Origin of the sequence: Enterobacter cloacae complex sp. I1M (assembly GCF_014982425.1) — a bacterium.
Classification (GTDB): domain Bacteria; phylum Pseudomonadota; class Gammaproteobacteria; order Enterobacterales; family Enterobacteriaceae; genus Enterobacter; species Enterobacter intestinihominis.
This window is the reverse complement of record NZ_JADCLG010000041.1, coordinates 1-57671: the sequence shown is the minus strand read 5'-3', so window position 1 is coordinate 57671 and position 57671 is coordinate 1. Positions and strand designations below refer to the sequence as shown.

Annotated in this window: 50 protein-coding genes (1 of these 50 running past the window's edge); 28 read left to right on the top strand and 22 right to left on the bottom strand. The window is 55.3% G+C overall.

Annotated elements, in window-relative coordinates:
- Nucleotides 1-1151 carry the 3' portion of a glycoside hydrolase family 10 protein gene (locus INF86_RS20365; RefSeq protein WP_193543874.1) on the top strand. The gene continues 139 nt to the left of window position 1, outside the view, so only the last 1151 of its 1290 coding nucleotides appear in the window; its start codon lies off the left edge, out of view; the stop codon is at nt 1149-1151.
- Between the two features lie 39 nt (nt 1152-1190).
- Here the strand turns inward: INF86_RS20365 and dsbG are convergent, their stop codons facing one another.
- The 13 genes from dsbG to INF86_RS20300 all read right to left on the bottom strand — a co-directional run bounded on the left by dsbG (nt 1191) and on the right by INF86_RS20300 (nt 16627).
- Complete coding sequence (gene dsbG / locus INF86_RS20360) at nt 1191-1967, bottom strand: thiol:disulfide interchange protein DsbG (RefSeq protein WP_022648169.1); 777 nt, start codon at nt 1965-1967, stop codon at nt 1191-1193.
- Nucleotides 1968-2008: 41 nt separating this feature from the next.
- Nucleotides 2009-2566, bottom strand: a complete 558-nt coding sequence (locus INF86_RS20355) for an RNA polymerase sigma factor (protein WP_023300150.1) — start codon at nt 2564-2566, stop codon at nt 2009-2011.
- Nucleotides 2567-2571: 5 nt separating this feature from the next.
- On the bottom strand, nt 2572-2985 hold the full coding sequence (locus INF86_RS20350; RefSeq protein WP_045622692.1) for a hypothetical protein: 414 nt from the start codon (nt 2983-2985) through the stop codon (nt 2572-2574).
- Nucleotides 2986-3180: 195 nt separating this feature from the next.
- Nucleotides 3181-4158, bottom strand: a complete 978-nt coding sequence (locus INF86_RS20345) for an HNH endonuclease (protein WP_023330142.1) — start codon at nt 4156-4158, stop codon at nt 3181-3183.
- Complete coding sequence (locus tag INF86_RS20340) at nt 4115-5245, bottom strand: DNA cytosine methyltransferase (protein WP_171935916.1); 1131 nt, start codon at nt 5243-5245, stop codon at nt 4115-4117. The genes INF86_RS20345 and INF86_RS20340 overlap by 44 nt, the downstream gene beginning before the upstream one ends.
- A gap of 399 nt (nt 5246-5644) precedes the next feature.
- The gene (locus tag INF86_RS20335; RefSeq protein ID WP_193543873.1) at nt 5645-7195 is read right to left on the bottom strand and encodes a methyl-accepting chemotaxis protein; all 1551 of its coding nucleotides are present in this window, start codon (nt 7193-7195) and stop codon (nt 5645-5647) included.
- 95 nt (nt 7196-7290) lie between these two features.
- The gene (locus INF86_RS20330) at nt 7291-8307 is read right to left on the bottom strand and encodes a LacI family DNA-binding transcriptional regulator (protein ID WP_017693400.1); all 1017 of its coding nucleotides are present in this window, start codon (nt 8305-8307) and stop codon (nt 7291-7293) included.
- Between the two features lie 28 nt (nt 8308-8335).
- On the bottom strand, nt 8336-9742 hold the full coding sequence (locus tag INF86_RS20325) for a sucrose-6-phosphate hydrolase (RefSeq protein WP_193543872.1): 1407 nt from the start codon (nt 9740-9742) through the stop codon (nt 8336-8338).
- Nucleotides 9742-11112, bottom strand: a complete 1371-nt coding sequence (locus tag INF86_RS20320; RefSeq protein WP_063147302.1) for a sucrose-specific PTS transporter subunit IIBC — start codon at nt 11110-11112, stop codon at nt 9742-9744. Before INF86_RS20320 ends, INF86_RS20325 begins: the two co-directional genes overlap by 1 nt.
- 66 nt (nt 11113-11178) lie before the next feature.
- Nucleotides 11179-12696, bottom strand: coding sequence for a carbohydrate porin (locus tag INF86_RS20315; RefSeq protein WP_193543871.1), 1518 nt, complete (start codon nt 12694-12696; stop codon nt 11179-11181).
- 171 nt (nt 12697-12867) lie between these two features.
- The gene (locus INF86_RS20310) at nt 12868-13764 is read right to left on the bottom strand and encodes an aminoimidazole riboside kinase (protein WP_193543870.1); all 897 of its coding nucleotides are present in this window, start codon (nt 13762-13764) and stop codon (nt 12868-12870) included.
- Between the two features lie 88 nt (nt 13765-13852).
- Nucleotides 13853-15064, bottom strand: coding sequence for a diguanylate phosphodiesterase (locus tag INF86_RS20305; RefSeq protein WP_193543869.1), 1212 nt, complete (start codon nt 15062-15064; stop codon nt 13853-13855).
- 66 nt (nt 15065-15130) lie between these two features.
- Nucleotides 15131-16627: a carboxylesterase gene (locus INF86_RS20300; RefSeq protein ID WP_193543868.1), complete on the bottom strand. Its 1497-nt coding sequence runs from the start codon at nt 16625-16627 to the stop codon at nt 15131-15133.
- 267 nt (nt 16628-16894) lie between these two features.
- Here INF86_RS20300 and INF86_RS20295 point away from each other — a divergent pair, with 267 nt between their 5' ends.
- From INF86_RS20295 to INF86_RS20265, 7 genes are read left to right on the top strand one after another with little or no spacing between them, the layout of a single operon-like run.
- Nucleotides 16895-17749, top strand: coding sequence for a MurR/RpiR family transcriptional regulator (locus INF86_RS20295; protein ID WP_045308144.1), 855 nt, complete (start codon nt 16895-16897; stop codon nt 17747-17749).
- Nucleotides 17750-17761: 12 nt separating this feature from the next.
- Entirely contained in the window at nt 17762-18334 is a 573-nt protein-coding gene (ddpX, locus tag INF86_RS20290) for a D-alanyl-D-alanine dipeptidase (RefSeq protein ID WP_022648182.1), read from the top strand.
- Between the two features lie 15 nt (nt 18335-18349).
- The gene (locus tag INF86_RS20285) at nt 18350-19882 is read left to right on the top strand and encodes an ABC transporter substrate-binding protein (protein ID WP_046621461.1); all 1533 of its coding nucleotides are present in this window, start codon (nt 18350-18352) and stop codon (nt 19880-19882) included.
- Nucleotides 19883-19905: 23 nt separating this feature from the next.
- Nucleotides 19906-20928, top strand: a complete 1023-nt coding sequence (locus INF86_RS20280) for an ABC transporter permease (RefSeq protein WP_069596588.1) — start codon at nt 19906-19908, stop codon at nt 20926-20928.
- Nucleotides 20925-21821 carry a D,D-dipeptide ABC transporter permease gene (gene ddpC, locus INF86_RS20275; RefSeq protein WP_022648185.1) on the top strand — a complete coding sequence of 299 codons (897 nt, stop codon included), beginning with the start codon at nt 20925-20927 and terminating at the stop codon, nt 21819-21821. The genes INF86_RS20280 and ddpC overlap by 4 nt, the downstream gene beginning before the upstream one ends.
- A complete protein-coding gene (locus INF86_RS20270; protein WP_023300162.1) occupies nt 21818-22804 on the top strand; it encodes an ABC transporter ATP-binding protein in 987 nt (328 codons plus the stop codon). Before ddpC ends, INF86_RS20270 begins: the two co-directional genes overlap by 4 nt.
- The gene (locus tag INF86_RS20265) at nt 22797-23723 is read left to right on the top strand and encodes an ABC transporter ATP-binding protein (protein ID WP_063147295.1); all 927 of its coding nucleotides are present in this window, start codon (nt 22797-22799) and stop codon (nt 23721-23723) included. Before INF86_RS20270 ends, INF86_RS20265 begins: the two co-directional genes overlap by 8 nt.
- Before the next feature lie 30 nt (nt 23724-23753).
- On the opposite strand, the gene INF86_RS20260 is transcribed toward INF86_RS20265, so the two are convergent.
- Nucleotides 23754-24182, bottom strand: coding sequence for an OsmC family protein (locus INF86_RS20260; protein ID WP_003857069.1), 429 nt, complete (start codon nt 24180-24182; stop codon nt 23754-23756).
- A 69-nt stretch (nt 24183-24251) separates the two neighbouring features.
- Nucleotides 24252-25139, bottom strand: coding sequence for a LysR family transcriptional regulator (locus tag INF86_RS20255; RefSeq protein ID WP_023306246.1), 888 nt, complete (start codon nt 25137-25139; stop codon nt 24252-24254).
- A 111-nt stretch (nt 25140-25250) separates the two neighbouring features.
- Between INF86_RS20255 and INF86_RS20250 the strand changes: the two genes are divergently transcribed.
- The 9 genes from INF86_RS20250 (at nt 25251) to adhP (ending at nt 33916) form a co-directional block, all read left to right on the top strand.
- Nucleotides 25251-26102 (top strand): Vmh family MBL fold metallo-hydrolase, encoded by an 852-nt coding sequence (locus INF86_RS20250; protein WP_193543892.1) that lies wholly within the window; start codon nt 25251-25253, stop codon nt 26100-26102.
- 51 nt (nt 26103-26153) lie between these two features.
- Nucleotides 26154-26675: a VOC family protein gene (locus INF86_RS20245; protein ID WP_193543867.1), complete on the top strand. Its 522-nt coding sequence runs from the start codon at nt 26154-26156 to the stop codon at nt 26673-26675.
- Nucleotides 26676-26816: 141 nt separating this feature from the next.
- Nucleotides 26817-27032 (top strand): biofilm-dependent modulation protein, encoded by a 216-nt coding sequence (bdm, locus tag INF86_RS20240; RefSeq protein ID WP_193543866.1) that lies wholly within the window; start codon nt 26817-26819, stop codon nt 27030-27032.
- A 95-nt stretch (nt 27033-27127) separates the two neighbouring features.
- Nucleotides 27128-27265 carry a stationary-phase-induced ribosome-associated protein gene (sra, locus tag INF86_RS20235; protein WP_023300167.1) on the top strand — a complete coding sequence of 46 codons (138 nt, stop codon included), beginning with the start codon at nt 27128-27130 and terminating at the stop codon, nt 27263-27265.
- A 176-nt stretch (nt 27266-27441) separates the two neighbouring features.
- Nucleotides 27442-29139: an NAD-dependent malic enzyme gene (locus INF86_RS20230; RefSeq protein WP_022648194.1), complete on the top strand. Its 1698-nt coding sequence runs from the start codon at nt 27442-27444 to the stop codon at nt 29137-29139.
- A 300-nt stretch (nt 29140-29439) separates the two neighbouring features.
- A complete protein-coding gene (locus tag INF86_RS20225) occupies nt 29440-29925 on the top strand; it encodes an Hcp family type VI secretion system effector (protein WP_193543865.1) in 486 nt (161 codons plus the stop codon).
- A complete protein-coding gene (locus tag INF86_RS20220) occupies nt 29922-30356 on the top strand; it encodes a DUF2778 domain-containing protein (protein ID WP_193543864.1) in 435 nt (144 codons plus the stop codon). The genes INF86_RS20225 and INF86_RS20220 overlap by 4 nt, the downstream gene beginning before the upstream one ends.
- 634 nt (nt 30357-30990) lie before the next feature.
- Nucleotides 30991-32700, top strand: a complete 1710-nt coding sequence (locus tag INF86_RS20215; protein ID WP_193543863.1) for an ABC-F family ATP-binding cassette domain-containing protein — start codon at nt 30991-30993, stop codon at nt 32698-32700.
- A gap of 205 nt (nt 32701-32905) precedes the next feature.
- On the top strand, nt 32906-33916 hold the full coding sequence (gene adhP, locus INF86_RS20210; protein WP_022648199.1) for an alcohol dehydrogenase AdhP: 1011 nt from the start codon (nt 32906-32908) through the stop codon (nt 33914-33916).
- A gap of 39 nt (nt 33917-33955) precedes the next feature.
- On the opposite strand, the gene INF86_RS20205 is transcribed toward adhP, so the two are convergent.
- Nucleotides 33956-34465 (bottom strand): Rrf2 family transcriptional regulator, encoded by a 510-nt coding sequence (locus INF86_RS20205; protein ID WP_022648200.1) that lies wholly within the window; start codon nt 34463-34465, stop codon nt 33956-33958.
- 130 nt (nt 34466-34595) lie between these two features.
- Between INF86_RS20205 and INF86_RS20200 the strand changes: the two genes are divergently transcribed.
- Nucleotides 34596-35798: an NAD(P)/FAD-dependent oxidoreductase gene (locus INF86_RS20200; protein WP_193543862.1), complete on the top strand. Its 1203-nt coding sequence runs from the start codon at nt 34596-34598 to the stop codon at nt 35796-35798.
- Nucleotides 35799-35837: 39 nt separating this feature from the next.
- Here the strand turns inward: INF86_RS20200 and araJ are convergent, their stop codons facing one another.
- On the bottom strand, nt 35838-37013 hold the full coding sequence (gene araJ, locus INF86_RS20195; RefSeq protein WP_023306256.1) for an MFS transporter AraJ: 1176 nt from the start codon (nt 37011-37013) through the stop codon (nt 35838-35840).
- A gap of 161 nt (nt 37014-37174) precedes the next feature.
- On the opposite strand from araJ, the gene ppk2 reads away from it, so the two are divergent.
- A complete protein-coding gene (gene ppk2 / locus INF86_RS20190; protein WP_022648203.1) occupies nt 37175-37993 on the top strand; it encodes a polyphosphate kinase 2 in 819 nt (272 codons plus the stop codon).
- Between the two features lie 59 nt (nt 37994-38052).
- Here ppk2 and fdnI read toward each other — a convergent pair whose 3' ends face one another.
- The 3 genes from fdnI to fdnG are packed head-to-tail and all read right to left on the bottom strand — an operon-like array spanning nt 38053 to nt 42645.
- Entirely contained in the window at nt 38053-38709 is a 657-nt protein-coding gene (fdnI, locus tag INF86_RS20185) for a formate dehydrogenase-N subunit gamma (protein WP_023300174.1), read from the bottom strand.
- Nucleotides 38702-39586 carry a formate dehydrogenase subunit beta gene (gene fdxH, locus INF86_RS20180; protein ID WP_003857048.1) on the bottom strand — a complete coding sequence of 295 codons (885 nt, stop codon included), beginning with the start codon at nt 39584-39586 and terminating at the stop codon, nt 38702-38704. The genes fdnI and fdxH overlap by 8 nt, the downstream gene beginning before the upstream one ends.
- Nucleotides 39587-39597: 11 nt before the next feature.
- The gene (fdnG, locus tag INF86_RS20175; RefSeq protein WP_154850452.1) at nt 39598-42645 is read right to left on the bottom strand and encodes a formate dehydrogenase-N subunit alpha; all 3048 of its coding nucleotides are present in this window, start codon (nt 42643-42645) and stop codon (nt 39598-39600) included.
- 220 nt (nt 42646-42865) lie between these two features.
- Here fdnG and yddG point away from each other — a divergent pair, with 220 nt between their 5' ends.
- The gene (gene yddG / locus INF86_RS20170; RefSeq protein ID WP_032624206.1) at nt 42866-43744 is read left to right on the top strand and encodes an aromatic amino acid DMT transporter YddG; all 879 of its coding nucleotides are present in this window, start codon (nt 42866-42868) and stop codon (nt 43742-43744) included.
- 625 nt (nt 43745-44369) lie between these two features.
- Entirely contained in the window at nt 44370-45443 is a 1074-nt protein-coding gene (ompC, locus tag INF86_RS20165; protein ID WP_045308155.1) for a porin OmpC, read from the top strand.
- A gap of 44 nt (nt 45444-45487) precedes the next feature.
- Here the strand turns inward: ompC and INF86_RS20160 are convergent, their stop codons facing one another.
- The gene (locus INF86_RS20160) at nt 45488-46978 is read right to left on the bottom strand and encodes an MFS transporter (RefSeq protein WP_023306260.1); all 1491 of its coding nucleotides are present in this window, start codon (nt 46976-46978) and stop codon (nt 45488-45490) included.
- 116 nt (nt 46979-47094) lie between these two features.
- Between INF86_RS20160 and INF86_RS20155 the strand changes: the two genes are divergently transcribed.
- The 6 genes from INF86_RS20155 to narI all read left to right on the top strand — a co-directional run bounded on the left by INF86_RS20155 (nt 47095) and on the right by narI (nt 55987).
- Nucleotides 47095-47670, top strand: coding sequence for a TetR family transcriptional regulator (locus tag INF86_RS20155; RefSeq protein ID WP_015570471.1), 576 nt, complete (start codon nt 47095-47097; stop codon nt 47668-47670).
- Nucleotides 47671-47880: 210 nt separating this feature from the next.
- Nucleotides 47881-49266 (top strand): NarK family nitrate/nitrite MFS transporter, encoded by a 1386-nt coding sequence (locus tag INF86_RS20150; RefSeq protein ID WP_058646716.1) that lies wholly within the window; start codon nt 47881-47883, stop codon nt 49264-49266.
- Nucleotides 49267-49333: 67 nt separating this feature from the next.
- Nucleotides 49334-53074 (top strand): nitrate reductase subunit alpha, encoded by a 3741-nt coding sequence (locus INF86_RS20145; protein WP_023306262.1) that lies wholly within the window; start codon nt 49334-49336, stop codon nt 53072-53074.
- Nucleotides 53071-54615: a nitrate reductase subunit beta gene (narH, locus tag INF86_RS20140; protein ID WP_022648212.1), complete on the top strand. Its 1545-nt coding sequence runs from the start codon at nt 53071-53073 to the stop codon at nt 54613-54615. The genes INF86_RS20145 and narH overlap by 4 nt, the downstream gene beginning before the upstream one ends.
- On the top strand, nt 54615-55310 hold the full coding sequence (gene narW / locus INF86_RS20135; protein WP_022648213.1) for a nitrate reductase molybdenum cofactor assembly chaperone: 696 nt from the start codon (nt 54615-54617) through the stop codon (nt 55308-55310). Before narH ends, narW begins: the two co-directional genes overlap by 1 nt.
- Entirely contained in the window at nt 55307-55987 is a 681-nt protein-coding gene (narI, locus tag INF86_RS20130) for a respiratory nitrate reductase subunit gamma (protein ID WP_022648214.1), read from the top strand. Before narW ends, narI begins: the two co-directional genes overlap by 4 nt.
- Nucleotides 55988-56063: 76 nt before the next feature.
- Here the strand turns inward: narI and nhoA are convergent, their stop codons facing one another.
- The gene (nhoA, locus tag INF86_RS20125) at nt 56064-56909 is read right to left on the bottom strand and encodes an N-hydroxyarylamine O-acetyltransferase (protein WP_046621439.1); all 846 of its coding nucleotides are present in this window, start codon (nt 56907-56909) and stop codon (nt 56064-56066) included.
- Nucleotides 56910-57014: 105 nt separating this feature from the next.
- On the opposite strand from nhoA, the gene INF86_RS20120 reads away from it, so the two are divergent.
- The gene (locus tag INF86_RS20120; protein WP_023300182.1) at nt 57015-57587 is read left to right on the top strand and encodes a flavin reductase family protein; all 573 of its coding nucleotides are present in this window, start codon (nt 57015-57017) and stop codon (nt 57585-57587) included.
- Nucleotides 57588-57671: the final 84 nt, after the last annotated feature.

The following is a 57671-nucleotide window of genomic DNA, read 5'->3' as shown; positions in this document are numbered from 1 at the left end:
GCGGGATCTGGCTGGCGACCGTCTCCCGTCTCGACTGGCCCCCCGTGTCATCGGTGAATGGCCGCAGCGCGGACCAGCGTATCGCCCAGCAACAGAAGGCGCTGACGGACAAGCTCGATAAGCTGAAAAAGCTTGGGATCAACACCGTCTTCTTTCAGGTAAAACCGGACAGTACGGCGCTGTGGGCCTCTGAAATACTGCCGTGGTCAGATACCCTGACCGGGACTATCGGGGAAGACCCCGGTTACGATCCGCTCCAGTTTATGCTGGATGAAGCGCACAAGCGCGGGATGAAGGTTCACGCCTGGTTCAACCCTTACCGCGTCTCCACCAACACGAAGCCGTCGATTATCGCCGCGCTTAACCGTACCTCGTCGCTTCATCCCTCCAGCGTCTACGTCCAGCATCCGGAGTGGATCCGCACCTCCGGGGATCGTTTTGTTCTCGACCCGGGCATTCCCGAGGTGCGGGACTGGATAACCCAGGTGGTGATGGAAGTGGTGAATCGCTACCCTGTCGACGGCGTTCAGTTCGATGACTATTTTTACACCGAGACGCCGGGCTCAACCCTGAACGATGCCTGGACCTTCAGGCGCTACGGCGAGGGATTTGCGTCGAAAGCTGACTGGCGTCGGCACAATACGCAGCAGCTGATTGTGCAGGTATCAAGGGCGATCAAGCAGGCAAAGCCTGAGGTTGAATTTGGCGTCAGCCCGGCGGGAGTCTGGCGCAACCGCTCCTTCGACCCGGCAGGATCGGACACGCGCGGTGCCGCAGCCTACGATGAATCCTACGCCGATACGCGAAAATGGGTACAGCAGGGTTTACTGGATTACATTGCGCCGCAGATCTACTGGCCCTTCGCCCGCGACGCGGCACGATACGATGTGCTGACAAAATGGTGGGCTGACGTGGTGAAACCGACCCATACCCGCCTGTATATCGGGATCGCGTTCTACAAAGTGGGCGCGCCTTCCAGAAACGAACCGGACTGGACGGTGAACGGCGGCGTACCGGAGCTGAAAAAACAGCTCGACCTCAACGATTCACTGCCAGACGTAAAAGGCACCATCCTGTTCCGTGAAGACTATCTTAACCAGCCGCAGACGCAGGAAGCCGTAAATTACCTCCGGGGGCGCTGGGGTAGTTGACTGAAAAAAGGCAGAAACGTCCTGTTTCTGCCTTTTTTTTTACGGCTTCGGCCCGAACATCGCCTCAAGCTGTTTTGCGTCTGGCATGCCCACGACCTGCTGCAGTTCGTTTTGCTCATTCAGGTAATAAATAGCCGGTGTGGCATTTGCGCCGAGACTGTCCATAAGCGTCTGGTGATTTTGCAGGATCTCAACGGTTTCCCGTGAAGCCGCCCCTTCAGGTTTAGGCAGCTTTTTACCGCCGGACAGCTCGTACTCTTTCCAGGCCGACACCGGATCTTTGGCATTCAGGATCGCAGAGGCGTTACGCCCGCTGTTCGGGTTAAGAAACGCAACCAGCAGCGTGTTGAGCTGGACCTTGCCGGCCTTCACCCACGGCTGCGCTTCAGCCCAGAACTGCTTGCAGTACGGGCAGAACGGGTCGGCAAAAACAAAGACTTTGCGCGGGGCGCTCTCCGCGCCCTCTTTCAGCGGATGCGCCGCATTGAGCTTTTTCCACATCTCGCGGCCCATCGGGGCGTAGATCTCTTTCTGGAAAAAGGCCTCGCTGAGGTTGGTTCCCTTCTCATCATACAGATAGCCAGACACCACGTGCTTTCCGTCAGGGGTCAGAAAGAGCGTCACGCCCATGTCCTGATACTGCCCCAGCCACGCTGGCGCGCCGCCGGGGGCATCAATTTTCTTAATGATTTTGATATCCTGCTGCTCACTGAAGTGCTTTACCACATCCGGAAGCGACTCCTCTGCCCTGACCAGCCCTGAAAACAGCAGAGCAGAGAGTAACAGCATCTTTTTCTTTGCTAACAGTTGAAGCATAACGACCCCTCTAGGATATTGTTTTTCAGAGTGGTCGAACTTTATTGCCCTGTCAACGCTTCATAAATATCCTTGAGGCGACTACGCAAAAATCGCACAGCTTTGTGTTTGCGGGATAATAACGCCTGCACGCTGTCGCCCGTTTCCTCCGCCAGCGCCTTCATGGTGTATCCCTCAAATTCCGTTTTTTCAAACACCTCGCGCTGTGGTGGCGGCAGTTCCGACAGGGCTTGCCCCAACTCTTCCCACAGCAGCATGTTGAGATACTCCTCCTCCGGCGTTTGCGGTACGCCGAATAACGTTTCTGCAATCTCCTGCTCCGGAAAGTCCTCATCATCTGCCGTCAGGTACCCCGGCAGTGAAACCTCATGCTTTTTTCGCGCCCGGTCGATCATCTCATTTCGCGCGGCGCGAAACAGCCAGGCGGCGACGTTCTCGACCGGTTGTTCCACTTTCATCAACTGCCAGGTCACTTCCTGAAGAATATCATCGACATCATCACGAACCGCAGTCCGTCCGCGAATGAAGGCTTTTAGCCGTGCGCGGCAGGCATTGAGTGCCGAGATCAGTAATGATTCCCCCGCGTCACCGGCTTTCATATCGCTCACTCGGCTTCCGGCGCTTTCGCAGCGTTATCATCTCGCTTCTCATCCCGGTCATCGTGCCACCGGCAATGACCATGACGCCCAAATCCCGCCCGACGCTGCTGAATGAAGGCTTCACGTTGTTCGGGGGTCATATTCATCCATTGTGCGTGCATACGACGGTGTGCACCGAACATACCTGGACGAAAACCCAGCCCACCGAAAAGAATGCGGCTCAGCAGCAGGATCCCCAGCGCCTGCCAGAAGCCAATGGCTTTAACCCCCAGGATGGCCGGGAGCAACGCGTTCCACAGGGACATGACCAGCAGGCCAAGCACCACGAACAGGACTGCGCCTATCACGATGCCCTTGTACATACGATGGCGGCCCAAACCACGCCCGTGACCTTTTCCGTGCATATCAAAATTTCTCATGTGTACCTCGTTTATGTTGAATGATTATGGTCTCTGATGAGGTAGACGGATGAGGAACAGAAATATTGCCGGGGAAAGATAAAATTTATGTGATAGCGGCTTTGTACGGATAACAGTAATGGCTGAAGGAGATCGTGCAGCGGCTGCATCGTTTTAACAGGAAGAAAAAGGCCGCGAAAGCGGCCATTTTAACGATTATTGAAGTAATTTAATTAATTCTTCTATCGGAATCTTTTTCCTGTGGACTTCGTCGTGACAGACATTACATAGAGTTATCAGGTTAGTAAGTGTGTTCTCACCACCATGGGCATGGTGTTCTATATGATGCAACTCAAGGAACGTCCTGGGGTCATTAGCCGTTTTTTTGCTATGCGACCAATGGCAGTTCCTACATGAATGGTTATCTCTCTCTAGAACACTTGCACGAACGGGATCAGGAATTTTACGATCATGAACTTCCGCCTGCCGGTCCTCTTCGAGTAGATAAGCTCCAACCTCTAACTCTGGACGACCAGAGTTTTTAGTAGCAATAGGCCAACCATCTTCTGTTCTTAATTCACGGGTTCTGCGAGCCCATTCTTTACTATCATTTGCAAGGTAACGCAGCTCTTCACCGGTAACAGGACGGCCTACATTTTTTCGAAGATAGGAAAGAATTTTATCTTTCGTTGAGATTTTGCTGCGGCGAAGAACGTTTGCTTCATTCCAACGAAGCGCAGCCTCTCTATCCTGATCCGTTGCCATCAAAGCATAAACGTCGGTTTTGAGGCACTTTGTAGATGTGATCTGGAGTTCTTCTATGGTGATTTCCTCCTGTTCGATCATCTCTTTAACTGTCGTTCCACTTAAAACTGACCAGCCAAACTGAACTCGCAACTCACGGATTCTGCGAGCATATTCACTTATACCTGCGACAACCATTAATTCATCACCGTGAATGATGGTTTTAGGGTATTTCAGCAAATATGCCAAGATGCGATCTCGTGCAGAATTGCAATTTTCCTCATTCAATAGAGAACTGCCTAAATCGCGTAACAAGTGGTTTGCTGGAACGAGTGTAAGCACCTGTTCTCTTAGGGAGTTCTCTAGCAACTTATGCTCAAAATTAGCAATTAGTGCTAAAAGTTGTTTACGCAGCGTTTCCGGTTCGCTCTTCTTCGATCTTCTCGCCATCTTTGATTCTGCATTCCATTAGATTGATAACATATGATGCAATTTTTTGAGCAAAAACAGGTGGAACAGCATTACCAATCTGGCGAGCAATTTCTGTTTTCGTGCCCTCAAATACAAAACTATCCGGAAAACTCATTAAACGCGCAGCTTCACGGTGCGTGATTGGACGGTGTTCTTCTGGGTGGAGATAGCGTCCTTTTTCCGGCTTAAAAAATTCTGTTCGAATAGTTACAGAAGGACGATCCCACCACAGACGGCCAAATAGGTCTGTACCGCCAGATGTTTTCTTTATCCAGCATGCGGGGGTAATATCAGGCCTGTTTTTTTGTAAGTCAAATCTGTTACCTCCTACCGGAACGGCACGGTAGCGCTCTTGCGATAGCGCGGTCGGATTTCTACCAAAATGAAGATCTAATGGAGGTTTCACATCCCGAATTTCTGTGCCTACTGGCTTAGGAAGATCACTGATGAAATCTTTTACCGTTAACCAGGCAGGGAGAACACCCGGTTTTTCCGGATTTTGATGAGACGGTGAAGGTGGGAACGTAGGAATTGTGTCGAGATTAAATCGTTGTTTCTTGATCCCAATGGCAATAGCACGCTTACGGGTCTGGGGAACGCCATAATCAGCAGTATTAAGCACGCAAGGATTCAGCAAAACAAACCCTATGCTCTCTGCTCGAGCCCAGATATCAGCGAACTCATCGCTCGATAGTAACCCTGGTACGTTTTCCATGACAAATACTGAAGCTGATGACCTTTCAATGATATCCATATAAGGCTCCCATAGTGCACGACGATGGTCGCCTTCGCGGTTTTTATTTAACAAGCTGAACCCCTGGCATGGAGGCCCACCGATGACGATGTCGGCCATTGGGATCGGGTTGTCAGCGATCCACTCGTCTATGTTCGCAACAATCCCATGATTACCAAAGTTTGCGTTATAAGTCTTTATCGCAGCTTTGTCATTATCAATTGCTAGAATGCTTTCGAAATGAGTGCCATTTGCATCTTTCATGAAGCCGCAGGACAGCCCACCAGCACCACAAAACAAATCGATGACCTTTAATTTATTGATTATACTCATTAAAACACATTCCCAATTTTGCCATGGTTTACTTTCTTCGAGTGTATCATAAGATATGGCTGTTTTTATGTACAGTATACGTTTACATCCTCACATTCACCCTTTCGCCCGCACTTTATGATTGACGTAGGCAACATCATCAAAATGCAGAAGATCTTAGATCATACGAAAATTGCACAAGCGATGGTCTTTGCACACTTCGCTCCTCAATACATGCAGGATGCGATTTCTCTTAACCCGTTGAAGGGTGCTAATGCTGGTAAGAGTGTCCACAGTGCGCCCACACAAGTCGCTTAATATGGCTTTTGACTGCCAGTAATAATACGTGAAGCCTTGTCTGGCGCGGGTTTCCAGTTACGCCAGACATTAAAAAGGCTCCCTAGGGAGCCTCTATGAACATCACGCCGTAGCAGGTAAACGAAAACTCGAAATACTCTGCGACAGCTGCTGCGCCTGCTCCTCCAGCGAGGCCGCGGCTGCGGCGGATTGCTGCACCAGCGCCGCGTTCTGCTGGGTCACACCGTCCATCTCCGTTACGGCCTGCCCAACCTGACCAATTCCACGGTTCTGCTCTTCTGAGGCAACCGAAATCTGTTCCATCAGCGTATGCACTTTATTCACAGAGCTGATAATAGAATCAATCACCTCTCCCGAACGATTCACCAGTTCCGCACCGTTTTTAACGCTGGAAACAGACTGGGCGATAAGGCTTTCGATATCCTTCGCCGCCACCGCGCTTTTCTGGGCCAGGGTGCGCACTTCACTTGCCACCACGGCAAATCCTCGCCCCTGCGTACCGGCACGCGCCGCTTCAACGGCCGCGTTCAGCGCCAGAATATTAGTCTGGAAAGCAATACTGTTGATGACGCTGGTGATGTCCTCAATACGCTTCGAATTGGACGCGATAGTATTCATCGTTTCGATGACTTCACGGGTTACCGCTTCACCGGTATGGGCATTTTTCACGGCATCCTGCACCAGCTTACCGGCCTGGAAAACGTTATCGGTATTATTCGCCACCGTCGCACTCAGCTCTTCCATGCTGGCGGCCGTCTGGGTCAGGGCAGAAGCCTGTTGCTCGGTACGGGAGGCCAGGTCGATATTGCCGGAGGCAATTTCCTGCGCCGCATGCGTTACGGTGTGGCTGGCATCGCGCACCTGAGAAATGGTGGAGAGCAGCGCCTGGCGCATCTGCTCCATCGAGGACATCAGGTGATCGATTTCATTCCCGGAATCACGCTTGATCGGTACCGGTACGTCCAGCTTCCCGGCCGCAATCTGTCGACAGTGCTCGCGCGCCAGGTTCACTGGCGCAAAGACCACGCGTTTCATCAGCAGGCTGACGACGAAGATCACCACCACGAACAGCACCGCAATGCAGGCGATAATAATCAGACCCGACACAAAATTATGGCTCGCATCCTCGTTCAGCGTTTTGGCGTACTTCTGGTGAACGGAGAGAACCTGATCGAGCACAATTTCATATTGGCGATCGAGTTGAGACACCACGGGAATAAGAGCGTTGAACCGCGACACATCGTGAGCGGCGGCAGCGGCAATCAGTGGTGCCAGTCCCTGGTTACGGTAGTTTTGCCACGCCTCCTGGTAGGCAGTGACCAGCGGGGCTTCGTCCTGCAAACGCGGCGAGGCCATAAACGCCGAAAATGCACTATCGGCTTTGGTCAGCGCCTCTTTAACCGAGGCCAGTTTCGCAGACGAGTCGGTGGCGTCCCCCGCTTCCAACATTTTTACATACTCCATAACCCTGACGCGCAGGGTTCGGCTATGGTTAATGGGATCAATAATGGACAGGACCACCTGAATTTCTTTGTTCACATTATCCAACGAAGTATTACTTTTAATGATGAGCCCAACGCTGGTGATGGTGCTGGCCACAAAGAAAAAAAGCAGGGAAAACAGGATAATCAGGGATGATTTTTTCAACGACATAACACACCTCAGGGATATAATTTCCCTTTGGTTATCGGCTGAATCCGATCTTTAATTAATTAAAGTTATTGATATATCCTTCAGACGTTACCCTGTCACTCCACGGCCTTGTACCGCCGTTGCAGTGTGGCATCCAGTTTACGCTGGATCGGCTCCGGCGTTTCCCCTTCAATCAGTTTGCCAATCAGATCAAAGCAGTGCCAGGCGAGCTGGCGGTTATCCTGACGAACGGTATCGACAGGAATGGTCAGAGAATCATAGAGATAGTGATCGTCAAAGCTGGCCAGACGCATATCGCTTTGCAGCAGATTATGTTGCCCCATATAGCGCAACACCCCTTCCAGCAGACCGCAGGCGGCGGTAAAAAGGGCTTTTGGCGGGCGGCCCAGGCGCGCGCAAAGTTCGGCAAACATTTCGTAGCCGGAGCTCGGATGGTAATTACCATGAATAATCCACTCCGGACGTAACTCGACGCCAGCGTCACGCAGCCCCTGCTTAAACCCTTCCAGACGGTCACGCGTCGGGGAAAGCCGCGGCTGGCCGCCGAGGAAGTAGAACTCATCCGGATGCTGGCGCGCAATGTCGGCCACCAGCGTGGCGGTCGGGGTAATTGAATCGGTGAGGACCAGCGGCAGAGAACTGTCGTTCATATGACGGTCAAAGAGCACAACGGGCAACTGCTCGCTCAGCTTTTGATAATCCGCGTCGTTGAGCATGCTGGAGGCGACAATCAGCCCGTCCACCTGGCGGGCCACCATGTTATTGACCACCACCGTCTCCTGGCCCGGATTTTCATCGCTACAGGAGATCAGCAGCTGAACACCCGCCTCGCGGCAGAGGGTCTCTAGCTCATGAGAAAAAACGGCAAACCCGTAGTTGGTGATTTCCGGCACCACCAGACCAATGGTGTGGCTGCGGTTGTCCCGCAGCGAACGGGCGTGAATACTGGGCTGATAATGATGTTCTTTGGCAATCGCCAGCACACGCTCGCGTGTCTCCTCCGCCACCCGAAGCTCTTTGCTGCGGCCGTTCAGAACCAGACTGGCGGTGGCTTTTGATACCCCCGCCAGCTCCGCGATATCTTTAATGGTGACGCGTTTTGTTTTTCTCACAACGACTTAGATCCGGCTGCCAAAACCCCTATTCTATCATGCAGCTGCGCAGCGACCAGTAGCGTAATGTGATGTCGGACGCACCTTCGAAGCGAACCTGGGCCGGATGGTCAGGAAAATAGCGGCTGCTCATGACGCCTTCACCGTGATTGATGAAAATTTCGACGCTGGAACGGTCACACAGCACGCGTAAATGATGAACAGAGCCCTGCCAGTAGCGGGTCAACGTCTCTCCGGTTTCCAGGCTGGCGCGTTCCAGATGGATCCCCGCATCATCCATAATCAGCCGCAACGCGCCGGCAAAATCCACATTAACGCGCGAGGCGCTCAGTTCGAACTCAAGACGCGTTCCCTCCAGCACCGGGGCATCGCTGGCGCGTCCCTGCCAGTGATGTTCATCCTCGCGCAGCGTTTCCAGCTCACGGATCGGCGTTTGCCAGAGCTTACCGTCGCGGTAGCGCAGCTCGCGCGGACAGGTCATCTGGTGGATCCAGCCGTGCACCCGTGTAGGCTGGAGCATCTCTTCGCCGTCCGGCACGCCCATCCAGCCGATGAGGATGCGGCGGCCGTCTTCTGCCACCGTGGTTTGCGGCGCGTAAAATTCGAAACCGGCATCAAGCTCATGCAATTCGTCGTGAGCAAATGCAGGCGTTTGATAATCAAATGCCCCACTCATCCAGACGGACGGATAGGTGTTGAGATAACGATGCGGTTCGCGCGCCAGCCCCTGTGGGCAGCAGATCAAGACGTGTGTGCCATCAAGCGCAAACAGATCCGGGCACTCCCACATATAGCCCGCGTCCGTGAGCCCATTGACGCCGTGACCGGCGATTTCGCCGCAGGACGCCCAGGTGTGCAAATCGGCTGACGTAAACAGCAGCACCTTGCCGCGCTTATGCTGATCCTGCGCCCCGAGCACCATGTACCACTGCCCGTCATGGCGCCACAGTTTCGGGTCGCGGACGTGCCCGGTATACCCGTCCGGCAGGGGCAACACCGGTCCCAGTTTGGCAAACGTGCCGTCGTCATTTTGCACCGCCAGACACTGCCAGGCGGTGCGGCCGCCATCGTCAAACTTAACGTTGCCGGTATAGCACAGGGTCAGCACGCCGTTGTTATCCACGGCGCTGCCGGAGTAACAGCCATTGCGGTCATACTCTTCGTCAGGCATCAGCGCCATTGGCTCGTGCTGCCAGTGCACCAGATCTGCTGAGCTCCAGTGTCCCCAGCACTTGTAGCGATGATCGCAGCCCAGCGGGTTCCACTGATAAAACAGATGGTAACGTCCGGCAAACCAGATAAAGCCGTTCGGATCGTTCATCAGCCCCGTCACCGGCGCAGGATGCCACTGCGGATAGTGGCTGTCCGCTTGCGCACGCGGCTGGCCTTGCATAACGGCCTGCAACACGGCAGGCCAGCGGGAAGGTAAGGTCATTATTCAGAGTCCGTTTTATATTTCAGCAGCAGAGAGACGGTGAACGCCACGCCAAAGGCAATCACCATGCCGATAATATAGTTGAGCAGCGAGCTGGCCTGAACGATCGCCATACCGGGAAGCGCCGTCAGACCAACGGCGGTCATGTAGACATGCACCGACACTACCCAGGCCCCGCCCGCTGCGCCACCGATCAGGGCCGCGATAAACGGCTTCACGAAACGCAGGTTGATGCCAAAAATTGCCGCTTCGGTGATGCCCAGCATCGCGGAAAACGCCGACGGTAAGGTAATGGCTTTGATTTTGGCATCGCGGGTTTTGAACCACACCGCCAGACACGCCCCGCCCTGCGCCACGTTCGCCATCGCCCAGATCGGCAGCAGGAAGTTCACGCCAATCGACGGGTTACCCAGCAGTCCGGCCTCAATAGCGTGGAAGCTGTGGTGAATGCCGGTAATGACAATCACCGAATAGAGCCCACCAAACAACAGCCCGGCCAGCCAGCCCGCGTGGGCAATCAGGGTGCTAAGAATAAAGGAGATCCCGTCGCCCAGCGCGCGTCCCGCCGGGCCAATAATCAACAGCGCGATAAAGCCGGAGATAATGACGGTCAGGAACGGCGTCAGGATCAGATCTAACGCATCCGGGATCGCCCGGCGAAGCTGTTTTTCCACAATGCTCATAAACCACACCGCCAGCAGTACCGGGAAGACGGTTCCCTGATAGCCAATCATGGCGATTTCAAGACCGAAGAAGTTCATGGTGTGGAAGCCGGACGCTACGCCCCAGGCGTTGGTCAGCGCCGGATGAGTCAGGATGCCGCCGAGCGTTGCGCCCAGATACGGGTTGCCGCCAAACTCCCGCGCGCCGGTGAAGCCAATCAGGATCGGCAGAATAATAAACGCCGCCGAGCTGCACATATCCAGCATGATATAGAGCGCGTTATCCGGATTAACCCAGCCGTAGGTTTTAACCATCCCGAGCAGGCCCATCAGCAGACCCGAGGCCACGATCGCCGGAATAATCGGCACGAAGATGTTGGAGAGCAGACGCGCGATGCGCTGAAACGGGTTCAGCTTGCGGGCTGCAATATCCGCCGCTTCCGATTTACTGGACTCGCTAATCCCTGCCGCCTGAATAAACGCGGTGTAAACCTTATTCACCACCCCTGTGCCGAAGATCACCTGCATCTGCCCGGCATTTCGAAAACAGCCTTTCACGCCTTCAACCTTGCCGATAGCCTGCTGGTCGGCAAGCGCATCATCGACCAGCACCAGACGAAGGCGCGTGGCGCAATGTGCCGCGCTGGCAATGTTCTCTTTGCCACCGAGCAGCGGAATCAGCTCGCGCGCAATATGATTAAAATCCATAGATACCTCTTCCTGACCTCTTTTTATGATGTTCGAAACGCCCCCGCAATGCGGGAGCGTGAAGGGTTAAAACCAGGTTTCCATCTGCACCCCAAAGTTCCATTCCCCACCCGCGTTGAAGCCGCTGCTGCCAAAGGCGTCATCGCTGGCGTAGTTATCCAGCTTGCTGCTCCAGTCCATCCAGGTGGCGAACAGGCGCAGCTCCGGACGGCTGAAGAAATCGCCAATCTTGCCCGCCTTTAACGTCGGGGCGAAGGTCAGCTTGTAGAAGCTACCGTTAACCGCATTGCGATCCTTGTAGCCTTCCGGGTTTAAATCCATGTATTGATAACTGCCCTCGAACGCGAGGGCGAAATTCTGGTTCACCTCTTTGATCAGACGCGTATTGAGCGTGACCCACTCATAGCTGTCGCCCTTCACGTAGCGGTCCTTACTGCTTTGCGCCAGTACGGCGGGCGCAATGTGCCAGCCACCGCCCAGCGGCGTGACACCGTAACTTGCAAAACGCCAGGTATCGGCTTCTGACAGCAATGCGCCGTCTGCACCAATGCTTTTCACCTCAGCCCCCAGACCGTGGCCGTAAAGCAGCGCCGTTTTGGCGGAACCTTCCCGCAGGCCGTAGAAGCTCTCGTTATGCAGACCCACCAACGCATGCACCCCGTTATTCGCCGCGTCGGTTTTAATCAGATCGCCGTTGCTGTCCTTACGGTCGTCATTATCTTTTGCCCGTAAGCCGCTGACCATCAACTGCACCGGCCCGGCGAAGTGGTTCATGCTTAAGATGTAGTTCTGGACGTTGTTGTCGATCTCCTCTTCGCTGCCGAAATTACGGCCATAAAGGGAGAAGTTACTGCGCAGCGTATCGTTCCACTTCACGTCGTAGACGCCGCCGCCGGTCCCGGCGAGAAATACCACGTCGGAATCCAGCCAGTGAATGTCGAAGTTGTCGCGGTCAAAACGCTTACCCGCCCAGAAGGTGCTGCCTTTCAGCGCGCCGGTAACGTCCGGCAAATTGCCCAGCTCGGCAAAGGCCTGACGAATGTTCAGGTCGCTGCTGTCTGCCGACCAGTCGTTATAGGTTTTCTGACCGTCGGCCAGCATCGCCTTAAAGCGCGTCGTCGCGCCATTTTCCAGCGTCTGTTTGTGCTCAACATTCAGCTCAACGTAGGTATCCGCTTCGTTCCCCAGACGCCCAATGGCCCCGCCCGTTTCCCCGGCGGGCGTCAGATAAGGGCCGCTTTTGCTGCTGGAGGCCGCGTCGTTCATCAGCAGGCCGGAACGGGCGTAACCGTGAAATTCAAAACCGCCTGTCCGGTCGGCTTTTTCTTCCAGCACCGTAGTACGTTGCGCCACCGCCTGTGTGGAGGTCTGCGCTTCCTGCTGCGCAGCCACCAGCTGCTGTGTTTTCTGTTCCGCTGCCGTGGCGCGCTTTTCAGCAACCTGCGCGCGGGTTTCCGCCTCCTGCAAACGCTGCTCCAGCGCCGCCAGGCGCGCTTCGATACGTGTCATATCCGTCTGGGCAAAAACAGAGGTACTCCCGGCCAGCATGCCTATCATCACGGCAAGTCTGCGTTTTTTATACATTTTGTCGCATCCCTAATAACTATCGGTAAAAGTGCTAAATTGCTAAACCGGTTTAGGTGAGTGATACTAAACCGTTGAATTTTGAATCGGCAACGTTTTTTGCTAAACCGTTTTAGTAAGTGTGATCGAGGCGACAATTCAGGCCCCCGACCGGAGGCCTGGCGACGTGAATTACAGTTCGTGATGATAAGGCAGCGCTGTCATTGCCCCTTTTGCGGTTGTCGCCAGCGCTCCGCAGCGCTGCGCTAACGTGATGACCTCTGAGAGACGGGCCTGGCCATGACGTGCCAGACCGAACAGCAGCCCGGCGACGAAAGCATCCCCCGCACCGGTGGTATCAATGCATTCCACGGGTGATGCAGGATAGTGCGTCAACGCGCCTCCCTGCCAGGCGGTCACGCCCTCTTTTCCCTGCGTCACCAGCACCAGCCTGGCCGGACAGGTGCGCATTAGCTCCGCCAGCCCCTCATGGACCTGCGCATTTCCGGTCAAGAACGCCAGCTCTTCCACCGAGATTTTCACCACATCTGCACAGGCTAATGCCCGCTCAAGACACTGGCGCAGCTCGACTTCATCGTGCCAGAGATCGGCGCGGATATTGGGGTCAAAGCTGACGAAACCGCCCGCCTGTCTGATAGCGGCCATCGCCTGAAACGTCGCGGAACGGCTGGGTTCGGCGCTAAGCGCGATAGAGCAGACGTGCAGCCACTCCCCGGCGCGGAATGGCGGGAGATCGGCGGCGTCGAGGAACAGATCAGCACTCGGGCGAACCATAAAGGTAAATGAACGTTCCCCGTCGTCATCGAGATCCACCACCACCGTGGAGGTGCGATGCCGCGGATCCCGTCTCAGCCATTCTGTATTAACCTGCTCATCCGCAAGCGTTTTTTGCATAAAGCGCCCGAAGGGGTCGTCGCCCACCCGGCCTATAAAGGCGCTTCTGCCGCCCAGACGCGCAATCCCAACCGCGACGTTGGCCGGTGCGCCGCCCGGACATTGCAGCAGTTTGCCCTCTCCGTCGGGCAACAGATCCACCACTGCATCGCCAAGTACCCAGATCGTCTCCATATCACCTTCTTAGCTAAATAATGTTAAACCGGTTTAGCTATTTAAGCACAGGCAGGGTGTCGGGGAAATATGGCGAGGGAAAATTTGCTTAACCTACCCGTTGGGGCCAGTGGATATCACCCACGCCATTGAGCTGCGGGCGGGCGAACAAAAAGCCCTGGAAGCGGCGAATACCGGCGGATTCAAGCCAGCACCACTCTTCTACCTTCTCAATGCCTTCTGCGACCAGCGTAATCTCCAGATCGGTGCAGCAGCTGATTATCGACTTCACAATCGCCTGCTTGGGTCCGCTCTGGTGAATATCGCTGACGATCTCCCTGTCGATTTTGAGCTTATCCGGCTGGAACCGGGTGAGCAGCGACAGACCGGCATAGCCGGAACCAAAATCATCTATTGCCAGCCCAACCCCTTCCGCCCGCAGCTGTTTAATGGCGCTATTAAACTGGTTAAAGCCGGATATCATCTCGTTCTCAGTGACTTCAATGACCACCTGCTCTGGCTGTAGACCGTGCTTTTTGATCTGCGTTACCAGGAACTCTACCGCACCCGGCACGTTAACCAGCGACATTGGCAGCAGGTTCACCGCCAGTTTGTGGCTGCCGATGCCCAGCTTTTGCGCCAGCGCAAAGGTCCAGGCTTTGGTATGCAGATCGACTTCGTATATCTTTTCACGATCGAGACTACGGAAAAAATGCTCCGGGCTGCCGCCGTCGTTTCCGCGTATAAGCGCTTCGAGAGAACTGATTTTGCCTTCGGACGGCTCGACAATGGGTTGCAGTGCAAACTGGCAGGGCTGTCCCGCCAGCAGACCTAACCCTTTACCAAACGGCGCGCTCTCTCGCGAAAGCGTCCATTTATCAGGCTCATAGTCCGAAGCGGGTGGGATAGCGGTTTTGCCGGCGATAAAGGTCTGAATAAATTTGAAGACCCGATCCTCAGAAGTCAGGTAGCTTTCCAGCTTGCTGTAATGCAGAACCGATGCCAGAACCGCTTTCGGGGTCTGAATGTCCAGGTTAAACAGCAGCATTCCCACGTCTTCGAAACGTCGGCGCGGACCGTAATCGCGCATCAGCTCCACCACGCCGGTATGCCGGTTGTCCGCACGGATGGTGTTAAAAAGCGCGACGACGTTCTGTTCCGTGCCTTCGAGAATTTGTAGAACGTCACGTCCACTGGAGAGAAGAATGCCTGAGATGCCCTGCTCCGTATTACGGATCCTGGCCTTTTCAACCAGCGCGCTTAACGCTGCGGAGGTGCAGGTTAAGCTCAGCTGGCTTCGATAAATGAGAGTTGTCAGCACAGAAACGGGGTCCGGTATGTGGTATACGCCTGAACGGTACTGTTTAACATAGTTCCCTGGGGTGGCCTAGTCTATTCCACTTCGGGGTTGATTCTCCCCGAGACGGCTGTCGATCCGCGTCTGCATATAGTCGTAGAACGGATTCGACGTTACGCGCATTAACGCATCTTTACCGACGCTCAGAACTGAGGTTTCTCCCCACAGGGCTATCGTCCCGAGACTGATTCCATAGCGGTTTTTCACCTCAGGATGGCGGCCATACAGATCGTCTTCAGGCGGGAACGGAATGGCAATATGCGACAGGGAATAAACCTCCTGCGGATACGAGACCGACAGCGGCGTCACCGTTTCCCGGGTGCTGCCCGCAGGCGTTGTCTTTGCCACCATATCAAACCTGTCAGGGCTGGCATTGGTCACGATTGTGACACTGTAACGTCTTTTCGCCTCGGGCAGCAGGTCAGCCACCGCCGTCCAGGATGATGGCCTGAACAGTGGACGGAAACTCCCGGCCTGATTGATGTCAAATACCACCAGTTCGCTGCCATTTGCCGGAAGCTGGTCAAACAGCCCGCTGACTACGGCGCGGGTACTGACCGTTGAATCCATGACCGACTGAAACGCCAGTACCGGCGGGAGCTGCGTTAGTTTGTGATCATGAACATCGCGGTTTATCTGCTCATGCAGCGCCCGGGTAAGCAGCCAGGACTGACGTGCCGCATTCACAGGGAACGAATTGTATTTATAAGGATTATATTCCGGCGAAATGTTGAGCCACGCGGCTTTGGCAAACGCCGGTAACATAGCCGGTAGCCCGGCGAATCCGGCAAAGCGCGCAAACGCCGTGACGCCAATCATCGGTGAGAGCAAAACGATCTGCTGAGGTTTACGCAGTTCAGGCGCATCAAGGGCGTCGAGGGCGTATTTCATCGCCAGCGCACCGCCGTTGGAATAGCCCACCAGGTGCAGGGGGAGATCGTTCCCCGTCAGGCGTGTTGCTTCACGAACCGCAAGGCGCGTAGCTGCCAGCCACGCCTCCCAGTCAACGTCTGTCAACGCGCCCGGCGCCGTGCCATGTCCGGGCAAACGAGGCACTACGGCCACAAAGCCGTGCTTTTGATAATTCACAGCCAGACGCCTGACGCTGTAGGGCGAATCCGTCAGACCGTGCAACAACACTACCGCCCCGCGCGGCTTTCCGGCAGGCATCAGCACAAACGACCGGTTTGCATCCGGAGTAAAGTGTCCTGGCCACACCAGGCTCTGACGGTAATAGCGGTTCAGCGGCGTGCGCTCTGCGGGGGTGACTTTCGCCGTCACCTCAGCATCAAGAGCGGTGAAGATGGCGTTTTCCCGCGCGACATAGGCTGCGAAGGTCGCGTTATCCATCTCCTGCACGGACATTTCGTCAGCCCGCCAGGTATGCCAGTGATGCAGGGCCGGCCCCTGCTGCGAAAGATAAACCCGCACCGCCAGCAGAACGAACACAATGATCCCGATGACCATCGCTATTTTTTTTGCGAGAGCCATCAGGCGCACGCTGACCCGCCAGGGCAAATTCGCCATGTAAGGCTCCCTCTCTTATCCACAGAGCTTTCATCTTACCAAAAAATGTGAAGAGGCTGTCGTATTCACCAAATAGATATCGCTCAGGCCGGACACTGCACCAAAAGTGAACTACGCTGCACAAATGTTGAGCATCTGTTAAACAAATATTGCATTAACTTTGCTGCACAGCGCGTTTTCGCCGCAATGTGAACATGGCACGCGTCCTGCATTGTTAATCTGATAACAGAAACCCGGCCTTTGACAGCCAGTTAACAGCGAGGCGGTATGACGACCAAACCTGAGGTGTTGAGCCGTATCGAAGCGACCTTCAGCCAGCTCACCCCGAGCGAAAAGCGGGTGGCAAGCTGGATGCTGGCGCACGTCGGGCAGATCCCCTTTGAAACGGCTGAGAGCGTGGCGCTGGCCACGGCCACCAGCGGGATCACCGTCGGACGCTTTCTGCGCAAGCTGGGCTATCGCAACCTTGATGACGCCAAAAAAAGCCTGCGCGATCCCCATCAGCCCTGGGGCATTAACGAGCGTCTGGACTCCTGGAAACAGCAACAGCCGCTGTCGGATCGCCTTCAGCACTCCCTGTCGCTGGAGGTGGACGCCATTGCCCATGTCTACCAGCTGGCGCAAAGCGAAACGTTCAGGCAGGTTGTCCAGCAACTTACCCATGCCGACGCCGTCTTCGTGCTGGGGATCCAGTCCACGCGCGGGATCGCCAATGCGTTCTTCAGCCATCTGGAGTATCTGCGCCCGCGGGTAAGCTATTCCGAAGGGCTCTCCGGTAGCTGGGTGGAGTCGCTTAACTCCGGCTTTGCTAACCCGTATATCGTGCTGACCGATACCCGCGCCTACTCCGCCATTGCCCGCCAGTACTGCCGCGTGGCGAGCGAAAAAGGCCTGGCGATGGCGCTGATCACCGATATCTGGTGCCCGTGGGCGCGGGATTACCCGATTGATTTACTCCAGGTGAAGACCGATACCGGCCATTTCTGGGACTCGCTGGCGCCGGTGAGCTGTCTGTTCAACCTGCTGCTGTCGGGCGTTGTGGAGGCGCTGGGGGAAGCGCTGCCGGAACGTCTGGCAATCAACCGACAACTACAACAAGAATTTGGTCAATTTGAACGCTAAAGGAGCGGAGCTATGCCTGAAGAGAGTCAACTGATTGATGTGGCGAAAACTTTTCCCACGCTGCATATCGATCTGAAATACGCGACCGCCGATAACATTACCGGCCGCCCGATCTATCAGCACGCCGCGTGCCTGCTGCACACGGATGCCGCCACCGCGCTGGCGAAATCGATCAGTATCGCCGCGCTGGCCGGTCTGAAGCTGGTGGTCTACGACGCCTATCGCCCGCAGCAGGCACAGGCGCAACTCTGGGATGCCTGCCCCAATCCGGAATACGTGGTGGATGTCGCGATTGGCTCGAACCACAGCCGGGGCACTGCCATTGACGTCACGCTGATGGATGAACACGACAACGTGCTGGATATGGGCGCCGGGTTTGACGAAATGCACGACCGTTCTCATGCCTGGCACCCTTCCGTTCCGCCCGAGGCGCAGCGAAATCGTCTGCTCCTGAACGCCGTTATGTACGGCGGCGGTTTTGTGGGCATCAGCAGCGAGTGGTGGCATTTCGAGCTGCCGAACGCCGCCAGCTATCCGCTGTTAGATGACCAGTTCGCCTGTTATCCGACCACACACTCACTGTAATTCTGGAGCCCGGCCATGAAAACAACGCTGCTTACTACCCTGATTGCCGCTACGCTCGCCCTGAGCACCCTTCCCGCTCTGGCGGCGGTGCCAAAAGATATGCTGGTGATAGGGAAAGCTGCCGATCCGCAAACGCTGGATCCGGCGGTCACTATCGATAACAACGACTGGACGGTGACCTACCCCTCGTACCAGCGTCTGGTGAAATACAAGCCTGGCACCACGGAGGTGGAAGGCGATCTGTCGACGGGCTGGAAGGCGTCAGACGACCAGAAAGTGTGGACGTTCACCCTGGCAGATAATGCAAAATTCGCCGACGGCACGCCGGTGACCGCCGAAGCGGTCAAGCTGTCGTTTGAACGTCTGCTTAAAATCAACCAGGGACCTTCCGAAGCGTTCCCGAAAGATTTGAAAGTGGACGCGGTGGATGAGCATACGGTGAAATTCACCCTCAGCCAGCCGTTTGCCCCGTTCCTCTACACGCTGGCCAATGACGGCGCGTCGATCGTCAACCCGGCGGTGCTGAAGGCCAATGCCGCCGACGACGCACGCGGTTTCCTGGCGCAAAACACCGCGGGTTCCGGACCGTTTATGCTGAAAAGCTGGCGGAAAGGTCAACAGCTGGTGATGGTGCCCAACCCACACTGGCCAGGTGAAAAGCCGCACTTTAAGCGCGTCTCGGTGAAGATTATCGGTGAAAGCGCCTCGCGTCGCCTGCAACTTTCCCGTGGCGATCTGGATATCGCCGACGCCCTGCCGGTGGATCAGCTTGCCGCTCTGAAGCAGGAAGGCAAAGTGGCCGTGGCGGAATACCCGTCCCTGCGGGTGACCTACCTCTATCTGAACAACAGTAAGCCTCCGATGAATCAGGTGGATTTGCGCCGCGCGGTCTCCTGGGCGACCGATTATCAGGGGATGGTAAAAGGCATTCTCAGCGGGAACGGCAAGCAGATGCGCGGCCCGATCCCGGAGGGCATGTGGGGCTTCGATGCGAACGCCATGCAGTACAGCTTTGACGAGGCCAAAGCCAAAGCGGCGCTGGAGAAAGTCAAAGATAAACCTGCCAGCCTGACGTTCCTCTACTCCGATAACGACCCGAACTGGGAGCCTATCGCCCTCTCCACGCAGGCGAGCCTGGGCAAGCTGGGGATTAACGTCAAGCTCGAGAAACTGGCGAACGCCACCATGCGCGACCGCGTCGGCAAAGGTGATTATGACATTGCGATTGGTAACTGGAGCCCGGACTTCGCTGACCCGTACATGTTCATGAACTACTGGTTCGAATCGGACAAAAAAGGGCTGCCGGGGAACCGCTCATTCTATGAGAACAAAGAGGTCGATGCGCTGTTGCAGGCGGCACTGAAAACCACCGATCAGGCGGAACGCACCAAAGATTACCAGCAGGCGCAGAAAGTGGTGATTGACGAGGCGGCTTACGTTTATCTGTTCCAGAAGAACTACCAGCTGGCGATGAACAAAGAGGTCAAAGGCTTCACCTTTAATCCGATGCTTGAGCAGGTCTTTAACATCGCCACCATGAGTAAGTAACGGCCCACGCCGGGGGGAAGTGTATGACGTTCTGGAGCATTGTGCGCCAGCGCTGCTGGGGGTTAATCCTGGTGGTGGCCGGTGTCTGTATTATTACTTTTATTATTTCACACCTGATCCCCGGCGATCCGGCCCGCCTGCTGGCCGGTGATCGCGCCAGCGATGAAATCGTGCAGGGCATCCGCCAGCAACTGGGGCTGGATCAACCACTCTATATTCAGTTTGGCCGCTACGTTGAGGCGCTGGCACATGGCGATCTGGGCACGTCTATTCGCACCGGTCGCCCCGTTGCGGAAGATTTGAAAGCTTTTTTCCCCGCCACGCTGGAGCTTGCCTTTTGCTCCCTGCTGCTGGCGCTGGTGATTGGCGTGCCGCTGGGCATTTTATCGGCGGTGTACCGTAACCGCTGGCTGGATCACCTGGTGCGACTGATGGCGATGACGGGCATCTCGACGCCTGCCTTCTGGCTGGGACTGGGAGTTATCGTTCTGTTCTACGGGCAACTGCAAATTCTGCCCGGCGGCGGCAGGCTGGACGACTGGCTCGATCCGCCCGCCCACGTTACCGGTTTTTATCTGCTGGACGCTCTGCTGGAAGGCAACGGCGAGGTGTTTTTCAACGCCCTGCAGCACCTGATTTTACCCTCCCTGACCCTGGCCTTTGTGCATCTGGGTATTGTGGCGCGTCAGGTACGTTCCGCGATGCTGGAGCAACTGAGCGAGGATTATATTCGTACCGCCCGCGCGAGCGGGTTGCCGGGCTGGTACATCGTCCTGCGCTACGCCTTACCCAACGCCATGATCCCCTCCATTACCGTGCTCGGGCTGGCGCTGGGCGATCTGCTGTACGGGGCCGTCCTTACCGAAACCGTGTTTGCCTGGCCGGGAATGGGAGCCTGGGTGGTGACCTCCATTCAGGCGCTGGATTTCCCTGCCGTCATGGGCTTCGCGGTCGTGGTATCGCTGGCCTATGTCTTAGTTAATCTGGTGGTGGATCTGCTGTATCTGTGGATCGACCCGCGAATCGGGCGCGGAGGTGCCGAATGATGTTAACTCAGGAAACGCCCGTCCCTGTCAGCACCGCTAAACAGCGCATCAACTGGGCAAAGCTGTTCTGGATGTTACGCAAAAGCCCGCTCACGCTGATCGGCGGAGTCATTATGATCGTGATGCTGCTGATGATGGTGGTCTCGCCGTGGATAGTCCCGCACGATCCGAACGCGCTGGATCTGACCGCGCGCTTGCAGGCACCGTCAGCCCAGCACTGGTTCGGCACCGATGAGGTGGGCCGGGATCTGTTCAGCCGCGTGCTGGTGGGCAGCCAGCAGTCCATCACAGCGGGTCTGGCGGTGGTGGTGATTGCGGGCGGCATCGGTTCGCTGCTCGGCTGTTTGTCCGGCGTACTTGGCGGGCGCGGCGACGCCATCATTATGCGCATCATGGACATTATGCTCTCCATCCCCTCGCTGGTACTGACGATGGCCCTGGCCGCCGCGCTCGGCCCAAGCCTGTTTAACGCGATGCTGGCGATTGCGATTGTACGCATTCCGTTTTACGTGCGGCTGGCACGCGGGCAAACGCTGGTGGTGCGCCAGTTCACCTACGTGCTGGCCGCCCGCACCTTTGGCGCATCGCGCTGGCACCTGATCAGCTGGCATATCCTGCGTAACGCCCTGCCGCCGCTGATCGTACAAGCGTCGCTGGATATCGGCAGCGCCATTCTGATGGCCGCCACGCTGGGCTTTATTGGATTAGGCGCGCAGCAGCCGACCGCCGAATGGGGGGCAATGGTGGCCGTGGGGCGTAACTACGTGCTTGACCAGTGGTGGTACTGCGCGTTTCCGGGGGCGGCAATTCTGATCACGGCGGTTGGCTTTAATCTGTTTGGCGATGGTCTTCGCGACCTGCTGGATCCCAAATCAGGAGGGAAGCAGTCATGAGTGATTCCGTATTATCGATTGAAGATTTGCACCTGAGCTTCCCCATTTTTCGCGGTGACGTCCACGCGCTCAACCACGTCTCGCTGGAGATTGGCCGGGGTGAAATTGTCGGCGTGGTGGGCGAATCCGGCTCGGGAAAATCGGTCACCGCGATGCTGGCGATGCGCCTGCTGCCGGAAGGCAGTTACCATGTTCACCATGGCCGGGTCACGCTGCTCGGGGAAGATGTGCTGAACGCGTCGGAAAAACAGCTTCGTCAGTGGCGCGGCGCCAGGGTGGCGATGATTTTTCAGGAGCCGATGACGGCGCTTAACCCCACGCGCCGGATTGGCAGGCAGATGGTGGAGGTGATCCGCCAGCATCAGTCGCTTTCCCGCCGCGACGCGCAGCAGAAGGCGATCTCCCTGCTGGGCGAGATGCAAATCCCGGATGCGGCGCAGGTAATGGATCGCTATCCGTTTGAGCTTTCCGGCGGTATGCGCCAGCGGGTAATGATCGCCCTTGCCTTCTCCTGCGAGCCGGAGCTGATCATCGCTGATGAACCCACTACCGCGCTGGATGTGACCGTCCAGCTTCAGGTGCTGCGTCTGCTGAAACATAAAGCGCGCGCCAGCGGAACGTCGGTGCTGTTTATCAGTCACGATATGGCGGTGGTGTCGCAGCTTTGTGACCGAATGTACGTTATGTACGCGGGCAGCGTGATCGAAAGCGGCAGCACGCAGACCTTGATCCACCATCCTGTGCACCCCTATTCGATTGGCCTGCTGCGGTGTGCCCCGGAAAATGGTAAACCGCGCGAGATCCTCCCGGCCATTCCCGGCACGGTACCTAACCTCAGCCACCTCCCGCGCGGATGTGCTTTTCGCGAACGCTGTTTTGCTGCCGGGGCGAAATGCAGCGAAACGCCGCGCTTAATTTCCACGGGCGCAGAAGGCCAGCAGGCTGCCTGCTGGTACCCACAACAGGAGAGACGCCATGTCTGAGGTACTGCTGGAACTGGATAGCGTGCATGTGAATTTTCCTGCGCGCAAAAACTGGCTGGGGCGCGTGACGGAACAGGTACACGCCCTTAACGGCATGGATCTCCGGATCCATCGCGGCGAAACGCTGGGCGTTGTGGGGGAATCCGGCTGTGGAAAGAGCACGCTGGCGCAGCTGCTGATGGGCATGCTCAAACCGAGTACCGGTGCCTGTCAGCGCGCGAATGCAGCGGGTGGTATGCAGATGGTATTTCAGGACCCGCTCTCGTCCCTCGATCCGCGTTTACCCGTCTGGCGCACCATCACCGAGCCGGTGTGGATACAGCAACGTCGCAGCGAACGGGAGCGTCGTCAGTTGGCTGAAACGCTGGCGCAGCAGGTTGGGATTCGAGCGGAATATCTTGACCGTCTGCCGCATGCGTTTTCGGGCGGACAGCGCCAGCGAATCGCTATTGCCCGAGCGCTCTCTTCGGATCCGGACATCATCGTGCTGGATGAACCCACCAGCGCGCTGGATATTTCCGTCCAGGCACAGATCCTCAATTTGCTGGTTGCCCTGCAACAGCAGCGAAATCTGACCTACGTGCTAATCTCGCACAACGTCTCGGTGGTCCGGCACATGAGCGACCGGGTGGCGGTAATGTATCTGGGGCAAATCGTGGAACTGGGTCCGGCGAACCAGGTGCTGGGTCAGCCGCGCCATCCGTATACGCAGCTGCTGCTTGACTCCGTTCCCCGGACCGGAGAACCGCTGGATGAGGATCTGGCGTTGCGAAAAACCGATCTTCCGGGTAATCGCCACCTGCCCGTTGGGTGCTATTTCCGCGACCGCTGTTCGCTGGCGACGCAGGGATGTGAACAGCCGCAACAACTCCAGCCCTCTTCCGCAAGCCGAAACGTGCGCTGCTGGCGTAACCGTTAAAAATGAGCCGGGCATGCGCCCGGCCCGATATCAGTTCAGTTTGTAATCCAGCGTGATTTCCGCTTTCAACAGCTGCGAGACCGGGCAACCGGCCTTGGCTTTCTGGATAATGCCGTCGAACTGCTGCGGATCGATACCCGGTACCGTCACCTTGCTTTGCAGCGCGACTTTGCTGATGGCAAAACCGCTGTCGGTTTTATCCAGCGAGACATCCGCCGTGGTATCGATGGAATCGGCGGTATAACCCGCTTCGCCCAGCATTAGCGACAGGGCCATAGAGAAACAGGCCGCGTGCGCTGCGCCAATCAGCTCTTCCGGGTTAGTCCCTTTCTCGCCCTCGAAGCGGGTGTTAAAGCCGTAAGGTTGCTGGTTAAGGACGCCACTTTCGGTCGAAACCGTCCCTTTGCCGCGTTTGATGTCGCCAGACCAGTGTGCTGAACCGTGCTTATGAATCGTCATGCTTGTTCTCCTTTTGGCTTACAAAGGGATAAGTATAGGACGCATAATCTATTTTGCAGGGAAGACAGACTAGTCCGATCGCGTGGCAAGGTGGTTTGCCAGCGCGTCGAGGAACACACGCTGCGCCGCAGGCTGATAGTCTCGCGACTGATAAATACCAAAAATGCCGATCGGTTTTGGCGTATAGGCGCTGAGCACCGGCACCAGGCTTCCCTGCCGTAGCGCCGCGTCGGCCTCGCGCTCGGGCAGCATGGCAATACCACAGTGATTTATCGCCGCCTCCATCAGCAGAGATGAGATGCTGGCGCTGAGATTGCCGCTGACCGCCGTCGTGACCGGCTCCCCTGCCGGCGTTAAAAAACGCCACGACTGACCGGCAAAAAAGCTGTAATGCAGGCAGTTGTGCCGGGCTAAGTCTTCCAGCTCCTCTGGAACGCCCCGGCTTGCAAGGTAGTGCGGCGAGGCGCAAAGCACGGACCGACACTCTCCCAATCGGCGAGCGATCATACCCGGTTCGGGGTTATCGGTAATGCGGATCGCCACGTCAATTCGCTCGCCCACCAGGCTCACCGGATGGTTGTTAACATCCAGCTCAATGCGCAGTTGAGGGTAACGCTGCAACAGATCGGGCAGCACCGGAGCGATAATCTGCATCGCGGTAAAATGCGCGCAGGCGACACGAAGCGTGCCTGAGGGTAAATCCTTCACTGACTGATCTTCAATTTCCTGAGAAATTTGCGATAGCGTGCGCGTCTTTTGCAGGACTTTCTCCCCCGCCGCCGTCAGCGTCAGCTTACGGGTGGAGCGGTTAACCAGCCGCGCCCCAGCCCACTTCTCCATCTGCTCCAGATAACGGCTCACCATCGGACGGGAGATCCCCAGCGCCCGCGCCGCCGCGCTTAAACTCCCCAGCTCACAGATGCGGTTGTACACCTGGGCGGCAATAACGCGATCCATTTTGACCTCCATTTGCTCGATCTACGAAACTAAGCATCTCCTGTTTCAGGAATTCTGGCAAATGAAGAGATCCGTACAATAGAGACTTTCCTGAAGAACAGAGATATGACCATGACTATCGCCCGCCTTGCTTTGTTGACAACCCTTTTCACTCCGGCCGTCTTTGCCGCTCCGTTGACCGTTGATACGTATAACCCGCAGGAAAAAGGCATTTTTGCCGTTTCTTCCACGCTGGTATCTGGCCCGAAAGAGGCGGTACTGTTTGACGCCCAGTTCAGCGTGAAAGATGGCGAAGCGCTGGTAGAAAAAATTCGCCACAGCGGTAAAACGCTGAACAAAATCGTGATCACTTCCGGCGATCCGGATTTCTATTTCGGCCTGCAACCGCTGATGAAAGCCTTCCCTAATGCCAAAGTTGTCGCCACGCAACAGGTGGTGGACCATATCAGGGCCACAAAAGACGCGAAGCTCGCCTTCTGGGGGCCACAGATGAAAGATGGCGCGCCGACGCAGCTCTACGTGCCGCAAGTGCTTGCCTCAACCACCTTTATGATTGACGGTGAGAGAGTAAGCATTGAAGAGCCTGAAAGCTATGCGGCGTACGTCTGGATCCCATCCGCCAAAACCATCCTCGGCGGCACGGGCGTCTCATGGGGCATTCACGTCTGGACGGCGGATACCCAAACGCCGGAAAGCCGTAAACAGTGGCAGCAGACGCTGGATAGCATGGCTGCCCTTAAGCCCGAACGCGTTATTCCGGGCCACTACCTTGGGACACCGCCAGCGGGTACCGGCGCTATCGACTTTACCCGTCGCTATCTACAGCAGTTTGAAAAGGCCCTCACGACACATAAAGCGTCAACCGACGTCATCATCGCGATGAAAAAACAGTGGCCGAACCTGGCGGAAGCCAGTTCGCTGGAACTGAGTGCCAAAGTGAATACCGGCGAAATGAAGTGGTAATAAGCTGATTATCTCCTGCTATATTTAAATTTTTTATAGCAGGAGTTTACTATGCAATCATCAGTAAGGGGTATTGACCATATCGGTATTACGGTGCCCGACATTGAAAAAGCCACCCTATTTTTTGAACGCGCTTTCGGCGCACAGGTTTTATATCATTCTGTCGATGCAGAAACCGATAATATCGATCAGCCCGCCCAGCAGCACACCTTAAAATTATTTCCCGGCACTAAAATTCATGCCATTCGCATGCTTGTTATGCCGCACGGACCCGGCATAGAACTTTTCGAAATGCATGGCCCTGAACAGGGAATGCCCGCTCGCGCCAGCGACTTTGGACTTCAGCATTTTGCTGTTTATGTTGATGATTTTGATAGCGCCATCGCGGCTTTCACCGCCGCCGGCGGCGAGATATTCACCGCGCCGAAGCCGCTTAGCTTTCCGGATGAGCAAGGTGAAGGCAATGCTTTCTGCTATGGTCAAACCCCCTGGGGCAGCATTGTGGAATTGATCTCCTGGCCGACGCCCATGCCTTATGAAAAAACCACGAATTTACGCCGCTGGAAACCCTGAATTTTATTTCTGTGCTACGGGAGATGTTATTTTTAATTCCAGGACGAATCTGAACCACAACGGCAAAAATATTTGCCAATCTGAATGTGAATTACGATTTTGCACGCCGTAACATTAAACAGACAACGACACGGAGGCAGCATGTTTACTTATTACCCGGCACATACCACAGCAGCACAACCGGAACTTGTTAACGCGATCGCACAAGGTCTTCACGCCGAGCACGGTGTTGTTACTGAAGATGACATTTTGATAGAACTGACCAAGTGGGTGGAAGCCACGGACAATGACATCCTCAGTGACATCTACCAGCAAACCATCAACTATGTGGTTAGTGGGCGAAACGCACCTCTGTAAAAACCTGCTAAGCTGGATCTGCAACCTAAGGGGTTACATTTCGTTTGCGTAAGCAAGCTTGTCCTTAAAACTATCAACAGGATTGAGGAGTTAACATGAAATCGAACCGTCAGGCACGCCATATTCTGGGACTGAACTACAAGCTCTCTAACCAGCGTAAAGTGGTTATTGAGGAGGGGAGCGAAACGCAGGTTACCCACGCTACCGGCAGAAAACGCCCTTCCGGCAAGTAAGTTCCGGCACGATATTCACAACACCATCGGTAATCCCGATGGTGTTTTTGTTTATGTGTTGCGGTAATTAATATTCAGCTCCTTTATAATACCAACCGACCGCACCCCGTAGCACAGGCCAGAAAGATGACAAAAAGCAGTGTCAGGGACGGATCTTCTTAAAAAGAGTGAGTGACATGGACAACAAACTGAAAAAACATCGTTCCCTTTATATTCCTTACGCCGGTCCGGTTTTACTGGAGTTCCCCCTTCTGAACAAAGGCAGCGCCTTTAGCATGGAAGAGCGCAGCAGCTTTAACCTGCTGGGCCTGCTGCCTGAAGTGGTTGAAACCATTGAAGAACAGGCAGAACGTGCCTGGATCCAGTATCAGGGCTTTAAAACCGAAATCGATAAACACATCTACCTGCGTAATATTCAGGACACCAACGAAACCCTCTTCTACCGCCTCGTGCAGAACCATCTTGAAGAGATGATGCCCGTCATTTACACCCCCACCGTCGGCGCGGCGTGTGAACGCTTCTCAGAGATCTACCGTCGTTCCCGCGGTGTGTTCATCTCTTATCAGAACCGTCACAACATGGATGACATTCTGCAAAACGTGCCTAACCACAACATCAAGGTGATCGTGGTGACCGATGGCGAACGTATTCTGGGCCTCGGTGACCAGGGCATTGGCGGGATGGGGATCCCCATCGGTAAGCTCTCGCTGTATACCGCCTGCGGCGGGATCAGCCCGGCCTACACCCTGCCGGTGGTACTTGACGTGGGGACCAATAACCAGCAACTGTTGAACGATCCGCTGTACATGGGCTGGCGTCACCCGCGCATTACCGACGACGAGTACTATCAGTTTGTGGATGATTTCATCCAGGCCGTGAAGCACCGCTGGCCTGACGTGCTGTTGCAGTTCGAAGACTTCGCACAGAAAAACGCCATGCCGCTGCTGAACCGCTACCGCGATGAGATCTGCTCGTTCAACGATGACATTCAGGGCACTGCGGCAGTGACCGTCGGTACGCTGATTGCTGCGAGCCGTGCGGCAGGCAGCCAGCTCAGCTATCAGAAAATTGTCTTCCTGGGTGCAGGCTCCGCGGGCTGCGGCATCGCCGAGCAAATTATTGCCCAGACCCAGCGCGAAGGCTTAAGCGAAGAGCTGGCCCGCTCCCGCGTCTTTATGGTGGATCGTTTTGGCCTGCTGACCGACGGCATGCCAAACTTACTCCCATTCCAGACCAAACTGGTGCAGAAGCGCGAAAACCTGAAAAACTGGGATACGGATAACGAAGTGCTCTCGCTTCTTGACGTGGTGCGCAACGTGAAGCCGGACATTCTGATCGGCGTGTCCGGGCAGACCGGCCTCTTCACGGAAGAGATTATTCGCGAGATGCACAAGCACTGCGAACGCCCTATCGTGATGCCGCTGTCTAACCCGACTTCACGCGTGGAGGCAACGCCGCAGGACATCATCGCCTGGACCGAAGGTAAGGCACTGGTCGCAACCGGCAGTCCGTTTGATCCGGTGGTGTGGAAGGACAAACTCTACCCCATCGCGCAGTGCAATAACTCCTATATCTTCCCGGGTATTGGTCTGGGAGTTATCGCCTCCGGCGCGTCCCGCATCACCGACGAAATGCTGATGTCTGCGAGCGAAACGCTAGCAGGTCACTCTCCGCTGGTGAATAACGGTGAAGGCCTGGTACTGCCGGAGCTGAAAGACATTCACAAAGTGTCCCGCGCAATTGCCTTCGCGGTAGGCAAAATGGCGCAGCAGCAAGGCGTCGCGGTGAAAACCTCTGCCGATGCGTTGCAGCAGGCGATTGATGATAACTTCTGGATGCCGGAATACCGTAGCTATCGTCGTACTTCGATTTAAATCGGAGTTTTGAACGTTCCCTCTCTTCACAAGGGAGAGGGAACGTGAAGTCCCTTCTCCCTTTTTCCTCTAATTCCCTTAATCCTGCCTATAAATGCTTTGTTGAAAGTCACTCATGATAATTTGGCTTTCAAATGCAGCAGGATCGATCATTTGAAAAATGCATACCTAATCAAAAATCTATATCCTTTTAAAATATATAAATTTTACATAACACTTCTTGCCTAACAAATAGTTTTTCTTAAGAGTTTAGTAACGTTTTGCATCACTAAATTCATTTATTGAAAAAGGAGTTTTGAAATGGCAATCCCAGCATATCTATGGCTGAAAGATGACGGCGGCGCAGATATCAAAGGCGCGGTTGATGTGCAATATCGCGAGGGCAGTATTGAAGTATTAGGATTCGGTCATGGACTGCATCTACCGACAGATAATATGACAGGAAAAATCACGCGTACGCGCATGCATAGCGCTCTGGTTTTTGAAAAGGAGTTCGACAGCTCCAGCCCTTACTTATACAAGGCTGTAGCAAAAGGCCAAACGCTAAAAAGTGCCGAGTTTAAGTGGTACAAAATCAATGATGCTGGTCAAGAGGTCGAATACTTCAACATGTTCCTTGAGAACGTTAAAGTGGTCTCAATATGCCCGGTGATGCATGACGTAAAAAATGCAGCAATGGAAAAACATAATCATTTAGAAAATATTTCCCTCCGTTACGAGAAGATCACATGGCGACACTGTGACGGTAATATCATCTTTGCTGATTCCTGGAATGACAGATCATGAATCTCCTACAGTGCTTTTTCCACCTCAACGGAGGTACGTACGCTACTTTGTCTGTGCCCGGAGTTGGCTTTTTTCCTGCATTTTCAGGGAATGGTGACGCGACGAACCGTGCAGAAAGCGCAAATATACCTGATATCGGCCCACTCCCACCTGGTCGCTATTACATACTTTTACGTGGATTAGGGGGTTGGTATACTCAAACTAAGGATAGTGTTAACGCATTTTTCACCGGTTCGAATCGGAACGAATGGTTTGCATTATATCGCGATGACGGATTGATAAATGATGAGACTTTTGTGAAAGGCGTAAGGCGAGGTGAATTCCGGTTACACCCTATCGGGCCATCTGGCATAAGTAAGGGTTGTATTACGCTTTATAGTCAGAGCGATTTTAAGATTCTGGCATCCGCCTTACTTCGAACTGGAGGGTAGCAATTGGGAAACTACATGATTGCACATGGCGTTGTGCAGGTCTATTAATGAAGGCGGCATTCCTTGTGTTGTTGTGGTGTATAGCCGTGTTTCTATCAATGTTCACACTCTACAAGATTGTTCCACCAGAAACGCAGTACGATTTTGTGGAGCTTTTTGGAATATATGGCGACGAAAGGATAAGGGATTTTGTTTTGTATGTTTTCTTCGGCATGGCCATATTCATTGCGTCTGTAATCACGCTATCCCTGTATTTGCTTATACGAAAAAGATGATTCTGGGCAGCGACGCTGCCCTTCCTTTTATCACATCACGCGCTTAGTTCTGTATCCGCAACCGAAGATATCGCTTTTTGCCGCAGTAGTATGTTCATACTATGAAAATGTTGTATAGTGATGGTTACTAATAATCACTTAACTTATAAGGAGGCCAATTATGCTGTACTGTGAAATTTTCAATGTTTCACATACATTTGGTGATCGCACCAGCTCAAGCGTTATCGGTATCGTGCTGCGATAACTTCCGCTTGAGCGAAGACACCAACCCCTGAAATCCCTTCTCTCGGGCTTACTGAGTTATCGTCAGCGATGTTTGACGAGGCATAAACATGCCTGTAACTCTTGGGTAAGCAACAATGAGCACTTTACTCACTGCACAATCTTTACGTGTTGATACGGCGTTTGGCACGCTATTCGACTCCCTCTCCTTTACGCTGAAAAAAGGCGACCGTATTGGCCTGCTGGGCGACAACGGCTGCGGCAAAAGTACGTTGCTGAAGGTGTTGGACGGCACAGACTCCCCTGCTGCCGGAACCGTCGCATTGGCCGGATACTGTCTGATGGCGCGCGTTGAGCAACACCTGCCAGAAGCCATTTATCCCCTGACCATGCTGGATGCCGTGCTGGCGCAACTGCCCGCGACTGAACGCGAGAGTCTGCACTGGAAAGCTGAAACGCTGCTTGCGGGTATGGGCTTTACACCGCAGGACATGGCCTTAACGTCGGCAACGCTGAGCGGCGGGCAGCACACGCGTCTCCTGCTGGCGCGGGCGATGATCGGCGATCCAGATCTGTTACTGCTGGACGAACCGAGTAACCACCTCGATTTGCCGACCCTGCTCTGGCTGGAACAGTTTTTACAGAACTGGTCCGGCAGCTTTGTGCTGGTCTCACACGACAGGCAACTATTGGATGCCGTCACCAACGGCAGCTGGATCCTGCGCGATAAGATGTTGCACTACTTCGCCCTTCCCTGCACCGCCGCGCGTCAGGCGCTGGTAGCCAAAGACGAAAGTGATGCGCTGCGGCATAAGGCGGAGCAAAAGGAGATTGATCGCGTAACCGCCAGTGCCAGACGGCTGGCCACCTGGGGCAAGGTCTACGATAACGAAGATCTGGCCCGCAAAGCCAAACAGATGGAAAAGCAGGTCGAACGGCTTAAGGAGAGTCAGACAGAGCTCACCGCAGGCAGTCCGTGGACATTAACCCTGCGCGGTGACGCCCTGCGGGCAGACCGGCTACTGGAGATGGAAAACCTAAGCGTAGCGCCTGAGCCTGGCCTGTCTGAGCTGTTTCACGTCGACATTGCGCGGCTTAGAAGTGGCGATCGCGTGGCTATCGTCGGGCGTAATGGCTGCGGCAAATCATCACTGATGAAGCTTATCTGGCGGCATTTCTCAGGTGAACCTTCAGAGGCTGGCCTGAAACTTCATCCTCGCGTGTCGCCAGGCTATTACGATCAGACGCTGAATCAGCTTTCGGAGGAGGCAACAATCTTTGACGCGCTGGAGCCTTTCGCGCCAGATCCGCAGACCCGTAAAATGGCCCTCATCAGTGCCGGGTTCCCGTGGGCGCGACACGGACAAAAAGTCAGTACGCTGAGCGGTGGGGAACGTTCGCGCCTGCTGTTCATCGGCCTGACGCTTGCTCGCTATAGCCTTCTGATGCTGGATGAGCCAACCAACCACCTGGACATGGAAGGCAAAGAGGCGCTGGCGGAAACACTGCAACAGTTTGAAGGCGGAGTGCTGCTGGTGAGCCACGATCGTCAGTTGATTAGCCAGAGCTGTAACCGCTACTGGCTGATTGAGGACGGCAGGCTTAGCGAATGGCACGATGCGGAGGCGGTGTTTGAGCGCCTGCGTGCGAGCACCGGTCCGGTGGTGCCTGAGGCGTCGAAGACTGCATCGAAGGCACCACCTTCAGCGTCTAACGATCTGCTCGAACGCCTGGTTGCCCTGGAAATGCTGCTGGAAGAGGATTTGGCGCGCAAGCCAAAACACCAAAAACCGCAGTTGCAGGCGCAATGGCGAAGAGAGATTGAGGAGATAGAAGCCCAACTATAAATCTGTACCCGGCGGTCGTTACGCCGGGTTTTTTACGTTAGCGTTTTCCCCTACTGATTATTAGAGGATCACCGTATTCTTAATCTGAAACTGAATTAATTGATGACATTATGTTGCGGTTGCCTTGCATTACACCGCCAAAGTATTAATCCTTAATGGGTATTACACCTGCTATGCAGATACTCATTAGTAAAAGGAGAAACACATGAAGGCTGCTGTTGTCACTCAGGATCATCAGGTTAACGTTACAGAGAAAACCTTACGCGCGCTCAAACATGGTGAAGCGCTGCTGAAGATGGAGTGCTGTGGCGTGTGCCATACCGATCTCCATGTTAAAAATGGCGATTTTGGCGACAAGACCGGGGTGATCCTCGGCCATGAAGGGATTGGTATTGTCAAAGAGATTGGTCCGGGCGTCACGTCACTGAAAGTTGGCGATCGTGCAAGCGTGGCGTGGTTCTTCGAAGGCTGTGGCCACTGTGAATATTGTAATACCGGCAACGAAACTCTGTGCCGTGACGTAAAAAACGCGGGTTACTCCGTCGATGGCGGCATGGCGGAAGAGTGCATCGTGACCGCGGATTACGCGGTTAAAGTCCCGGAGGGGCTGGACTCTGCGGCGGCCAGCAGCATCACCTGCGCCGGTGTCACCACCTACAAAGCGGTAAAAGTCTCTGAGATCAAACCCGGCCAGTGGATTGCGATCTATGGCCTGGGCGGTCTGGGCAACCTCGCACTGCAATACGCCAAAAATGTCTTTAATGCGAAAGTTATCGCCATTGACGTGAATGACGAGCAGCTGAAGCTCGCTGCCAGCATGGGCGCAGACTTAACCGTGAACTCCCGCAGTGAAGATGCGGCAAAAGTGATTCAGGAGAAAACCGGCGGCGCACATGCGGCAGTGGTGACAGCGGTGGCGAAAGCGGCCTTCAACTCTGCTGTTGACGCGGTTCGCGCCGGAGGCCGCGTGGTGGCTGTTGGCCTGCCGCCGGAAGCGATGAGCCTGGATATTCCACGTCTGGTCCTGGATGGGATTCAGGTGGTGGGCTCTCTGGTGGGTACTCGTCAGGATCTGCTCGAAGCCTTCCAGTTTGCGGCTGAAGGTAAGGTGGTTCCGAAAGTCACGCTGCGCCCACTGGAAGATATCAACGCCATCTTTAAAGAGATGGAACAGGGCCAGATCCGTGGCCGTATGGTGATTGATTTACGTTCTTAACCGCGGTGGCCGGGTAGCGGGTTTGCCCTGCCCGGCCTGTCACGTAGACGAACGGCGATCGGAAATCCACTCCTGAACCTCGATCTGGAACGTGTCCGGCGCTTTTCGATACATCTTCCGCGCCAGATCCAGGATGGTATGGCGTCCTAACTCCTCTTCCATCCGCTGCTGCGCGCTGTCCATAACCGATCGCACCCCGCACGGTCCGTCACAGACCCAGGCCGGTGGCGTTTCATCAAATACCGCCAGGCGCTGACGCACTTCCCGACATTCGAACATATTCTTATCGCCATCGATGGCGTGCGCCACGTCCAGCACGCTGATCAGCTCTGCCGGACGCGCCAGCCGGAATCCTCCCCCCTTGCCTTCGGTGCTGATAACCAGCCCCGCGCGTGACAAACGAGTGAAAATCTTCCCAAGATAGTCGTACGGTACGCCCTGCAAGGCCGCCATCTCCCGGACGCTCATCTCACGCTCATTGCCTTTTGCATCCACCATACACATCAGGCTATGAATGCCATATTCCACACCAGAACTGTAAAACGCCATAGCTCACTCCGGGTCATTGTTCGCTGCATTATAACGAATTTTAACTCAGAAAAAAGTTGTCGCAGTTAACTCCGACAAGTATAGTGGCAGTTATGTCAGACACACAGCCTGACGAACAAAAGGATCGAGTATGAAAAAGCAGATTTTAATTGTGGGTAGTGGGTTTTCCGGTATGTGGGCTGCGGTCAGCGCCGCGCGTCTTTCTGCTCTGGAAGGTAATAATAGCCTCAGCATTGCCGTGCTGGCCCCGGTGCCGGAACTGCGCGTTCGTCCACGTTTTTATGAAGAGAACGTGTCGACGATGGTCGCGCCAGTGACCGAACTGTTTGCTGAACTGGGTATTGCCTTTATTTCTGGCGAAGCACAACGTATTGATACCTCATCTAAAACCGTTTTGTATCGCGATTCAAACGGCGCCATTGCCGAAGTCAACTGGGAACGTCTGATCCTCGCAACCGGTAGCCAGACTAAACGTCCGCCGATTGCCGGTCTGACTGAATACGCATTTGATATCGACCAACTCGACTCCGCCAGGCTGTTCGAGCAACATCTTGATTCGCTGGTTTCGCGCCCCTCCACCCCAGAACGCAATACCGTGGTCGTGTGTGGCGGCGGTTTTACCGGCATTGAGCTGGCAACGGAACTCCCTGCTCGTCTTCGCACCCGCTTCGGCGCCGATACAAAGACTAAAGTGATCGTAGTTGAAAGAGGTCCAACCATTGGCGGGCGTTACAGCGAAGCGCTGCGTAACACCATTGAAGAAGCAAGCAACGCGCTGGACGTTGAATGGCGTTTAAACAGTGAAATTGAAGCTATTGATGCCAGCGGCGTGACGCTGAAAAACGGAGAGCGCATTGCCAGCGCGACTGTAGTGTGGACGGCAGGGGTAGAAGCTAACCCCCTCAGCCTGCAAATTGACGGGGAACGCGACACTCAGGGACGCCTTATCGTCACCGACACGTTGCAGGTCCCTGCGCATCCGAAGGTTTACGCGACGGGTGATATGGCGCACGCCAAAACGGACGATGCGGGCAACACGGCACTGATGACCTGCCAGCACGCGATCCAGCTGGGGAAATTCGCCGGACATAACGCAGCTGCCAGCCTGTTAAATCTGGAGCCGTACCCTTACCGTCAGGTGAATTACGTCACCTGTCTGGATCTGGGTGGCTGGGGCGCGGTGTACACCGAGGGCTGGGAACAGCGTGTTAAATCCGTGCGCGAGGAAGGCAAAAAGATCAAAGTCGCCATCACCAACGAACTGATTTACCCGCCAGCAGCAGACAAAGCAGTCGCATTTGCCGCCGCTGACCCGCTGGCGAAATTCGTGTAGTCCCCTCCTGTGCCCGCGACCAGCGGGCAAAGCGTGAAATCAGGCCAGCGCTCCTGCGTTGGCCTGACGCTTTTTGGCACATAAAAAACCGTACATCAACAGAGAGGTCATTGCTGAGAAGGATAAGATCGCTGCCGGAAGCGTGACATAGCTCCAGCTAAAGCCGAGCGTAATCATCATTCCACCGAAATACGCGCCTATTGCGCTGCCGAGGTTAAACGCCATTTGCCCGCCTGCGGCGCCCAGCATCTCGCCGCCTTTCGCATTTTGCAGCAGCAGTATTTGCAGCGGCGCAGAGAGCGCAAACAGCCCGGCGCAGCAGACGAACCCCATTACCAGTGAAGCTGTTTTGAGCTCGCCAAACGCGAACAGTAACAACAGCGAAGCCACAATCACCATGTCGGTGGTGGCAGCAATGCGCAGCGGGCTAAAGCGCGACGACAGCTTGCCGCTGAAGACATTACCCAGCACCATGCCCAGCCCCATCAGCATCATGATCGCGGTCATGACGCCCTCGGAAAAGCCTGACACGTTGACCATAAACGGCTTCACGAAGCTAAACCAGGCAAACACCCCGGCATTGCCAAACATCGTAGCGGCAAAAATCAGCCACGGTTCCGGTTTTTTCAGGAAGTGGAATTGTTCTGTCAGCCGGGTGGTTGTCGTGTCGTGAATGTCTGGCACCCACAGCAGAACAGAGAGGATCACCAGCGCATCAAAGACGGCAATCAAAAAGAAGGTGTAGCGCCAGTTAAATTCATGTCCCAGCCACGTCCCGAGCGGGACGCCAAGCAAATTGGCAACGGTCATCCCGGCAATCATCCCTGCTACAGCAACCGTCACCTTACCCGGTGGCGCAATTTTTGACAGGATTATCGCCCCCACACCGAAAATCGCGCCATGCGGGAAACCAGAGATTAAGCGCCCCGCCGCCAGCCCTATGTAGGTGTCAGAGAAGGTAAAGAGCGCGTTACCGACGACGCACATCGCCACCAGAAACAGCAGCGTTGTTTTCAGCGAAAATTTACTGGAGAACAGCGCCACAATCGGCGCGCCGATCACTACGCCAAAAGCGTAAAACGAAATCATATTTCCGGCGGAGGGAATCGAAATGCCCGTATCATGAGCCAGTTCTGTCAGCACGCCCATGATGCCAAATTCAGCCATACCCAGGCCAAAGGTAGCCAGTGCTAACGAAAAAATTGTTTTTTTCATACCGCGACCACTGTTAAAAAATACGCAGCGTGCATTATTGATTAAACTTGTATGGTGAACCAGTTCAAATCAGCTTTCTGACACATTAATCCATTCATTCAGGCCGATTACACGCTTAGTACGGCCTCGATCCCGCGACCGGACCCATAGGGAGACCCGCCATGGTCAGTAAGAAGAAAACCCGTGTTGTTGATGATGTCGTTAAAAACGCGCCGCTCAAAACCAAAGCGTACGAGCAAGAGCTTCGCCGCCTCCATGTTGAACTGGTTAAGCTCCAGCAATGGGTGGTCGCCAAAGGGTTAAAGGTCTGTATTGTTTTTGAAGGACGAGACGGCGCGGGTAAAGGCGGCGCCATCAAAGCCATCACCGAACGCGTCAGCCCCCGGGTGTTTCGCGTTGTTGCGTTACCGGCCCCCACCGATAAAGAGAAAAGTCAGCTCTATTTTCAGCGTTACGTTCCCCATCTGCCCTCTGCCGGTGAAATCGTCATTTTTGACCGGAGCTGGTACAACCGCGCAGGCGTGGAAAGAGTAATGGGTTTCTGTACCGAAGAGCAGGCCGACAAATTTCTTGATGGAACGCCGGTGATGGAAAAAGCGATGGTCGATGCCGGTATCATATTGTTGAAATACTGGCTTGAAGTAACGCCAAAAGAGCAGGAACGCCGCCTGCGCGATCGCATTAATGATGGTCGCAAGATCTGGAAGCTGTCTCCAATGGACATAAAATCTTTCAATCTGTGGGATGAATATACCCTCGCCCGTGATGCGATGTTTAAAGCGACCGACACCGCCTGGGCGCCGTGGTTTGTGGCGCGCTCAGAAGATAAAAAACGGGTTCGGTTGAATATTATTTCGCATCTGCTTTCACAGATCCCCTATAAAGAAATTCACGTTGACAAGGTGGATTTACCGAAACGCAAGATCGGCAAAGTGAAGCCAACAAAATATCCCTTCCGGTATATTGCAGAGCGGTTTTGATACGGGGAAGCAGGCCAGCACAAGCGCAGCGCCGCCGGACAATGCCGACGGCGCAAGGTTTACTTCAACCCTTCCGAACTCTCTTTTTGCGCTTCAAGACGCTCAATGTCGCGGTACCAGCGCGGATGGTGCTTCTGCGCCCAGCGGCGGCTCACCTTCCCTTCAATCATGCCTTTAATCGATCCTTTCACCCAGAATGCCATATACATATGGATCAGAATGGCGTGGATCAGAATAATGGCCGAGGTCGCGTGGATCAACAGCGCGTAGCGCACTACCTGAATCGGGAAATAGTGCGCAAAATACGGACGCCAGATGATCACCCCGGTCACCAGCAGCACAAAAATCATGCTCATGATGGTCCAGAACATCATCTTCTGCCCGGCGTTATATTTGCCCACCTTCGCGACTTTATGCTCGTTGCCTTTCAGAACCTCAACAATCCCTTTTAGCCACGGAATATCCTGCTTGTCAGGGATGTTGTGATGAACGAAACGCACAAACATAAACATCAGCACCACGAAAATCAGTACGCCGAAGAACGGATGCAGAATGCGCCCCATCTGCGGTGTCCCGAAGGTTTCCGTTAGCCACTGTAGCGTCGGGAAGAAGAACGAAATGCCGGATACCGCCACCAGGAAGAAGCAGATGACCACCGTCCAGTGACAGGCGCGATCGACAAATTTTGTGCGCACTATCATTTTCGACTTACTCATGATGCTCCTCCTCGTCGTCATCCACCTCTTTATTCGGCCCGATACCGATGTAGTGATAAATCAGCCCGGCAAAGGTGGCGATAAAGCCCGCCGCTGAGAGCGGCTTAAGCGCCCCTTTCCAGAGGTTGATTGAGGTATCGATCGCCGGATCCTTCGGCAGATTGTGATACAGCTCCGGCTGGTCATTGTGGTGCAGAACATACATGACGTGCGTACCGCCCACGCCCTGCGGGTTATAAATCCCGGCCTTGTCATAGCCGCGCGCTTTGAGCTTATCCACCCGCTGCTGCGCCACTTCCAGCATCTCTTTTTTGGTGCCGAAGTGGATAGCCCCGGTAGGACAGGTCTTCACGCAGGCAGGCTCCTGTCCGACGCTGACGCGATCGACACACAGCGTGCATTTATAGACCCGGTTATCTTCTTTATTGAGGCGCGGGATATTAAACGGACAGCCTGCGATGCAGTAGCCGCAGCCGATACAGTTATCCTGCTGGAAGTCGACGATCCCGTTGGCGTACTGAATAATTGCACCCGCAGACGGGCATGCCTTCAGGCAGCCCGGATCTTCACAGTGCATACAGCCGTCTTTACGGATTAGCCACTCCAGCTTGCCGTTCTGGTCGGTTTCGCTAAAGCGCATCACCGTCCAGGACTTGGCGCTCAGATCAGCCGGGTTATCGTAAACGCCAACGCAGTGCCCCACCTCGTCGCGGATATCGTTCCACTCCGAGCAGGCCACCTGGCAGGCCTTACAGCCCACGCAGGAGGAGACATCGATCAGCTTGGCGACTTCTGCCTTGTAGTCCCGCGCGCGAGGCGCGGGCGTTATCGGGTTGGTCGCGGAGCGTTTAATAATGTCTTGTGTTTCCATCGCCATTTAATCGCTCCTTACGCTTTCTCGATGTTGACCAGAAACGCTTTATACTCCGGCGTTTGCGAGTTGGAATCGCCGACGTTTGGCGTCAGGGTATTGGCGATGTAGCCTTTCTGCGCCACCCCTTCAAAGCCCCAGTGCAGCGGGATGCCGACGGTTTCTACCTGCTGGCCGTGTACGTTCAGACTTTGCAGACGACGGGTGACCACCGCTACCGCGCGAATAAAGCCGCGCTTGCTGCTCACCGTCACGCGATCGCCATTGGCAATGCCTTTCGCCTTCGCCAGCGTTTCGCTTATCTCCACAAACTGTTCCGGCTGCGCGATGGCGTTAAGCCGCGCATGTTTGGTCCAGGTATGGAAATGCTCAGTCAGGCGGTAGGTAGTTCCGACATACGGGAACTTGTCCTTTTTACCTAAACGCAGCACGTCATCTTCATAGATACGCACTACCGGGCTGGAAACTACGTTCGGGTGCAGCGGGTTAGTGCCGAGCGGCGTTTCCATCGGCTCGTAATGTTCCGGGAACGGCCCTTCCGCCAGCTTGTCGATGGCAAACAGACGTCCCAACCCTTCCGGCTGCATGATAAACGGCCCGGTGTTGCTGCCCGGCGCGGCGGTGCTGAAGTCCGGGATATCGTTCCCCGTCCACTTCGTGCCGTTCCACTCGATCAGCATGCGTTTCGGATCCCACGGCTTACCGTTCACGTCTGCCGAGGCACGGTTGTACAGTACGCGGCGGTTCAACGGCCACGCCCATGCCCAGCCCAGCGTGTTGCCCAGGCCTGACGGATCGGCGTTATCACGGTTGGCCATCTGGTTACCCTGCTCCGTCCAGCTGCCGGTGTAGATCCAGCAGGACGAGGCCGTGGTTCCGTCGTCACGCAACAGCGCGAAGCTATTGAGCAACTGGCCTTTCTTCGCGACCATATTGCCGTTGGCATCGTACAGATCGGCCAGCGCCACGCCGTTGTTCTCTTTTGCCACCTCTTCAGACTCAGGATGATCCGGCTGCTTGTAGTTCCAGCTCATCTTCAGCAGCGGCTCTGCGCCTTTGCCGCCTTCGGTGCGGTACATCTCGCGCAGACGATGGTAAATACCGGCCAGAATTTCGCCGTCATTACGCGCTTCACCCGGCGCATCCTGACCTTTCCAGTGCCACTGTAGCCAGCGGCCAGAGTTGGCAATAGAACCGTCCTCTTCCGCAAAGCAGGTCGAGGGCAGGCGGAACACCTCGGTCTGAATGGATGCCGGATCGACATCGTTAGACTCACCGTGGTTCTGCCAGAACGTAGACGTTTCGGTGACCAGCGGATCAATAACCACCATGTACTTCAGCTTGCTCAGGCTGCGAACGACTTTGTTTTTATCCGGGAATGACGCCACCGGGTTAAAGCCCTGGCAGATATACCCCGTGACGTCGCCCTTATCCATCATGTTGAAATACTTGATGACATCGTAAGCCTGATCCCATTTCGGCAACCACTCAAAGCCCCAGTCATTCTCTTTCTGCGCCGCATCGCCGTAGAACGATTTCATCAGACTGACGGCAAACTTCGGGTAGTTACTCCAGTAGTTCACCTGGTCCGGACGCGTCGCTTTTGGCGTGTTGGCGTCAAGCCAGCTTTGCCAGTCGGTCTGCTTCTCCGACGGCAGGGTCAGGTAACCCGGCAGGCTGGTCGACAGCAGGCCGAGATCGGTTAAGCCCTGAATGTTGGAGTGTCCGCGCAGGGCGTTCACGCCGCCACCGGCCATCCCCATGTTGCCGAGCAGCAGCTGGATCATCGCCATGGTACGGATGTTCTGCGCGCCCACGGTATGCTGCGTCCAGCCCAGCGCGTACAGGAAGGTGGTTGTTCTGTCGGCGGCACTGGTGGAGGCCAGCACTTCACATACTTTCAGGAAGTCTGCTTTCGGCGTACCGCAGATGTTTTCCACCACGTCTGGCGTATAACGGGAAACGTGTTGTTTCAGCAAGTTCCACACGCAGCGCGGATCGCTCAGGGTCTCATCGCGTTTCGCGTAGCCGTTTTCGTCGAATTGATAGTTCCAGGACGATTTATCGTACTGACGTTTCTCTGCGTCATAGCCGCTGAACAGGCCATCTTCGAAGGCGAAATCTTCCCGCACCAGCAGGCCGGCATTGGTGTAATGCTTAACGTATTCCGCGTTAATCTTATTGTTTTCGATCAGGTACAACAGCACGCCGGAAAGGAACGTAATATCCGTACCGGAGCGGATCGGCGCATAAATATCAGCCACCGATGCCGTACGCGTAAAGCGTGGATCGACGACAATCAGCGTCGCATCGTTGTTGTTTTTCGCTTCCATCGCCCAGCGGAATCCCACCGGATGGGCTTCAGCGGCGTTACCGCCCATCACCACCACGACGTTTGCGTTTTTGATATCAACCCAGTGGTTGGTCATCGCACCGCGACCAAATGTTGGAGCAAGACTTGCTACCGTTGGTCCGTGTCAGACGCGCGCCTGGTTATCAACCGCCAGCATGCCGAGGGAGCGCACAAATTTTTGCGTCAGCATGCCGGTCTCATTACTTGCCGCAGATGCACACAGCATCCCGGTGGAGGTCCAGCGGTTTACCGTCACGCCCTGCTCGTTCTTTTCAATAAAGTTGGCGTCGCGATCCGCTTTCATCAGTTTTGCAATACGTGAGAAGGCCTCGTCCCAGGAGATGCGCTGCCATTTCTTAGAGCCCGGCGCACGATATTCCGGATAGCGCAGACGGTTTTCACTGTGGACGTAGTCCAGCAGCCCCGCCCCTTTCGGGCAAAGCGCCCCGCGGCTCACCGGATGGTCCGGGTCCCCTTCAATATGATAAATCGCTTCTTTGGCGTTCTTCGCGCCATCACCCAGGCTATACATTAATAGCCCACAACCCACGGAGCAGTATGTGCAGGTGTTACGGATCTCTTTCGCGCGCAGCAGTTTATAGTTGCGTGCCTGAGCCAGCGCCATTTTGGGAGCGAATCCCAGCATTGCGGCTGTTGTTCCGGCCATACCGCCCGCGCAGATTTTAAAAAATTGTCTGCGGCTGACGTCCATTGCTGTCCTCGTTATCTGATAAGACTTCGCGCCGCAAACTAACAGCAAAGCCCCTGTTTTTTTTGCGTCAAATCAAGGTCGCCGAACTTCGCCCCCTTAATAGTCACCGCCGGTATGATTTATTACTCCTTTCGGGTTAACCGCGAAACAGAAAATTCGCCTGGTGAATGGGTTAGATGCTATAAGTTTACCCTTTGATTTTTATGAGACTGGCAGGGTAATGGACAGAAAAAGAGCAACGCTGATTGGCCTGGTGGCCATACTGCTGTGGAGCACCATGGTGGGTCTCATCCGCAGCGTCAGTGAGGGACTTGGCCCGGTGGGGGGCGCAGCGATGATCTACACCGTCAGCGGATTATTGTGTCTGGCGACGGTAGGTTTCCCTGATATTAAACGGTTTTCGAAAGGCTATCTCATTGCGGGCAGCGTCCTGTTTGTCAGCTATGAAATGTGCCTTGCCCTGTCGCTTGGCTTTGCCGCGACGCGCTCGCAGGCAATTGAGGTGGGCATGGTCAATTATCTCTGGCCAAGCCTGACGATTGTGTTCGCCATTTTGTTCAACGGTCAAAAATCCACCCTGTGGGTGATCCCCGGCTTAGCGATCTCCCTGTTGGGCGTGGGCTGGGTCTTAGGCGGCGAAAACGGGCTGCACGTTCACGACATCATGCTAAACATCGTTTCCAGCCCGCTGAGCTACGGGCTGGCATTTGCCGGTGCCTTTATCTGGGCCGCCTACTGCACCGTCACCAGCAGGTATGCCAGAGGGCAAAATGGCATTACTCTTTTCGTCCTGCTGACCGCCCTGAGCCTGTGGGTCAAATATGCCGTCAGCGATCAGCCCGAAATGGTATTCAGCGTGCCGGTAGTCGTGAAACTGTTGATGTGTGGTGTTGCCCTTGGCTTTGGCTACGCCGCCTGGAACATTGGGATCCTCCACGGTAACGTCACGGTGCTTGCGGCCGTCTCCTACTTCACCCCGGTACTCTCTGCCGCGCTGGCGGCTATTATGCTGAGCTCTCCGCTTTCATTCTCATTCTGGCAAGGGGCATTAATGGTTTGCGCCGGATCATTACTTTGCTGGTATGCCACCCGCAAATAGCATTTTTATTTTTATCGGGCACGAATTATGCCCGGTAAAAATTAACATTATTTTAATATGTGATCACAGTAAAGAATATTATTTATAACATTCGTGTGTATTTCTATTTCTGTATAGAGTATTCACAGAAAGTCAGATCCGTTGTGGAAATTGACATAAACTGACAACGCGTGTAATTAATTCAACCCCAATATTCCCGCGCTATATAGCACATAGTGCAATAGTTTATTTCTGGATGTTTCTTTTAAAAAACAGTTGCAGGCTCCAGGATAAATCCACAAACCACTGTTTTAAAAGTCAATAACGCGCCCCATTCCTTGACATTCTCTGCCAAACCCTTTTATCTCCCTCTAAAAACAAAAACGCATGGCAACTATTTCCAGCCTTATTATCGTGCTTGGTTAATAATCAATTCATGTATATAAATTAACCTTATTGAGCGATTTAAGGGAAATTTATCGGATCAGGATCACACTAATTGAAATTATCTTTAATATTTTGAAACTTATTATTGAAAGCAGTCTACGGAATTTTAAAAATAGTCTGCCATTGACGATAAGCCTCGTTTAAAAATCGCTCAGGTGGCTTAGGAAATACCTAAATAAAATTATAAGGGTTAGTTAAGATGAAACTTAAATTAGTTGCAGTGGCAGTGACTTCCATGTTGGCGGCTGGCGTTGTTAACGCGGCTGAAGTTTTTAACAAAGACGGTAACAAACTGGATCTGTACGGCAAAGTTACTGGTCTGCACTATTTTTCTGATGATGCTGGTAGCGACGGCGACAAAACATACGTTCGTCTGGGCTTCAAAGGTGAAACTCAGATCAACGATCAGCTGACCGGATACGGCCAGTGGGAATATGAGTTCAAGGGCAACCGCTCTGAAGCTCAGGGTTCCGACGGCAACAAAACCCGTCTGGCCTTCGCTGGTCTGAAATTCGATGAATTCGGTTCCTTCGACTACGGTCGTAACTACGGTGTTGCTTATGACATCGGCGCATGGACTGACGTTCTGCCAGAGTTCGGTGGCGATACCTGGACGCAGACTGACGGCTTCATGACCGGTCGTACCACTGGCGTTGCCACCTACCGTAACACCGACTTCTTTGGTCTGGTTGACGGCCTGAACGTGGCTGCCCAGTACCAGGGTAAAAACGACCGTACAGAGATCACCGAATCCAACGGTGACGGCTGGGGTCTGTCTTCTACCTATGAATTCGACGGCTTCGGTGTGGGTGCGACCTACGCGAAATCTGACCGTACTGACCGTCAGGTTCGTGCTGCAAGCAACCTGAACGCCGGTGGCGAAAACGCAGAAGTCTGGGCTGCTGGCCTGAAGTACGATGCGAACAACATCTACCTGGCAACCACCTACTCTGAAACCCGCAACATGACGGCGTTCGGTAGCGGTCACGTTGCCAACAAAGCACAGAACTTCGAAGTTGTGGCTCAGTACCAGTTTGACTTCGGTCTGCGTCCATCCATCGCTTACCTGAAATCCAAAGGTAAAGACATCGGTTCTTATGGCGACCAGGACCTGGTTGAATACGTTGACGTTGGCGCGAGCTACTACTTCAACAAAAACATGTCCACCTACGTTGATTACAAAATCAACCTCGTGGATGACAGCCAGTTCACCAAAGATGCCAAAGTGGCTACCGACAACATCGTGGCTGTAGGTCTGACCTACCAGTTCTAAGAGGTGTTAGTTCAAAAGGCCAGCCCTCGCGGCTGGCCTTTTTTTTACTGCTGCCCTCCGACCTTCGCCAGACTAAACCAGATCCCGATCGCCAGAATCATCAGCATGGCACCCGCACTGCCCAGGGCCACGCTGTGCGAGGTGATGAACGCGGTTTTCGCCGCCGTCATCACCGGCTCGGCCAGTGACGGCGTCAGTTCCTGCGCAACCTTCATCGCTTCACCGATGGACGACGAGGCTTTATCGGTCAGCGACGCGCTCAGCCCCTGCGGCAGTACAATTGACGCCGAAAAGCTGCGGGTTAACAACAGACCGAAAATGGCGATCCCGAGACCAGCGCCCAGCTCGTAGGACATGGTTTCGATCGCGCCTGCCGCGGCCGCTTTCTCTTTCGGCGCGGCAGCCATGATCGCTGACGTCGATGCCAGCAGTGCGCTGGCGGCACTGAAGCCCAGCAGCACCATCAGGCTCCACGCCTGCCACTGTTGGGTGCTGAAATCGAGCGTCGACAGGCCGATAAAACTGATCGCGCTTAGCCCCATGCCTCCGGCCGCGACAATGCGCAGCCCCAGACGCCCGACCAGCACACCCGCGATCGGCCCGCTAAATCCGCTCGCCACCATCACCGGCAGCATAAATATCCCTGCTTCAAACGGCGTAAAACCATGCACGAACTGCAACTCCTGCGCCATCAGCAGTTCAAAGCCCACCAGCGCAATCATGGCGGTCATTGCCATGACCACGCCGCTTAAAATAATGCGATGGCAAAACAGACGCATGTCTATCATTGGCACGCGCGCGCGCAGCTGGATACGGACGAAAATAAACAGCATCACCGCCCCGGTAAGCAGCGTAGAGGCCACCATCCACGGCGACAGCACCCCTTTCAGGGCGGTTTTGGCGCTGTAGACCAGCAGTAAAATGGCGACAATCAGCATAATGGCATGGCTGATATTGAGCGGCTGCTCGGGCCGACCCTGCTGAGCAGGCACAAAGCGCGCAGCAAGCGAAACCACGATCAGCACGATCGGCACGTTAATCAGGAAGACCGAACCCCAGTAAAAGTGCTCCAGCAGCATGCCGCCAATCAGCGGGCCAAACGCCGCGCCGCCCGACCCAACGGCAGCCCAGACGCCAAGGGCGATGTTACGGTGCCGCACGTCAATAAACAGCGTGCGAATCCCTGCAAGCGTAGCCGGAATGATCATCGCTGCGCCAATCGCCAGCGACGCGCGGGCGGCAATCAGCCAGCCCGCGGACGGCGCAAAAGCCGCCGCTAACGATGACAGGCCAAACAGCACGCTGCCGATCATCAGCAGGCGCTTAAAACCTATGCGATCGCCCAGCGCGCCCATCGGCAGCACCATCCCCGCCATCACCAGCGAGTAAATATCAATAATCCACAACAATTCGTTGCCGCTGGCACCCAGCGTCATGCTCAATGTTGGCGCCGCCACGTGCAGCACCGTCGCGTCAATCGCCACCGGGATATACACCAGCACGATAATCACTAACGCTAACCACTGACGAAACATAAATTTCCTTTTCATTTAAAAACTGGACACATGTCCAGATTGCGATCCTACGTAAAGTTGAACACTTGTCCAGCTCTTTGTTACACTCGTTTCGTTGCCATTGAGAGTGAGAAATTATGCGTTATCTGAGCAAGGACGAGCGGCGGGAAGAGATCCTACAGGCCGCAATGCGCGTGGCGCTGACCGAAGGATTCGCTGCGATGACCGTGCGCCGAATCGCTACCGAAGCGGGCGTCGCCACCGGGCAGGTGCATCACCACTTTGCGTCGGCGGGCGAGCTTAAATCGCTGGCGTTTGTCAGGCTGATCCGCGATTTGCTGGATGCTGAAATCGTTGGCGAAAACGCAGGCTGGCGCGAGCGCCTGCATGCCATGCTCGGCAGCGATGACGGCGGGTTTGAGCCCTACATTCGGCTGTGGCGGGAGGCGCAAATTCTCGCCAGCCGGGATAGCGATATCAAAGGCGCCTACGTTTTGACCATGGAGATGTGGCACCAGGAAACGGTCGCAATTATCCGCGCCGGGGCGGAGGCCAACGCCTTTACGCTTGCTGATCAGCCGGAAAATATCGCCTGGCGTTTAATTGGTCTGGTATGTGGCCTGGATGGCATATACGTCTTAAATATGCCTGAAATGGACGACGCGGCATTTAATAAGCATCTGGATAAACTTATCTCCCTCGAATTGTTTTAATACTCCCATCGGAGTATTAATTTCCGCAAAGAGTTACAATTAGTAACACATAAAGCGAACCCTGATTCCCATTCCAAACTCAGGGATTCGCTTTTTTATCTATCCTTTCAGATGTATCCCATAACATCCTATAAATTTCATACGCCACTGACAGATATCTTTCTGTTTTTCCTTCTTTTTTCTCTCCACTTCGGTAAGCAAGAGGGTGATATGTCACATCAAAGCGAGAAGAGTAATCAGCATCTGTTGAGTAACTGGAAACCGGAAAACGCGCAATTTTGGGAGAATAAAGGGAAACATATCGCACGAAGAAACCTGTGGATTTCCGTGGCGTGTTTGCTGCTCGCATTTTGTGTCTGGATGTTGTTTAGCGCTATTGCGGTAAATCTTAATAAGGTCGGATTTAATTTCAGCACCGATCAGCTTTTTATGCTAACGGCATTACCTTCTCTCTCCGGCGCGATATTGCGTGTCCCCTACTCTTTTATGGTACCGATATTTGGCGGACGTTACTGGACCGTGTTAAGTACCGTTATCCTGGTCGTACCCTGTGTCTGGCTTGGGATCGCCATCCAGAATACCGCCACGCCCTATTGGATCTTCATCATCATCGCGCTGCTTTGCGGTTTTGCCGGTGCCAACTTCGCTTCCAGTATGGGAAACATCAGCTTCTTCTTCCCGAAAGCCAGACAGGGCAGCGCACTGGGCATTAACGGCGGGCTGGGTAACCTGGGCGTGAGTGTGATGCAGCTGGTTGCGCCGCTGGTGATTTTCCTGCCGATGTTTACCTTCCTCGGCGTGCACGGCGTACCGCAGGAGGATGGCTCGACGATGTGGCTGGCGAACGCGGCGTGGATCTGGGCGCCGCTGCTGATTCTGGCCACCATTGCGGCGTTTTTTGGCATGAATGACATCGCCAGCTCGAAAGCGTCCATTGCCAGCCAGCTTCCGGTGCTTAAGCGCTTTCATCTCTGGCTGCTGAGCCTGCTTTATCTGGCAACCTTCGGCTCGTTTATCGGTTTCTCGGCAGGCTTTGCCATGCTGTCGAAAACCCAGTTTCCGGACGTTAATATCCTCCACCTCGCCTTCTTTGGCCCACTGATCGGCGCCCTGGCGCGTTCGGCTGGCGGAATGATTTCGGACAGACTGGGCGGCGTAAGGGTGACGCTGATCAACTTCGTCTTTATGGCCATCTTTAGCGCCCTGATTTTCCTGACGCTCCCCGGGTCTGGTTCAGGCAGCTTTATCGCCTTCTATCTGGTCTTTATGGGCCTGTTTCTGACCGCAGGCTTGGGTAGCGGCTCGACCTTCCAGATGATCGCGATTATCTTTCGCCAAATCACCCTCGACCGCGTGAAAAAACAGGGCGGGAGCGATGAACAGGCACAGCATGAAGCGGTGACCGAAACGGCTGCGGCGCTGGGCTTTATCTCTGCCATCGGTGCGGTGGGCGGGTTCTTTATTCCCAAAGCCTTTGGCACCTCCCTGGCGATGACCGGTTCCCCGGTGGGCGCCATGAAAGTCTTCCTCGTGTTTTACATCGTCTGCGTGCTCGTCACCTGGCTGGTGTACGGCCGCAAATCCTCACAAAAATAATAACTACCTCTTCGCCGGAGCGTGATGCCTCACCCTCCGGCCATGTTATCGAAGCAGGAGAAATGTCATGAGCAAACTGTTGGACCGCTTCCGTTACTTCAAAACAAAAGGCGACAGTTTCGCCGATGGGCACGGCCAGGTGTACCACACCAACCGCGACTGGGAGGACAGCTACCGTCAGCGCTGGCAGTTCGACAAGATTGTGCGATCCACCCACGGCGTTAACTGCACCGGCTCCTGTAGCTGGAAGATTTATGTCAAAAATGGCCTGGTGACATGGGAAACCCAGCAGACCGACTACCCGCGTACCCGCCCCGACCTGCCTAACCACGAACCGCGCGGCTGCCCGCGTGGCGCAAGCTACTCCTGGTATCTCTACAGCGCCAACCGTCTCAAGTACCCGCTGGTACGCCGCAGGCTGATCGAACTCTGGCGCGAGGCGCTGGCGCAGCATACCGATCCAGTGCTGGCCTGGGATGCCATTCAGAACGATCCACAGAAAGCGCAAAGCTACAGAAAGGCGCGCGGTAAAGGCGGGTTTATCCGCTCAAACTGGAAAGAGCTTAACCAGCTGATTGCTGCCGCCAACGTCTGGACCATCAAAAACTACGGCCCGGATCGGGTAGCCGGTTTTTCCCCCATCCCGGCCATGTCGATGGTCTCTTATGCCGCCGGTACGCGCTATCTCTCCCTGCTCGGCGGCACCTGCCTGAGCTTCTATGACTGGTACTGCGATCTGCCTCCGGCATCGCCGATGACCTGGGGCGAGCAGACCGACGTGCCGGAATCGGCGGACTGGTACAACTCCAGCTATATCATTGCCTGGGGCTCGAACGTGCCGCAGACGCGTACCCCGGACGCCCACTTCTTTACCGAAGTGCGTTACAAAGGCACCAAGACCGTCGCCATTACGCCGGACTTCTCGGAGGTGGCGAAGCTCAGCGACCAGTGGCTGGCCCCCAAACAGGGTACCGACAGTGCCCTTGCCATGGCGATGGGGCATGTGATCCTCAAAGAGTTCCACCTTGATAACCCGAGCGATTACTTCCTCAACTATTGCCGCCGCTACACCGACATGCCGATGCTGGTCCTGCTGGATGAACAGGCTGACGGTCGCGTGGTGCCGGGCCGCATGCTGCGCGCGTCGGATCTGGCCGACGGGCTGGGTGAAACCAATAATCCGGAGTGGAAAACCATCGCCTTTGACGTCGCCGGAAATCTGGTGGCGCCGAACGGCTCTATCGGTTTCCGCTGGGGCGAAAAAGGCAAATGGAACCTGGAGTCGCTGGCCGCGGGACAGGAGACCGAGCTGACGCTTTCCCTGCTCATCACCCACGACAGTGTGGCAGACGTGGCCTTCCCTTACTTCGGGGGCAACGAGAACCCGCATTTCCGCAGCGTGAAGCAGGAGCCGGTGCTGACGCGCCGCGTACCGAGTAAAACCCTGACGCTGGCCGACGGCAGCCAGAGACGCGTGGTCAGCGTGTACGATCTGGTGCTCGCAAACTACGGCCTCGATCGCGGTCTGGAAGACAGTAACGCGGCGGCAAACTACGCCGAGATCAAAGCCTACACCCCGGCCTGGGGCGAACAAATTACCGGCGTCCCCGCTTACCTGATAGAAAAAATCGCCCGTGAATTTGCCGACACGGCGCACAAAACCCATGGTCGTTCGATGATCATCCTCGGGGCCGGTGTGAACCACTGGTACCACATGGACATGAACTACCGCGGGATGATCAACATGCTGGTCTTCTGCGGCTGCGTCGGGCAAAGCGGCGGCGGCTGGTCGCACTATGTCGGCCAGGAGAAGCTGCGCCCGCAAACCGGCTGGCTGCCGCTGGCCTTCGCACTGGACTGGAACCGTCCGCCGCGCCAGATGAACAGCACCTCTTACTTCTACAACCACGCCAGCCAGTGGCGCTATGAGAAGCTCACCGCACAGGAGCTGCTTTCTCCTCTTGCAGACGCGTCGAAATTCACCGGACATCTGATTGATTTCAACGTCCGCGCCGAGCGCATGGGCTGGCTCCCTTCCGCGCCGCAGCTCAACCTCAACCCGCTGCACGTTAAGGCCCGCGCCGACGCCGCCGGGATGTCGCCGCAGGATTACACCGTGCAGGCGTTAAAATCGGGCGATATTCGCTTTGCCTGCGAACAGCCGGACAACGGCAAGAACCACCCGCGCAACCTGTTTGTCTGGCGTTCTAACCTGCTTGGCTCGTCCGGAAAAGGCCATGAGTACATGCTCAAATACCTGCTTGGCACCGAGAGCGGGATTCAGGGCGAGGATTTAGGCTCAACGGATGATGTCAAACCTGAAGAGGTTGAATGGCAAACCGCCGCCATTGAGGGCAAGTTGGATCTGCTGGTGACGCTCGATTTCCGTATGTCCAGCACCTGCCTGTTCTCCGATATCGTCCTGCCGACCGCCACCTGGTATGAAAAAGACGATATGAATACCTCGGACATGCATCCGTTTATTCACCCGCTCTCTGCCGCCGTTGACCCGGCGTGGGAGTCCCGCAGCGACTGGGAGATCTACAAAGGCATCGCCAAAGTCTTCTCTGAAGTGTGCGTCGGGCATCTCGGCACCGAAACTGACGTGGTGCTACAGCCGCTACAGCATGACTCCCCGGGGGAACTGTCGCAGCCTTTTGATATTCTGGACTGGCGCAAAGGCGAGTGCGATCTCATCCCCGGTAAAACCGCGCCAAACATTGCGGTCGTCGAGCGCAACTATCCGGAAACCTACGAGCGCTTCACTTCTCTCGGTCCGCTGCTGGACAAACTCGGCAACGGCGGAAAAGGCATATCGTGGAACACGCAAAACGAAGTCGATTTCCTCGGCAAGCTCAATTACGTCAAGCTCGACGGCCCGGCCAAAGGCCGACCGCGCATTGAAACCGCCATTGATGCTTCAGAGGTGATCCTCGCTCTTGCGCCGGAAACCAACGGTCAGGTCGCGGTCAAAGCCTGGGAGGCCCTCGGCGAACTGACCGGGCGCGATCACACCCATCTGGCGCTGAACAAAGAAGACGAGAAAATCCGCTTCCGCGATATTCAGGCGCAGCCGCGCAAAATTATCTCCAGCCCAACGTGGTCCGGCCTTGAGAGCGAGCATGTCTCGTATAACGCAGGCTATACCAACGTTCACGAGCTGATCCCGTGGCGCACGATTTCCGGCCGCCAGCAGCTGTATCAGGATCACACCTGGATGCGCGCCTTCGGTGAAAGTCTGGTGGCCTATCGTCCACCGATTGATACCCGCAGCGTCACCCACATGCGCGAGATCCCGCCGAACGGCTTCCCGGAAAAAGCGCTTAACTTCCTGACGCCGCACCAGAAATGGGGCATTCACTCCACCTACAGCGAAAACCTGCTGATGCAGACCCTGTCACGCGGGGGGCCAATCGTCTGGATCAGCGAAACCGACGCGCGCGAGCTGGGGATTGAGGACAACGACTGGATCGAAGCCTTCAACGCCAACGGCGCCCTCACCGCCCGCGCGGTGGTCAGCCAGCGCGTGCCGCCGGGCATGACCATGATGTACCACGCTCAGGAGCGCATTCTGAACATTCCGGGGTCAGAAGTGACCGGACGGCGCGGCGGGATCCACAACTCGGTCACCCGCGTCTGTCCGAAACCGACCCACATGATTGGCGGCTACGCGCAGCTGGCGTACAGCTTTAACTATTACGGCACCGTCGGCTCGAATCGCGACGAGTTCATTATGATCCGCAAAATGAAAAACATTAACTGGCTGGACGGCGAAGGTCGGGATCAGGTTCAGGAGGCGAAAAAATGAAAATACGCTCACAGGTTGGCATGGTACTGAATCTCGATAAATGCATTGGCTGCCACACCTGCTCGGTCACCTGTAAGAACGTCTGGACCGGGCGCGAAGGGATGGAGTATGCGTGGTTTAATAACGTCGAAACCAAACCGGGTATCGGCTATCCGAAAAACTGGGAAGATCAGGATGAGTGGCAAGGTGGATGGATCCGCAGTATTCACGGCAAGCTGACCCCGCGCCTCGGCGGAAAAATGGGCGTCCTGTCGAAAATTTTCGCCAACCCCGTGTTGCCGCAGATTGACGATTACTATGAACCTTTCACCTTCGATTACCAGGATCTGCACCGCGCCCCGGAGGGGGATCACCTCCCTACCGCCCGCCCCCGCTCGCTGATTGACGGTAAGCGGATGGATAAGATCGTCTGGGGACCAAACTGGGAGGAGCTGCTGGGCGGCGAGTTCGAAAAACGCGCCCGCGATCGAAACTTTCAGAAGATCCAGAAAGAGATGTACGGCCAGTTCGAAAACACCTTCATGATGTACCTGCCGCGCCTGTGCGAGCATTGCCTCAACCCGAGCTGCGTCGCCACCTGCCCGAGCGGTGCGATTTACAAACGCGAAGAGGACGGCATTGTGCTGATCGATCAGGACAAATGCCGCGGCTGGCGTCTGTGTATTAGCGGCTGTCCGTACAAGAAAATCTACTTCAACTGGAAAAGCGGCAAGTCAGAGAAGTGCATCTTCTGCTATCCGCGCATCGAGTCCGGCCAGCCGACCGTCTGCTCAGAAACCTGCGTTGGACGCATCCGCTACCTTGGCGTGCTGTTGTATGACGCGGACCGTATTGAAGAGGCGGCCAGCACCGAGCATGAAACCGATCTGTATGAGCGCCAGTGCGACGTGTTCCTTAACCCGAACGATCCGGCGGTGATTGAAGAAGCCCTGAAGCAGGGCATCCCGCAGAACGTCATCGACGCAGCGCAGCGTTCCCCGGTTTACAAAATGGCGATGGACTGGAAGCTCGCCCTGCCGCTGCATCCGGAATACCGCACCCTGCCGATGGTCTGGTATGTGCCGCCGCTGTCACCGATTCAGTCCTACGCGGACGCGGGTGGTCTGCCGCAGAGCGACGGTGTACTGCCTGCGGTCGAAAGCCTGCGCATCCCGGTGCAATACCTGGCAAATATGCTCAGCGCGGGCGATACCGGCCCGGTGCTGCGCGCTCTGAAGCGCATGATGGCGATGCGCCACTACAAACGCTCCCAGACCGTGGAAGGCGTGACCGATACCCGCGCCATTGAGGAAGTGGGCCTGACCGAAGCGCAGGTTGAGGAGATGTACCGCTATCTGGCCATCGCTAACTACGAAGACCGCTTCGTGATCCCGACCAGCCACCGCGAAATGGCGCGCGACGCCTTCCCGGAGAAAAACGGCTGCGGCTTCACCTTCGGTGACGGCTGTCACGGCTCCGACACCAAATTCAACCTTTTCAACAGCAGCCGCATCGACGCGATCAACATTACCGAGGTGCGCGATCACGGGGAGGGAGAATAATGCAGATCCTTAAAATCATCGCGCTACTGATTGAGTATCCCGATGAGCTGCTTTGGGATAACCGTGAAGAAGCGCTTTCCCTGGTGGAACAGGATGCGCCCATGCTACTGCCGTTTGCGCAGCAGCACCTGAGCGCCCCGCTGCTGGATAAGCAGGCCGAATGGTGTGAAGTTTTCGAGCGGGGGCGCGCGACTTCACTACTGCTGTTCGAGCACGTTCACGCCGAGTCCCGCGATCGCGGTCAGGCGATGGTCGACCTGATGAGCCAGTATGAGAAAGCCGGGCTGGAGCTGGATTGCCGCGAGCTGCCGGACTATCTGCCGCTCTATCTGGAATATCTCAGTATCGTCAGCGACGACGAGGCGCGTGAAGGGCTGCAAAACGTCGCGCCTATACTGGCGCTGATTGGAGGCCGCCTGAAACAGCGCGAGGTAGCGCATTACCAGCTGTTTGACGCCCTGCTGTCGCTGGCGGAAACACGGCTTTCCAGCGACAGCGTGGCGAAACAGGTATCCGGTGAAAAACGGGATGATACCCGTCAGGCGCTGGACGCCGTGTGGGAAGAGGAACAGGTCAAGTTTATCGAAGACAACGCCACATCGTGCGACAGTTCGCCGATGCAGCAATATCAACGACGCTTTAGCCAGGACGTCGCGCCGCAGTACGTGGACGTCAGCGCCGGAGGCCCAAAATGACTCATTACCTGAACGTGTTTTTCTATGACATTTATCCGTACATCTGCGCCACCGTCTTCTTCCTCGGCAGTTGGTTGCGCTACGACTATGGGCAGTACACCTGGCGGGCGTCATCAAGCCAGATGCTCAGCAAGCGCGGGATGAACTGGGCTTCGAACCTGTTTCATATTGGGATTCTGGGGATCTTCTTCGGGCACCTGTTCGGCATGTTAACCCCGCACTGGATGTACGCCTGGTTTTTACCCGTCGCGGTTAAACAGCAGTTAGCCATGATTGCGGGAGGTATTTGCGGGGTGCTGACGCTGATCGGTGGGTCGATGCTTTTGATCCGACGCCTGTTCAACCAGCGGGTGCGCGCCACGTCCACCACGCCGGATATTATCATCATGAGTATCCTGCTGCTTCAGTGCATCCTTGGGCTGTCGACCATTCCTTTCTCCGCTCAGTACCCTGACGGAAGCGAGATGATGAAGCTGGTCGGCTGGGCGCAGGGTATCGTCACGTTTAAGGGCGGCTCGTCGGAAATGCTGAGCGGCGTCGCGCCGATCTTCCGCGTGCATCTGGTGCTGGGGATGACGATCTTCCTCATCTTCCCGTTCACCCGCCTGGTGCACGTGTGGAGCGCGCCGTTTGAGTACTTCACGCGTCGGTATCAGGTGGTAAGATCGCGCCGTTGATTTGTCGGGTGGCGGCTACGCCTTACCCGACCTACGTATACTCCCGTAGGCCCGGAAAGGCGTAGCCGCCACCGGGCTATTTCCCCGCCTGCGGATGCGTATCAAACCCCGCCATCACGGCCGTCAGCTCTGCCAGCGTAAAGCCGTGCTTCGGGTCATCAACGCCCAGGCCAAACCGCTCCTGCATCAGCTTATATAGCGCCTCCGCATCCGGCAAATGGATCTGCTCCTCCACATGACCGTTCTGCCAGTGGGTAAAATTAAAGTTGGTCAGCGTCAGCTTGCCCCCGTCCGGCAGGTGGCGACACATCAGCAGGTGATGACGAAAATGGGACTGAGGCCAGTGCGCCGACCAGAAGTTACCCATCACGTAATCGTTGAAGTACTGCGTCCCCAGGTCAAATTGGTACATTGACTGCCAGTGCTCGTGATGGCGGAATTGCAGTACCCAGTCGTTACCCTCGCTCAGCAAACGATAGCACCCGTGCGGGGTTTCCTGCTCCTCGTTGGCGATCAAACGAATCGGCGCCGTCAGCGTTTGTCCGCCAAATCCTACATCAGCGATCCAGCGCTCGCCGTTCAGCTCAACCAGCAGCAACCGGTGCGTGCGCGGCGGCATCTGCGACGGATTCGCCAGCACAACCCGCCCCAGCACGCTGCGTACCGTAAACCCAACTTCGCGCAACACCCGTTCAAACAGGCCATTTTGCTCGAAGCAATATCCCCCCCGACGCGCGGTGACCAGTTTATCCACCAGACACCCGTCGTCCAAATGGATTTCCCGCGGCAAAACGACGTCAATATTTTCAAAAGGGATCGCGCAGTTATGGTGTAAATGGAGCCCCCGCAGGGTATCGATATTAACCTGTACGGGCTGCTGCCAGCCCGTGCGGGCAAAATAAGCACTCAGAAATGGGGACATGATTTGCTCCATGATGTGATATCCCCTGTTTATAAACTATTTTCCCTTATGCATATGCGCAAAAGTGCTTTTTCGGCATACTCATCGTGTACATGAGGAGATCCTATGAGCCACTTTCGTCCTGTTGAATTACGTCATGCCAGCCGTCTTCTGAATCACGGTCCAACCGTGCTCATCACCAGCCGGGATGAGACCATCGATCGTCGCAACGTCATGGCCGCCGCATGGTCTATGCCGGTGGAATTTGAACCCCCGCGTATCGCGATCGTGGTAGACAAAAGCGCGTGGTCACGGGAGTTGATCGAACGCAGCGGGAAATTCGGCATTGTGATCCCCGGCGTGGCGGCAGCCAACTGGACCTGGGCGGTCGGCAGCGTCAGCGGGCGCGACGAGGATAAATTTAACTGCTACGGGATCCCGGTTATTCATGGCCCTGAGCTTGGTCTGCCGGTTATAGAAGAGAAATGTCTGGCGTGGATGGAGTGTCGGTTATTACCTGTCACTTCTGCGGCCGAGAAATATGACACCCTGTTTGGCGAAGTGGTTTCCGCCGCGGCAGATGAACGCGCATTTGTCGCCGGACGCTGGCAGTTTGACGGGGATAAGCTGAATACGCTGCATCATCTGGGGGCCGGGACGTTTGTGACGAGTGGGAAGATGGTGAAGGCGCTGGATTGATTTTTTAATTATACCCATCTGAATTATATAAAATTTCTATGGCATTTTATGTTTATCATAACGATGTTAAACGGAGGATATTTC

Coding starts and splice junctions, on each gene's coding strand:
- dsbG (WP_022648169.1), bottom strand. CDS start 1,967: ATGCTTCAACTGTTAGCAAAGAAAAAGATGCTGTTACTCTCTGCTCTG.
- INF86_RS20355 (WP_023300150.1), bottom strand. CDS start 2,566: ATGAAAGCCGGTGACGCGGGGGAATCATTACTGATCTCGGCACTCAAT.
- INF86_RS20350 (WP_045622692.1), bottom strand. CDS start 2,985: ATGAGAAATTTTGATATGCACGGAAAAGGTCACGGGCGTGGTTTGGGC.
- INF86_RS20345 (WP_023330142.1), bottom strand. CDS start 4,158: ATGGCGAGAAGATCGAAGAAGAGCGAACCGGAAACGCTGCGTAAACAA.
- INF86_RS20340 (WP_171935916.1), bottom strand. CDS start 5,245: ATGAGTATAATCAATAAATTAAAGGTCATCGATTTGTTTTGTGGTGCT.
- INF86_RS20335 (WP_193543873.1), bottom strand. CDS start 7,195: ATGTCGTTGAAAAAATCATCCCTGATTATCCTGTTTTCCCTGCTTTTT.
- INF86_RS20325 (WP_193543872.1), bottom strand. CDS start 9,742: ATGACCTTACCTTCCCGCTGGCCTGCCGTGTTGCAGGCCGTTATGCAA.
- INF86_RS20320 (WP_063147302.1), bottom strand. CDS start 11,112: ATGGATTTTAATCATATTGCGCGCGAGCTGATTCCGCTGCTCGGTGGC.
- INF86_RS20315 (WP_193543871.1), bottom strand. CDS start 12,696: ATGTATAAAAAACGCAGACTTGCCGTGATGATAGGCATGCTGGCCGGG.
- INF86_RS20310 (WP_193543870.1), bottom strand. CDS start 13,764: ATGGAGACGATCTGGGTACTTGGCGATGCAGTGGTGGATCTGTTGCCC.
- INF86_RS20300 (WP_193543868.1), bottom strand. CDS start 16,627: ATGGCGAATTTGCCCTGGCGGGTCAGCGTGCGCCTGATGGCTCTCGCA.
- INF86_RS20295 (WP_045308144.1), top strand. CDS start 16,895: ATGACGACCAAACCTGAGGTGTTGAGCCGTATCGAAGCGACCTTCAGC.
- ddpX (WP_022648182.1), top strand. CDS start 17,762: ATGCCTGAAGAGAGTCAACTGATTGATGTGGCGAAAACTTTTCCCACG.
- INF86_RS20285 (WP_046621461.1), top strand. CDS start 18,350: ATGAAAACAACGCTGCTTACTACCCTGATTGCCGCTACGCTCGCCCTG.
- INF86_RS20280 (WP_069596588.1), top strand. CDS start 19,906: ATGACGTTCTGGAGCATTGTGCGCCAGCGCTGCTGGGGGTTAATCCTG.
- ddpC (WP_022648185.1), top strand. CDS start 20,925: ATGATGTTAACTCAGGAAACGCCCGTCCCTGTCAGCACCGCTAAACAG.
- INF86_RS20270 (WP_023300162.1), top strand. CDS start 21,818: ATGAGTGATTCCGTATTATCGATTGAAGATTTGCACCTGAGCTTCCCC.
- INF86_RS20265 (WP_063147295.1), top strand. CDS start 22,797: ATGTCTGAGGTACTGCTGGAACTGGATAGCGTGCATGTGAATTTTCCT.
- INF86_RS20260 (WP_003857069.1), bottom strand. CDS start 24,182: ATGACGATTCATAAGCACGGTTCAGCACACTGGTCTGGCGACATCAAA.
- INF86_RS20255 (WP_023306246.1), bottom strand. CDS start 25,139: ATGGATCGCGTTATTGCCGCCCAGGTGTACAACCGCATCTGTGAGCTG.
- INF86_RS20250 (WP_193543892.1), top strand. CDS start 25,251: ATGACTATCGCCCGCCTTGCTTTGTTGACAACCCTTTTCACTCCGGCC.
- INF86_RS20245 (WP_193543867.1), top strand. CDS start 26,154: ATGCAATCATCAGTAAGGGGTATTGACCATATCGGTATTACGGTGCCC.
- bdm (WP_193543866.1), top strand. CDS start 26,817: ATGTTTACTTATTACCCGGCACATACCACAGCAGCACAACCGGAACTT.
- sra (WP_023300167.1), top strand. CDS start 27,128: ATGAAATCGAACCGTCAGGCACGCCATATTCTGGGACTGAACTACAAG.
- INF86_RS20230 (WP_022648194.1), top strand. CDS start 27,442: ATGGACAACAAACTGAAAAAACATCGTTCCCTTTATATTCCTTACGCC.
- INF86_RS20225 (WP_193543865.1), top strand. CDS start 29,440: ATGGCAATCCCAGCATATCTATGGCTGAAAGATGACGGCGGCGCAGAT.
- INF86_RS20220 (WP_193543864.1), top strand. CDS start 29,922: ATGAATCTCCTACAGTGCTTTTTCCACCTCAACGGAGGTACGTACGCT.
- INF86_RS20215 (WP_193543863.1), top strand. CDS start 30,991: ATGAGCACTTTACTCACTGCACAATCTTTACGTGTTGATACGGCGTTT.
- adhP (WP_022648199.1), top strand. CDS start 32,906: ATGAAGGCTGCTGTTGTCACTCAGGATCATCAGGTTAACGTTACAGAG.
- INF86_RS20205 (WP_022648200.1), bottom strand. CDS start 34,465: ATGGCGTTTTACAGTTCTGGTGTGGAATATGGCATTCATAGCCTGATG.
- INF86_RS20200 (WP_193543862.1), top strand. CDS start 34,596: ATGAAAAAGCAGATTTTAATTGTGGGTAGTGGGTTTTCCGGTATGTGG.
- araJ (WP_023306256.1), bottom strand. CDS start 37,013: ATGAAAAAAACAATTTTTTCGTTAGCACTGGCTACCTTTGGCCTGGGT.
- ppk2 (WP_022648203.1), top strand. CDS start 37,175: ATGGTCAGTAAGAAGAAAACCCGTGTTGTTGATGATGTCGTTAAAAAC.
- fdnI (WP_023300174.1), bottom strand. CDS start 38,709: ATGAGTAAGTCGAAAATGATAGTGCGCACAAAATTTGTCGATCGCGCC.
- fdxH (WP_003857048.1), bottom strand. CDS start 39,586: ATGGCGATGGAAACACAAGACATTATTAAACGCTCCGCGACCAACCCG.
- yddG (WP_032624206.1), top strand. CDS start 42,866: ATGGACAGAAAAAGAGCAACGCTGATTGGCCTGGTGGCCATACTGCTG.
- ompC (WP_045308155.1), top strand. CDS start 44,370: ATGAAACTTAAATTAGTTGCAGTGGCAGTGACTTCCATGTTGGCGGCT.
- INF86_RS20160 (WP_023306260.1), bottom strand. CDS start 46,978: ATGTTTCGTCAGTGGTTAGCGTTAGTGATTATCGTGCTGGTGTATATC.
- INF86_RS20155 (WP_015570471.1), top strand. CDS start 47,095: ATGCGTTATCTGAGCAAGGACGAGCGGCGGGAAGAGATCCTACAGGCC.
- INF86_RS20150 (WP_058646716.1), top strand. CDS start 47,881: ATGTCACATCAAAGCGAGAAGAGTAATCAGCATCTGTTGAGTAACTGG.
- INF86_RS20145 (WP_023306262.1), top strand. CDS start 49,334: ATGAGCAAACTGTTGGACCGCTTCCGTTACTTCAAAACAAAAGGCGAC.
- narH (WP_022648212.1), top strand. CDS start 53,071: ATGAAAATACGCTCACAGGTTGGCATGGTACTGAATCTCGATAAATGC.
- narW (WP_022648213.1), top strand. CDS start 54,615: ATGCAGATCCTTAAAATCATCGCGCTACTGATTGAGTATCCCGATGAG.
- narI (WP_022648214.1), top strand. CDS start 55,307: ATGACTCATTACCTGAACGTGTTTTTCTATGACATTTATCCGTACATC.
- nhoA (WP_046621439.1), bottom strand. CDS start 56,909: ATGTCCCCATTTCTGAGTGCTTATTTTGCCCGCACGGGCTGGCAGCAG.
- INF86_RS20120 (WP_023300182.1), top strand. CDS start 57,015: ATGAGCCACTTTCGTCCTGTTGAATTACGTCATGCCAGCCGTCTTCTG.